This is a genomic window from Campylobacter sp. CNRCH_2016_0050h, assembly GCF_025772605.1.
GTDB classification, from domain to species: domain Bacteria; phylum Campylobacterota; class Campylobacteria; order Campylobacterales; family Campylobacteraceae; genus Campylobacter_D; species Campylobacter_D lari_D.
This window is the reverse complement of record NZ_JAKMSK010000002.1, coordinates 113,195-164,709: the sequence shown is the minus strand read 5'-3', so window position 1 is coordinate 164,709 and position 51,515 is coordinate 113,195. Positions and strand designations below refer to the sequence as shown.

General features: G+C 30.9%; 57 protein-coding genes and 2 tRNA genes (1 of these 59 cut by a window edge). 22 read left to right on the top strand and 37 right to left on the bottom strand.

What is annotated here, in order from left to right; all coding sequences use genetic code 11:
* Positions 1–294: 294 nt before the first annotated feature.
* The 4 genes from L8X28_RS02015 (at position 295) to L8X28_RS02000 (ending at position 5,135) form a co-directional block, all read left to right on the top strand.
* On the top strand, positions 295–1,707 hold the full coding sequence (locus L8X28_RS02015; protein ID WP_263661463.1) for an aspartate ammonia-lyase: 1,413 nt from the start codon (positions 295–297) through the stop codon (positions 1,705–1,707).
* 18 nt (positions 1,708–1,725) lie between these two features.
* Positions 1,726–3,060, top strand: a complete 1,335-nt coding sequence (locus tag L8X28_RS02010) for an anaerobic C4-dicarboxylate transporter (RefSeq protein WP_133319185.1) — start codon at positions 1,726–1,728, stop codon at positions 3,058–3,060.
* 93 nt (positions 3,061–3,153) lie between these two features.
* A complete protein-coding gene (locus L8X28_RS02005) occupies positions 3,154–4,497 on the top strand; it encodes a TrkH family potassium uptake protein (protein WP_263665372.1) in 1,344 nt (447 codons plus the stop codon).
* Positions 4,494–5,135: a potassium channel family protein gene (locus L8X28_RS02000; RefSeq protein ID WP_263665371.1), complete on the top strand. Its 642-nt coding sequence runs from the start codon at positions 4,494–4,496 to the stop codon at positions 5,133–5,135. Before L8X28_RS02005 ends, L8X28_RS02000 begins: the two co-directional genes overlap by 4 nt.
* Positions 5,136–5,372: 237 nt before the next feature.
* Here the strand turns inward: L8X28_RS02000 and L8X28_RS01995 are convergent.
* A tRNA-Met gene (locus tag L8X28_RS01995) sits at positions 5,373–5,449 on the bottom strand.
* Between the two features lie 126 nt (positions 5,450–5,575).
* On the opposite strand from L8X28_RS01995, the gene L8X28_RS01990 reads away from it, so the two are divergent.
* Entirely contained in the window at positions 5,576–6,226 is a 651-nt protein-coding gene (locus L8X28_RS01990) for a putative metalloprotease CJM1_0395 family protein (protein ID WP_220567041.1), read from the top strand.
* Here the strand turns inward: L8X28_RS01990 and L8X28_RS01985 are convergent.
* Positions 6,227–6,314 (bottom strand) — tRNA-Ser (locus tag L8X28_RS01985).
* Between the two features lie 53 nt (positions 6,315–6,367).
* Between L8X28_RS01985 and L8X28_RS01980 the strand changes: the two genes are divergently transcribed.
* Genes L8X28_RS01980 through L8X28_RS01965 form a run of 4 tightly spaced genes read left to right on the top strand, consistent with a single transcriptional unit; the run spans position 6,368 to position 9,844 of the window.
* Complete coding sequence (locus L8X28_RS01980; RefSeq protein WP_263665370.1) at positions 6,368–7,714, top strand: hypothetical protein; 1,347 nt, start codon at positions 6,368–6,370, stop codon at positions 7,712–7,714.
* Between the two features lie 9 nt (positions 7,715–7,723).
* Complete coding sequence (gene lpoB / locus L8X28_RS01975) at positions 7,724–8,344, top strand: penicillin-binding protein activator LpoB (RefSeq protein ID WP_133319180.1); 621 nt, start codon at positions 7,724–7,726, stop codon at positions 8,342–8,344.
* The gene (locus L8X28_RS01970) at positions 8,338–9,213 is read left to right on the top strand and encodes a CsgG/HfaB family protein (protein WP_263665369.1); all 876 of its coding nucleotides are present in this window, start codon (positions 8,338–8,340) and stop codon (positions 9,211–9,213) included. The genes lpoB and L8X28_RS01970 overlap by 7 nt, the downstream gene beginning before the upstream one ends.
* A 1-nt stretch (position 9,214) precedes the next feature.
* Positions 9,215–9,844: a class I SAM-dependent methyltransferase gene (locus tag L8X28_RS01965; protein WP_263665368.1), complete on the top strand. Its 630-nt coding sequence runs from the start codon at positions 9,215–9,217 to the stop codon at positions 9,842–9,844.
* Positions 9,845–9,882: 38 nt separating this feature from the next.
* Here the strand turns inward: L8X28_RS01965 and L8X28_RS01960 are convergent, their stop codons facing one another.
* Together L8X28_RS01960 and mutY are read right to left on the bottom strand one after the other, a co-directional pair.
* Positions 9,883–10,734: a radical SAM/SPASM domain-containing protein gene (locus L8X28_RS01960; RefSeq protein WP_263665367.1), complete on the bottom strand. Its 852-nt coding sequence runs from the start codon at positions 10,732–10,734 to the stop codon at positions 9,883–9,885.
* Complete coding sequence (mutY, locus tag L8X28_RS01955; protein WP_263665366.1) at positions 10,724–11,752, bottom strand: A/G-specific adenine glycosylase; 1,029 nt, start codon at positions 11,750–11,752, stop codon at positions 10,724–10,726. The genes L8X28_RS01960 and mutY overlap by 11 nt, the downstream gene beginning before the upstream one ends.
* A gap of 89 nt (positions 11,753–11,841) precedes the next feature.
* On the opposite strand from mutY, the gene L8X28_RS01950 reads away from it, so the two are divergent.
* From L8X28_RS01950 to L8X28_RS01925, 6 genes are all read left to right on the top strand, one after another.
* Positions 11,842–12,594: an SIMPL domain-containing protein gene (locus L8X28_RS01950; protein WP_263660360.1), complete on the top strand. Its 753-nt coding sequence runs from the start codon at positions 11,842–11,844 to the stop codon at positions 12,592–12,594.
* A gap of 62 nt (positions 12,595–12,656) precedes the next feature.
* Positions 12,657–13,082 carry a DUF1104 domain-containing protein gene (locus L8X28_RS01945; RefSeq protein WP_258108242.1) on the top strand — a complete coding sequence of 142 codons (426 nt, stop codon included), beginning with the start codon at positions 12,657–12,659 and terminating at the stop codon, positions 13,080–13,082.
* 1 nt (position 13,083) lies between these two features.
* Positions 13,084–13,770: a response regulator transcription factor gene (locus tag L8X28_RS01940; protein ID WP_263661454.1), complete on the top strand. Its 687-nt coding sequence runs from the start codon at positions 13,084–13,086 to the stop codon at positions 13,768–13,770.
* Positions 13,760–15,067: a sensor histidine kinase gene (locus tag L8X28_RS01935; RefSeq protein WP_263665365.1), complete on the top strand. Its 1,308-nt coding sequence runs from the start codon at positions 13,760–13,762 to the stop codon at positions 15,065–15,067. The genes L8X28_RS01940 and L8X28_RS01935 overlap by 11 nt, the downstream gene beginning before the upstream one ends.
* Positions 15,068–15,075: 8 nt before the next feature.
* Positions 15,076–15,765: a uracil-DNA glycosylase gene (gene ung / locus L8X28_RS01930; protein WP_263665364.1), complete on the top strand. Its 690-nt coding sequence runs from the start codon at positions 15,076–15,078 to the stop codon at positions 15,763–15,765.
* A 48-nt stretch (positions 15,766–15,813) separates the two neighbouring features.
* Positions 15,814–16,068: a zf-TFIIB domain-containing protein gene (locus tag L8X28_RS01925; protein WP_133319172.1), complete on the top strand. Its 255-nt coding sequence runs from the start codon at positions 15,814–15,816 to the stop codon at positions 16,066–16,068.
* A gap of 20 nt (positions 16,069–16,088) precedes the next feature.
* Here the strand turns inward: L8X28_RS01925 and L8X28_RS01920 are convergent, their stop codons facing one another.
* Positions 16,089–16,925 carry an ATP-binding protein gene (locus L8X28_RS01920; RefSeq protein ID WP_263659153.1) on the bottom strand — a complete coding sequence of 279 codons (837 nt, stop codon included), beginning with the start codon at positions 16,923–16,925 and terminating at the stop codon, positions 16,089–16,091.
* A 66-nt stretch (positions 16,926–16,991) separates the two neighbouring features.
* Entirely contained in the window at positions 16,992–17,873 is an 882-nt protein-coding gene (locus tag L8X28_RS01915; RefSeq protein ID WP_133319170.1) for a helix-turn-helix domain-containing protein, read from the bottom strand.
* A gap of 109 nt (positions 17,874–17,982) precedes the next feature.
* On the opposite strand from L8X28_RS01915, the gene L8X28_RS01910 reads away from it, so the two are divergent.
* Entirely contained in the window at positions 17,983–18,522 is a 540-nt protein-coding gene (locus tag L8X28_RS01910; RefSeq protein WP_263665363.1) for a superoxide dismutase family protein, read from the top strand.
* Positions 18,523–18,550: 28 nt separating this feature from the next.
* Here the strand turns inward: L8X28_RS01910 and L8X28_RS01905 are convergent, their stop codons facing one another.
* Genes L8X28_RS01905 through L8X28_RS01850 form a run of 12 tightly spaced genes read right to left on the bottom strand, consistent with a single transcriptional unit; the run spans position 18,551 to position 28,552 of the window.
* Complete coding sequence (locus L8X28_RS01905; RefSeq protein ID WP_133319168.1) at positions 18,551–19,072, bottom strand: flagellar FLiS export co-chaperone; 522 nt, start codon at positions 19,070–19,072, stop codon at positions 18,551–18,553.
* A gap of 42 nt (positions 19,073–19,114) precedes the next feature.
* Positions 19,115–19,705, bottom strand: coding sequence for a hypothetical protein (locus L8X28_RS01900; RefSeq protein WP_263665362.1), 591 nt, complete (start codon positions 19,703–19,705; stop codon positions 19,115–19,117).
* Between the two features lies 1 nt (position 19,706).
* Entirely contained in the window at positions 19,707–20,534 is an 828-nt protein-coding gene (locus tag L8X28_RS01895) for an MlaD family protein (protein WP_133319166.1), read from the bottom strand.
* On the bottom strand, positions 20,534–21,256 hold the full coding sequence (locus L8X28_RS01890) for an ABC transporter ATP-binding protein (protein WP_263665361.1): 723 nt from the start codon (positions 21,254–21,256) through the stop codon (positions 20,534–20,536). The genes L8X28_RS01895 and L8X28_RS01890 overlap by 1 nt, the downstream gene beginning before the upstream one ends.
* Complete coding sequence (locus L8X28_RS01885) at positions 21,253–22,353, bottom strand: MlaE family lipid ABC transporter permease subunit (RefSeq protein WP_375154869.1); 1,101 nt, start codon at positions 22,351–22,353, stop codon at positions 21,253–21,255. The genes L8X28_RS01890 and L8X28_RS01885 overlap by 4 nt, the downstream gene beginning before the upstream one ends.
* Position 22,354: 1 nt before the next feature.
* Positions 22,355–24,259 carry a transketolase gene (gene tkt / locus L8X28_RS01880; RefSeq protein WP_263665360.1) on the bottom strand — a complete coding sequence of 635 codons (1,905 nt, stop codon included), beginning with the start codon at positions 24,257–24,259 and terminating at the stop codon, positions 22,355–22,357.
* A gap of 3 nt (positions 24,260–24,262) precedes the next feature.
* Positions 24,263–25,108 (bottom strand): polyprenyl synthetase family protein, encoded by an 846-nt coding sequence (locus tag L8X28_RS01875; RefSeq protein ID WP_263661464.1) that lies wholly within the window; start codon positions 25,106–25,108, stop codon positions 24,263–24,265.
* Entirely contained in the window at positions 25,108–26,187 is a 1,080-nt protein-coding gene (locus tag L8X28_RS01870) for a PDZ domain-containing protein (protein WP_220567026.1), read from the bottom strand. The genes L8X28_RS01875 and L8X28_RS01870 overlap by 1 nt, the downstream gene beginning before the upstream one ends.
* Complete coding sequence (locus L8X28_RS01865; protein ID WP_039667857.1) at positions 26,184–26,489, bottom strand: YbaB/EbfC family nucleoid-associated protein; 306 nt, start codon at positions 26,487–26,489, stop codon at positions 26,184–26,186. Before L8X28_RS01865 ends, L8X28_RS01870 begins: the two co-directional genes overlap by 4 nt.
* Positions 26,490–27,773, bottom strand: a complete 1,284-nt coding sequence (locus L8X28_RS01860; RefSeq protein ID WP_263665359.1) for a UDP-N-acetylmuramoyl-L-alanyl-D-glutamate--2,6-diaminopimelate ligase — start codon at positions 27,771–27,773, stop codon at positions 26,490–26,492.
* Positions 27,757–28,296, bottom strand: a complete 540-nt coding sequence (locus L8X28_RS01855; protein ID WP_133319159.1) for a histidine kinase — start codon at positions 28,294–28,296, stop codon at positions 27,757–27,759. The genes L8X28_RS01860 and L8X28_RS01855 overlap by 17 nt, the downstream gene beginning before the upstream one ends.
* Positions 28,283–28,552: a NifU family protein gene (locus L8X28_RS01850; protein WP_263665376.1), complete on the bottom strand. Its 270-nt coding sequence runs from the start codon at positions 28,550–28,552 to the stop codon at positions 28,283–28,285. Before L8X28_RS01850 ends, L8X28_RS01855 begins: the two co-directional genes overlap by 14 nt.
* Positions 28,553–28,674: 122 nt before the next feature.
* Between L8X28_RS01850 and L8X28_RS01845 the strand changes: the two genes are divergently transcribed.
* Positions 28,675–29,916, top strand: coding sequence for a multidrug effflux MFS transporter (locus tag L8X28_RS01845; protein ID WP_263665358.1), 1,242 nt, complete (start codon positions 28,675–28,677; stop codon positions 29,914–29,916).
* A 133-nt stretch (positions 29,917–30,049) separates the two neighbouring features.
* Positions 30,050–30,631 (top strand): zeta toxin family protein, encoded by a 582-nt coding sequence (locus tag L8X28_RS01840; RefSeq protein ID WP_263665357.1) that lies wholly within the window; start codon positions 30,050–30,052, stop codon positions 30,629–30,631.
* A 166-nt stretch (positions 30,632–30,797) separates the two neighbouring features.
* Here L8X28_RS01840 and flgE read toward each other — a convergent pair whose 3' ends face one another.
* The 15 genes from flgE to infA form a co-directional block, all read right to left on the bottom strand.
* Positions 30,798–33,215, bottom strand: a complete 2,418-nt coding sequence (gene flgE, locus L8X28_RS01835) for a flagellar hook protein FlgE (RefSeq protein WP_263665356.1) — start codon at positions 33,213–33,215, stop codon at positions 30,798–30,800.
* Between the two features lie 223 nt (positions 33,216–33,438).
* Positions 33,439–34,065, bottom strand: coding sequence for a bifunctional phosphoribosyl-AMP cyclohydrolase/phosphoribosyl-ATP diphosphatase HisIE (hisIE, locus tag L8X28_RS01830; RefSeq protein ID WP_133319155.1), 627 nt, complete (start codon positions 34,063–34,065; stop codon positions 33,439–33,441).
* A gap of 11 nt (positions 34,066–34,076) precedes the next feature.
* Positions 34,077–34,844: an imidazole glycerol phosphate synthase subunit HisF gene (gene hisF, locus L8X28_RS01825; protein WP_263665355.1), complete on the bottom strand. Its 768-nt coding sequence runs from the start codon at positions 34,842–34,844 to the stop codon at positions 34,077–34,079.
* Entirely contained in the window at positions 34,826–35,560 is a 735-nt protein-coding gene (locus tag L8X28_RS01820; protein ID WP_263665354.1) for a 1-(5-phosphoribosyl)-5-[(5-phosphoribosylamino)methylideneamino] imidazole-4-carboxamide isomerase, read from the bottom strand. The genes hisF and L8X28_RS01820 overlap by 19 nt, the downstream gene beginning before the upstream one ends.
* A 6-nt stretch (positions 35,561–35,566) precedes the next feature.
* Entirely contained in the window at positions 35,567–36,148 is a 582-nt protein-coding gene (hisH, locus tag L8X28_RS01815) for an imidazole glycerol phosphate synthase subunit HisH (protein WP_133319152.1), read from the bottom strand.
* The gene (hisB, locus tag L8X28_RS01810) at positions 36,145–37,212 is read right to left on the bottom strand and encodes a bifunctional histidinol-phosphatase/imidazoleglycerol-phosphate dehydratase HisB (protein ID WP_263665353.1); all 1,068 of its coding nucleotides are present in this window, start codon (positions 37,210–37,212) and stop codon (positions 36,145–36,147) included. Before hisB ends, hisH begins: the two co-directional genes overlap by 4 nt.
* The gene (gene hisD / locus L8X28_RS01805) at positions 37,209–38,489 is read right to left on the bottom strand and encodes a histidinol dehydrogenase (protein WP_258107774.1); all 1,281 of its coding nucleotides are present in this window, start codon (positions 38,487–38,489) and stop codon (positions 37,209–37,211) included. Before hisD ends, hisB begins: the two co-directional genes overlap by 4 nt.
* Before the next feature lie 9 nt (positions 38,490–38,498).
* Positions 38,499–39,398 carry an ATP phosphoribosyltransferase gene (gene hisG, locus L8X28_RS01800; RefSeq protein WP_133319147.1) on the bottom strand — a complete coding sequence of 300 codons (900 nt, stop codon included), beginning with the start codon at positions 39,396–39,398 and terminating at the stop codon, positions 38,499–38,501.
* A 117-nt stretch (positions 39,399–39,515) separates the two neighbouring features.
* On the bottom strand, positions 39,516–39,869 hold the full coding sequence (gene rplQ, locus L8X28_RS01795) for a 50S ribosomal protein L17 (protein WP_263665352.1): 354 nt from the start codon (positions 39,867–39,869) through the stop codon (positions 39,516–39,518).
* Positions 39,870–39,872: 3 nt separating this feature from the next.
* A complete protein-coding gene (locus L8X28_RS01790; RefSeq protein WP_039627711.1) occupies positions 39,873–40,886 on the bottom strand; it encodes a DNA-directed RNA polymerase subunit alpha in 1,014 nt (337 codons plus the stop codon).
* A 14-nt stretch (positions 40,887–40,900) separates the two neighbouring features.
* The gene (gene rpsD, locus L8X28_RS01785; RefSeq protein ID WP_263659172.1) at positions 40,901–41,527 is read right to left on the bottom strand and encodes a 30S ribosomal protein S4; all 627 of its coding nucleotides are present in this window, start codon (positions 41,525–41,527) and stop codon (positions 40,901–40,903) included.
* 30 nt (positions 41,528–41,557) lie between these two features.
* Complete coding sequence (rpsK, locus tag L8X28_RS01780; RefSeq protein WP_133319145.1) at positions 41,558–41,950, bottom strand: 30S ribosomal protein S11; 393 nt, start codon at positions 41,948–41,950, stop codon at positions 41,558–41,560.
* Between the two features lie 9 nt (positions 41,951–41,959).
* Positions 41,960–42,325 (bottom strand): 30S ribosomal protein S13, encoded by a 366-nt coding sequence (gene rpsM, locus L8X28_RS01775; RefSeq protein ID WP_012660843.1) that lies wholly within the window; start codon positions 42,323–42,325, stop codon positions 41,960–41,962.
* 3 nt (positions 42,326–42,328) lie between these two features.
* On the bottom strand, positions 42,329–42,442 hold the full coding sequence (rpmJ, locus tag L8X28_RS01770) for a 50S ribosomal protein L36 (RefSeq protein WP_002781429.1): 114 nt from the start codon (positions 42,440–42,442) through the stop codon (positions 42,329–42,331).
* A 173-nt stretch (positions 42,443–42,615) separates the two neighbouring features.
* Positions 42,616–42,834, bottom strand: a complete 219-nt coding sequence (infA, locus tag L8X28_RS01765; protein WP_012660842.1) for a translation initiation factor IF-1 — start codon at positions 42,832–42,834, stop codon at positions 42,616–42,618.
* Positions 42,835–42,969: 135 nt separating this feature from the next.
* Here infA and L8X28_RS01760 point away from each other — a divergent pair, with 135 nt between their 5' ends.
* From L8X28_RS01760 to L8X28_RS08395, 4 genes are all read left to right on the top strand, one after another.
* Complete coding sequence (locus L8X28_RS01760; RefSeq protein WP_263665351.1) at positions 42,970–44,259, top strand: MFS transporter; 1,290 nt, start codon at positions 42,970–42,972, stop codon at positions 44,257–44,259.
* Between the two features lie 54 nt (positions 44,260–44,313).
* The gene (locus L8X28_RS01755; protein WP_263659248.1) at positions 44,314–45,237 is read left to right on the top strand and encodes a cytochrome-c peroxidase; all 924 of its coding nucleotides are present in this window, start codon (positions 44,314–44,316) and stop codon (positions 45,235–45,237) included.
* Entirely contained in the window at positions 45,221–45,931 is a 711-nt protein-coding gene (locus L8X28_RS01750; RefSeq protein ID WP_263665350.1) for a DAHL domain-containing protein, read from the top strand. Before L8X28_RS01755 ends, L8X28_RS01750 begins: the two co-directional genes overlap by 17 nt.
* A 445-nt stretch (positions 45,932–46,376) precedes the next feature.
* A complete protein-coding gene (locus L8X28_RS08395; RefSeq protein WP_393921357.1) occupies positions 46,377–47,024 on the top strand; it encodes a methyl-accepting chemotaxis protein in 648 nt (215 codons plus the stop codon).
* A gap of 16 nt (positions 47,025–47,040) precedes the next feature.
* Here L8X28_RS08395 and map read toward each other — a convergent pair whose 3' ends face one another.
* The 4 genes from map to L8X28_RS01725 all read right to left on the bottom strand — a co-directional run.
* Positions 47,041–47,796 (bottom strand): type I methionyl aminopeptidase, encoded by a 756-nt coding sequence (gene map, locus L8X28_RS01740; RefSeq protein WP_263665349.1) that lies wholly within the window; start codon positions 47,794–47,796, stop codon positions 47,041–47,043.
* 89 nt (positions 47,797–47,885) lie between these two features.
* Positions 47,886–49,253, bottom strand: coding sequence for an L-serine ammonia-lyase (locus L8X28_RS01735; RefSeq protein ID WP_133319140.1), 1,368 nt, complete (start codon positions 49,251–49,253; stop codon positions 47,886–47,888).
* 11 nt (positions 49,254–49,264) lie between these two features.
* Positions 49,265–50,548, bottom strand: coding sequence for an aromatic amino acid transport family protein (locus tag L8X28_RS01730; RefSeq protein ID WP_133319191.1), 1,284 nt, complete (start codon positions 50,546–50,548; stop codon positions 49,265–49,267).
* A gap of 98 nt (positions 50,549–50,646) precedes the next feature.
* Positions 50,647–51,515, bottom strand: the 3' portion of a protein-coding gene (locus L8X28_RS01725) for a tRNA-dihydrouridine synthase (protein ID WP_220567006.1). 160 nt of this gene lie beyond the right edge of the window; only the last 869 of its 1,029 coding nucleotides appear in the window; the start codon falls outside the window, past its right edge; its stop codon occupies positions 50,647–50,649.

The window sequence follows — 51,515 nt, the reverse complement described above, 5'->3', positions numbered from 1 at the left end:
GATGATAGCTTATAATCAAATTATCTGAAAAATCATACCCATTACAATCATAACTTCAACAAATACTTCAAAAAAATATACAAAAAATAAATATAATTAATATCATTATAAATAAAATTATCCATAAAATATCCACTATTTAGAAAATGAATATCAATACTTTATATTATTTTATATATTTTTATTAAAATTAGAAAAAATTGGAAAATTTTATGAAACTTTTATAAAAAATTGTTATATAATACCTATTAAGTTCATAAACGAAACTTAAATAAAACCCACAAGGAGTACATCATGGGAACAAGAAAAGAACACGACTTTATTGGTGAGTTAGAAATTTCTGATGAAGTTTATTATGGAGTGCAAACTTTTAGAGCACTAGAAAACTTCAATATGAGTGGTAGAAGACTGCAAGATTATCCTTATTTTGTAAAAGCTTTTGCTCAAGTTAAAAAAGCAGCTGCTCTAGCTAACAAAGAAGTTGGAGTTCTTGATGCAGATAAAGCTGATGCTATTGCTAAAGCTTGCGATAGATTGATTGCTGGTGAATTTTTAGATCAATTTGTTGTGGATATGATCCAAGGTGGTGCTGGTACTAGCACAAATATGAACACTAACGAAGTTATCACAAATATTGCTCTTGAAAGTATGGGTCATAAAAAAGGAGAATATCAATACCTTCACCCAAATGATCATACAAATTTAGGTCAATCTACAAACGATACCTATCCAAGCTCAATCAAAGTAGCAACCTATGCAAAACTTAGTGATCTTTTAAAAGCTATGGAAGGCTTAAAAGCTGAATTAGAAGCTAAAGCTAAAGAATACAAAGATATCATCAAAATGGGTAGAACAGAACTTGAAGATGCGGTTCCTACAACCTTAGGAAACACTTTCAATGCTTTTGCTAGCTATATTAAAAGTGATATTGAAAAGATCACAGCAGCTCGTGAGTCAATGAGCTATTTAAATTTAGGTGCTACAGCTATTGGAACAGGAATTAATTGCCACCCTGATTATAAATTTGTGGTTGAGAAAAAATTAAAAGAAATCACTGGTGTTGATTTTAAACCTGCTGAAGATTTCATTGCAGCTACTCAAGATACAGCTGATTTTGTACATGTAAGTGGTGCATTAAAAACTGCAGCTGTAAGATTATCTAAAATCGCAAATGATTTAAGGTTGATGAATTCAGGTCCAAGATGCGGTCTAGCTGAAATTAGTTTGCCTGCTATGCAACCGGGTAGTTCTATTATGCCAGGTAAAGTAAACCCTGTAATTTGTGAAGCAGTTGGCGAAGCTTGCTATGAAGTTATAGGTAATGATGTTACTATTATGCTTTGCTCTGAAAGAGGTGAATTTGAACTTAATGCTTTTGAGCCAGGCATTGCTTATGGGTTATTTAACTCGATCGTATTACTTGAAAATGCAATGAAAACTTTAGCTGAAAAAGCTATTAAAGGATTAAAAGCAAACCCTGAAAACTGCAAAAAACTTGTATTAAATTCAATCGGAATCGTGACTGCATTTAATCCTGTTTTAGGTTATGAAAAATCTGCAAGTATTGCAAAAGAAGCTCTAGAAACTGGAAAAGCAGTAGGTGATATTTGCCTTGAAAGAGGCTATTTACCAAAAGAAAAAATTGATGAGATTTTAACACCAGAAAATATGTTAAATCCTCATATGACAGAAAAAAGAAAAGCTTAATAACTTAGGAGTTTAATCATGGATATTATGATTATTTTACAACTTGTTGTCTTCCTTGGGGCAATATTCATAGGTATCCGCCTTGGCGGCATAGCAATAGGCTATGCCGGAGGTTTGGGTGTTGTTATTTTAGGTCTTGTTTTAGGCATGAAGCCAGGTAATATTCCTTGGGATGTTATTTTAATCATCGCTGCTGCTATTGCTGCGATTTCTGCAATGCAACAAGCAGGTGGCTTAGACTACATGGTAAAAGTTACTGAAAGAATTTTGCGTAAACACCCAAAATTCATTAATTATCTTGCACCAGCTTGCGGTTGGTTACTTACTATTTTAGCAGGTACTGGTAATGCAGTATTTTCATTAATGCCTGTTGTTATTGATGTTGCAAAATCTCAAAATATTAAGCCATCAGCTCCACTTTCATTAATGGTTGTTGCTTCACAAATTGGTATTACAGCTTCTCCAGTTAGTGCTGCTGTTGTTTATATGACTGGTGTATTAGAGCCACTTGGCTGGAACTATCCTGCATTAATTGGAATTTGGATTGTAACTACTTTTGCTGCTTGTATGATTACAGCTTTTATTGTAAGTTTAATTACTCCAATGGATCTTAGCAAAGACCCTGTATATCAAGAACGCTTAAAAGCTGGTCTTGTAAAAAGTGCTTCAGATGTTTTACATAGTGAAGATAAACCGGGTGCAAAACTTTCAGTTGCTATATTTTTATTTACGGTATTAGCAGTTGTTCTTTATGCTACTGCAATTTCTAATAATATTAAATGGATTGATCCTGTAGTTATCCCAAGAGATGCTGCAATTATGAGCTTTTTATTAACTGCTGCAACTTTAATTACATTCTTATGTAAAGTTGAACCTGCGAAAATTTTAGATACAAGTGTATTTAAATCAGGTATGACAGCTTGTGTATGTGTATTTGGTGTTGCTTGGCTTGGAAATACTTTCGTTGCAGGCCATGAAGCAGGTATTAAAGAAGTAGCGGGTGAATGGGTTAAACAAACTCCTGCTATGCTTGCAGTTGCTTTCTTCTTTGCTAGTATGCTTTTATACTCTCAAGCAGCTACTGCAAAAGCTATTGTCCCAGTTATCGTTGCTGCATTAGGAATTTCAGCTACAAATCCTGCAGATTCTTATATGCTAGTTGCTTGTTTTGCTGCTGTTTCAGCACTTTTTGTACTTCCAACCTATCCTACTTTATTAGGTGCAGTTCAAATGGATGATACAGGTACAACAAGAATTGGAAAATTCATATTTAATCACGCATTCTTTATTCCGGGTGTATTAGCTATTGCTATTGCTGTTTCATTAGGATTTTTAGCAGTAGGAATGCTTTAATGCTCTTACTTTCCGCTTTTAGCGGAAAGTTTTCTTCTTTTACTTATTAACTAATTTTAAGTAGAATATTTTTTTAATTTTTAAAGAAATAAAATGGCAAAATTATCTTTAGATAGAAATAATATAAGAATCTTATTTATAGGTTATATACTTATAGCTCTTTTTGGCACTTTCATCCTTATGCTACCCATTATGCACACTAAACCAATATCTTTTTTAGATGCATTTTTTACTAGTGCTTCAGCTGTAAGTATGACAGGACTCATTGTGCTAAATACTTCATTAGATTTTAGTTTTTATGGACAGCTTGTTATTTTACTACTTATCCAAATAGGTGGTTTAGGCTATATGAGTATAGCCATGGCTTTATATATTTTAGTACGAAAAAAGATGAGTTTTGAAGAAAAAAATCTTTTAAGAGAATCCTTAATTTATCCTGGTGCTGATGGACTTGTAGGTTTTTTGAAAAAGGTTTTATTTTTTGTATTTGCTATTGAAATTGTTGGTGCTGTTTTATTATTTTTAAGATTTAAATTAGATATGAATTTAACTGATGCTCTATGGGCTAGTATTTTTCACTCCATTTCTGCTTTTAATAATGCAGGTTTTAGCATATTTGAAAGTGGTTTAATGCCTTATAGAGATGATTTTTGGATTAACTTTATCATTACCTCTTTGATTATTATTGGCGGTTTGGGCTATTTTGTATTGCTAGAATTATACTTTTTTTCAAAAAAACGCTTTGCTAGTCTAAGTCTGCATACAAAGCTTGTTTTAATTTCCACTATTATACTAATCATTTTTGCAAGTTTGATTGTGTTTTTATTTGAATATCATAACCCAAAAAGTATAGGAGAATTTTCTCTTTTTGATAAAATTATGAGTGCATATTTTACAGCGGTAAATTACCGAACTGCAGGATTTAACACTCTTGATCTTAGCACCTTTAAGGATGCAAGCTTATTTTTTGGATCTTTGTTTATGATTGTAGGTGGTGCACCAGGTGGAACTGCGGGGGGCATTAAAGTAACTACTATTGCGGTACTATTAATTTATGCATATTGGAGTATCAAAGATAGTAATGCAAGAATTTTTAACTTTGAAATTCCAAGCGAAACTATTAATAAAGCTTTCATTATAGCAGTAAGTTCAATTGTTTATATTATTACCTGCGTGTTGCTTTTATCTTTGATTGAAGATGATAAAAGTTTTTTACCTTTGCTTTTTGAAACAAGTTCAGCATTTGCCACAGTAGGTGTTTCAGTTGGCGATGGTGGGACCTTATCACTTAGTGCGCTTTTTAGCTCCGAAAGTAAACTTATTGTTATTTTACTAATGCTTAGCGGTAGAGTGGGTGTGCTTGCGTTTTTATTTAGTATATTTTTTAAAGAAAAAGAAAAATATTTAAATTATCCAAAAGGAAAAATCATACTATGAAAAAAGAAACTTATGGTATTATAGGACTTGGAAGATTTGGCTCTGTTTTAGCAAAAGAACTTATTGACCAAGGCAAAAGAGTTATTGTTTCAGATATTGATGAAGAAGCTGTTAAAGAATTGCAAGATCATGCGGATTTTGCTTATATCTTAGATTCTACTCACACTATAGCTTTGAAAGAAGCGGGCTATTCAAATACTGATGTTGTCATACTTAGTATAGGTGAAAATCTAGAATCAAGCATACTTACCTTCATGGCCTTAAAAGAAATAGGGGTAAAAAATATCATAGCTAAAGCAAATTCTTCTACACATGGACAAATTCTTTCAAAACTTGGGGTTAATAAAGTCATCTATCCTGAAAAAGAATCTGCAAAGCGTTTGGCTAAAATTCTTATCACTAATCCAAATTTTGAAATCATAGATCTTTCAGCCAACACCATAAAGGTAGCAAAACTTTTAATCGATGAGAATTTAGCGGGGAAAACTTTGCAATCCATTGGACAAAATTTAAAAGTCATTGCACACAAACAACATGATACTTGGAGCATTATGCCAAATCTAGAAAATACCGCTTATTTAAACGATATATTAATGCTACTTGGCACTCAAGAAGAACTTAATCAATATGATTATTGAAGATTTTAAATGCTACTTTTACTTTGCACTATCAATATGATAAATCTAGAAAAGAAATTCTAGCGCACGGCTACACAGACCCGATCCATATTCTAGGTCACTAAATTTTTAATGTCCTTGTAAAATAAGGGCATTACAATAAATTAAATATAATCAAAAAACTATACTTATAAGCATTCTTGAAAGCTAATTTAGAAAATATAAAAAATAAATATAACATTAAAAAGATATTTTAAGTGGTGTCAAGGGGGAGACTTGAACTCCCGACCTCCGGCTTATGAGACCAGCGCTCTAGCCAGCTGAGCTACCCTGACATAAAAAGAAGTTAAAATTATACTTTATTTTGCTTAACATTTTATAAAATACTTATTTTATAAATTTTATATATTTTTTAACTTTTTTGTGCTAAAAATATGAAATTATATTTAAAAAGGATTTTAATGCAAATTAGCTCAAGTTATGGCGGTGCCTTTTATACGCAAAATCCTTATCAAAACAAAGACAAAGAACAAACAAAAGAAAATATTTCTGAAAAAGAAAACCCACAGCAAACAAAAGAAAATAAAAACGATCAAGAAAAAGATGAAAAAACTCAAAAAGTTAATGGTAAAGACTTAAGTAGTGAAGAAGTAAAACAGGTACGAGAGCTTGAAAAAATAGACAGAGAAGTAAGGGCTCATGAAGCAGCCCACCAAGCAGCAGGTGGAGCCTTAGCAGGAGCTGCAAGTTTTGGCTATACAAGAGGTCCTGATAATAAAATGTATGCAGTTGAAGGAGAAGTGCCTATAAGAATGCAAAAAGGCAATACTCCTGAAGAAACTATAGCCAATGCTATGCAAGTAATTGCTGCAGCTATGGCACCAGCTGATCCTAGCCCCCAAGATTATAAAGTAGCAGCTAATGCTATGCAAATGCAAAATGATGCGCGCACCGAGCAAGCTAAAATAAAAGCAGAAGAATCAAAAGCTCAAAATGATAAAAATAAAGACGAAGACGATAAAAAAGCAAATCCAAATTCTAAAGCCATAAAATCATACACACAAAATTCATCACAAGATTACATAGGAAGTCAGTATAATAAAAGTGCATAGTGGCAGAGAGGAAGGGATTCGAACCCTCGGTGAGTTACCCCACACACGCGTTCCAGGCGTGCTCCTTCGACCACTCGGACACCTCTCTAAAAATGAAAATTATAACTTATTTTTTTAAATTTATACTAAAAAAGGGATTTTATGAAGCTTTTTTACTCTTGTTTTTATCTTTTTATTTTACTTTTTTTAAGTGCTTGTTCAAATCATGCTAATGTTAATTTATCTTATGAAAAAGCCTTTGTAAACAAACAATGCGATGAAAATACTTTAACCTTAAAAAATGCAGACAAAGACACTATATACACAGGGTTAAATTTAGCCTCTTTAGCAAGAGTTTGTAAAGATTATGAAAAAAGTAATGCTTTTTTTGATAAAGCAGAAGAGGCTTACAAATATGATGTAGATTTACAAAACGGGCTTCAAAAAGCCACAAGAAATTTTAGCGAAATTTTACTTAATGACACCATCAATGATTATCAAGGTTATTTTTATGAAAGGATTATGCTAAATACCTACAAAGGTTTAAATTATATGAGCTTGGGAGATTTTAAAAATGCAAGAGTAGAGTTTAATAGAGCTTTATACAGACAAGATAGAATGAAAGAATATTTTTATGATTATATACAAAAAGCTCAAGAAGAATACCAAAAAGAACTTCAAAAAGATAAAAAAACATATGCGAGTTTTCAGCAAAATTTAAACCCTATCTATAAACAATATGATAATCTTCTTAGCACATTTAACGCAAATAAAAATTATACTAATATCTATGCTAGTTATCTTAGTGCTTTATTTTTCTTTTTTGATAAAGATTATATTAAAGCTTATGATCTTTTAAAAGAAGTAGCATTAAGCGATGTAAAAAACAAACAACTTCAAAAACAATTTCAAGTATTTGAAAAATTCACTCATTTAAAAACATCCTTCCCTCAACAAAAATATATTTTTATCATTTATGAAGATGGTTTTAGTGCTACAAAAGAAGAATTTGATCTTACCCTGCCATTTGTTTTTAATGATAATCTTGCAAATATTAGTGTAGCTTTCGCTTATTTAAAATCAAGAAATGCTTCTTATAAATTCTTGCAAAGTCAAGATGAAAAAACACAAAATCTAATTTATTTTGATGATATTATAGCAAGTGAATTTAAAACTCTTTTACCCTCTATGGTGATGAAAACCCTAGCCTCAAGCGCTCTTAAAACTTCAATTAATTTAGCCATAGCTAATAATGATTCTAGTGGCTTTTTATCATTTATTAGCGCTGTTAGCACTGCTTTAATCAATAAAGCAGATCTTAGAATGTGGCAAGCTTTACCAAAAAGTGCTAGTATTTTAATGCTAAAAAATGAAGGTTTAGTTAAAATTTATAATGATAAAGAAAAAATAATCTTTGAAGATGAGCTGGAAAAAGATAAAAATTATATTGTGCTTATAAGATCTTTTGTGCCAAATTCAAATATTATTTACAAAATTAAAGAAAAATAAGGAGATAAAATGAAAAAAAGTTTATTTTTTATGGTTTTTGCGCTTTTGATTTTCAGCGCTTGTTCTTCACAACCAAAATATACTGATGGTAAAGCTTCGCAAAAAGTTCAAGGAAACGCACTTACTTTAGGACTTGATAGAGAAGATTTTGAAAAAACTGCTGAAGATATGATACAAAGCTTGCTTAGTGATCCTGCTTTTGCAAATTTAAATAGCTCTAATAGAAAAGTTATTGCCATAGGAAAAATCATCAATGACACCCCGCAAAGAATAGACACAGATAAACTCACTTCGAAAATTACCATAGCATTAAGAAAATCTGGTAAATTTATATTAACAACCGCTGTAGCAGCAGGTGGAGCAAAAGATAGTTTATCTCATGATGTAAGAGATTTAAGAGACAATGAAGAATTTAATCAAAATTCCATAGCTAAAAAAGGCACACTTTTGGCCCCAAATTTCTCACTTTCTGGTAAAATCAGACAAGATACCGTTAAACTTTATAATGGCAAAATCCAAACTGAATATTTTTTCCATTTAATTCTTACAGATTTAACTAGCGGTTTAGCTTTTTGGGAAGATGAAAAAACTATTGATAAAACAGGTAAAAGCAAGAGTGTAACATGGTAAAAAAACTACTAATTCTTTTTTTCACTCTTGTTTGTTTTTGTCAAGCACAAAGCGCTTTAAACAAAGAAAGTTATGGTGAGGGTTTTGGAAATACAAGAAGTGAAGCAATAAAAAATGCCATCAATGAAGCTCTTGGGAAAATGGAGGGCTTAAAACAAGTTAAGCTTAAAAAATTCGAATTTAGCTTTAATGGAAATTTCAATATAGGATATGATGAAGAAATAGACTTAGTTAGCAATGGAGTTTTTAATAGCTATGATATTAAATCTTTAACTCAAACAAATCAAAATGAATTCCATGCAAAAGTTGTAATTTACAAAAAACTTTATAGTGAAAAAAATCTTGAAGATAAAAGTTCGCTAATTATCATCAATAAAGTTAAAGATGAACTTTCGGCTAAATTTGAACAGGAGCTTTTAAGCGTTTTGCTCCAAAGTAAAAAATTTAGAATTTTAGATAGAGCAAATCTTGATCTTTATAATCAAGAAAAATCTTTACTTATAAAAAATGCAAGCGATGATGAACTTGTTAAGCTTTATAATGTTTTAGGGGCTGATTTTTTACTTATTTTAAATCCTAAAATAACACAAACACAAAATGAAATTAACACTCAAACTTATAATATTAACATTGATTATCGTTTGATAGAATTTGCTACAACTCAAATCAAAGCTTCCAATACCCTAGAATTTAAAATGAGTTCTACAAGCAAATCAAGCAAACAAAAAGCCCTTAGAGGTATAGCTACAAAAATTACCGAAGATATTTTTAAACATTCTAAAGACGATGACAAAGAAGAAGAAATAGAACATGGTTTGGATGCAAACTATCAAATCAACAATGAGGGTGGAGTTAATTTAGGTTTTTAAAATGCAAAAAGCATGGGATATTAATGCAAAATTTTGGGATATACAAATGGGAGATGATTCTAATGAATTTCATAAAAAAGTTGTGCGTCCTAAAGTTGAAGAATTGCTAAACATACAAGATGATGATTATATTCTAGATATTGCTTGTGGAAATGGAAATTTTTCCGCTTATATGTGCAAAAAATACAACATAAATGTTTATGCTTTTGATTATAGTAATCAAATGATAAAATTAGCAAAACAAAGATGGAAAAATTTTTTACACAAAATTCATTTTCAAACTATAGATGCTACTAATAAATTAACTTTGCAAAATTTAGCTAAAAAACACACCTTTAGCAAAGCTGTTTCAAATATGGCTATCATGGATATGGAAAATATCCAGCCCTTATTTAAAAGTCTTTATTCTCTACTAAAAGAAAATGGAATTTTTGTTTTTGCTACTCAACATCCTTGTTTTGTAACATTAACTAAAAAATATCTTAGTCCGCATAATTATCTTGGGCATGCATTTGAAAAACAACCTGTAAAACATCACTACTACCACCGTTCTTTAGAAGAAATTTTCAACACTTGTTTTAAAAATGGTTTTATCATAGATGGATTTTTTGAAGAACCTTTTTTTAGATGAAGAATTTCCTGAAATCATAATTGTCCGAGCAAGGAAAATCAGTTTTTAAATTGCAAAAACTCACATCTTTTGCAAAGATCAGCTTTTAAAATTCCTTGCTTGAAGCCTTCTTTTAATTCTATATATAAAGACGAATTTAAAAGCTCGCTAAAATCTTTTTCAAAACAATTTCCAAGTTTTATATCCCCTTTAGTATCCAAACAACAAGGCACTAAAGTTCCATCGCTTAAAATAGCAATTTGTCCATTTAAAGCATGACAACACCCATTCTCCCTAATAACCTCATCTTTCAAAGAAGGCCATTTAAAAAGCCTAGCTTGGTGTAATATAACATGCCTTTCTAGGCGATTTTTAGCTTTTTGCTTTTGAATTTTTACTTTAAAATTTTGCTCTAAAAAATCATAAATTTTCTCATTTTCTAAAGGTGGGGTGAAATTTTTATCTAAATTCCAAAGTCTTAAATTGATAAAAGAATTGTTTTTATTTTCTAAGTGTAAAAAAATAAGTTTTAAAATAGGCTCAAAGTATTCTTTTAAGCTCATTCTACTTTGAGATAAAAAAGCACCCAAAGAAATATTGATTTGTCGTATGCTTTTAGAATCTAAAACAAGTTTTATTTTCTCATCATCAAAATAAAACCCGCTTGTAGTAAGTTCTATTTGCATATTAAATTTAAAAGCTATTTTTAAATACTCTTTTAAATTTAAAATCCTTAAAGGATCTCCAAGCACATGAAAAGTAAAAAGCTTGGCATGACTATGCACACTTTTGCAAATTTTTTCAAAATTTTCAAGGCTCATTTGTTTTCTTTGCGCTTTTTGGCTAGGACAAAAATCACATTTTAATCCACAAATATCACTTAATTCTATATAAATTTTCTCAAAATGCATAATCACTCTTTTTAAAAAGCTCAAACGCTTTTAGAGCAAGTTTTGAAAGTGCAAGATGTTCTAATTCTTTATAAGAAAATGCTTTTACTTTGAAATCTTCAAAATCATCATCTTTTAAAAAATACACCTTGGCATTAATTTTATATTTGGTGTAAGAGTGTTTAAATTCACCTATGAATTTTGCATTTTTTTCTTTATTGTATTCTAAAAAATTATACATATTAAAATATAGCTTTTCTTTGCTTTTGATAAGCAAAAACTGCTCATTTTTTTGCACTATGAGTATATTTAAAATAATATTTTCATATTGAGTTTTTTTAGATACATGAAATTTTTCATATTCATTTTTTCCACTACAAAAACTCTCTATGGGGCAAAGCTTGCATTTTGCATTTTTAGGTAAACAAATCAAAGCCCCTATATCCAACAAAGCTTGATTATGATCAAATGCATTATCATAGTTTAAAAACTCTTTTGCTTTTTGCATTAAAAGTTTAGAGTTTGGATTTTGCAAACTATAAAATCTACTCAAAACTCTTTTAATATTTGCATCCACAAAAGCTTTAGCTTGTAAAAAACCAAAACAAGCTATAGCACCAGCTGTATATTCTCCAATACCAGGAAGTTTTTGAAGCTCTTTAATGTCAAATGGTAATTTTGCATTAAATTCTTGCACACAAATTTTTGCACATTTATGTATATTCCTAGCTCTAGTATAATACCCAAGTCCTTGCCAAGCTTTTAAAACCTCATCTTCACTTGCCATAGAAAGCACTTTTAAAGAAGGAAATTTAGCTAAAAACTGAAAATAATAATTTTGCAAAACACTCTTTACTTGAGTTTGTTGTAACATAATCTCGCTAATATAAACAGCATAAGCATTGTCAATATTTTTTAGCTTTTTTAAATCATCCTCGCTACCATATTTTCTATATTCTTTATGCAAAATACGCCAAGGAAGGTTTTTTCTACCATTCTCGTTATACCATTTTAAAATACTTTCATGAATTTTTCGCATTAAAACTTTCTTTGTTTTTAAAAATTATACAATCTATTCTTAAAAGCTTTATGTTAAAATTAAAAAAATATTTTTAAAAAGGAGTAAAAATGAAAAGTTTTTTAAAAGGTTTAGGATTAGGATTACTTTGTTTGGTATTGTTTGTACTAGGAGTAGTTTTTAATACTGAATTTTTAGGTTTAAAAAATCATAATAAACAAAATGTAGAATTTTCAAGAAATATAGAAGTATCAAATGAAATCATGCCAAATGTTTTTAATGCTGTTTTAAATTTTAGTGCGAGCGAAGAACTTAGTAAAAAAACTATCATCTCTAGTGATGAAAAAAATCATATTGCTAAAACTTTCAAAGAAATTTCAGATCGTATTGCCAAAGAAGACTATTGTAAAGGTGGAAGTTATACTTTAGAGCCAAGTTATAATTATTATCAAGGAGTAAAAACACTTAATGGGTATAGATTGTATTCTAATTTCACTTGTCAAATCCCACAAAATAAAAATAAAGACTATGAAAATCTTATAAAAGATATAGAAAATATCAGCAATACTAATACTTTAATTTCTTTTAATACTAAAGCCTTGCAAGCAGGATTTGACGAAGCAACCTTAGAAGCAAACAAAGAAGATTTATACGATCTTGCGCTTAAAAAAGCTTTTGAAAAAGCTCAATATTATTCTAAAACTTTAACAAAAACTTGCATAGTAAAAAATGTTCATTTTGATAGTTGTAATATCAAATACAATTCTCCAAGTTTAGCAGCTAGTGCAGATAGTGTAGTGCTTCCTGTTATTAAAAATGAGAAGCAAAGCTTAAAAGCTAATGTGCTTTTTGTTTGTCAATAAATTTTATTTTGGCTTTATCTTGGGTTTTTATAATTTCTCATCATTAATTTAAAGGAGAAAAAATGAAAAAAATTATAGGTTTATTTATTATGGGTTCTTTAGCAGCCTCTTTAGCATTTAGTGCTGATTTTTCCAAAAAAAGCAATGATGAAATTTTAAATCTTGCAAAAAGCGTAAAAGCACAAGATCAAGCTGACTTAATTATAGAAATGAAAAAGAGAATGAATGAGATGAAATACAAAGACGCAAAAGTTTTTCATCAACAATTTAAAAGTAACTTACGCGAAAACATCTCTAAACTTTCTCCTCAAGAAAGAAGTCAAAGAAAGGCTATCGTTCAAGAAGATATGCAAAAACTAACCGATGAAATGAGTGGCAAAGAAATACGAGATTTAAATTTACATCATTATAATAAAAATGAACACAAAGCCCATAAAATGAATCATCAAGGGCATGGTGCAAATCATGGAAATTGCTCAATGAGATAAAATGGCAGCAAAAATTCTACTCTTAGAAGATGATTTAAGCTTAAATGAAATCATCAATGAAGCCTTAAGCGATGAAGGTTTTAAAGTCTCTTGTGTATATGATGCACAAGAGGCACTAGAAAAAGCTTATGAAGAAAATTTTGATCTTTGGATTTTTGATGTTAAAGTTCCAAAAGGCAATGGTTTTGAAGTATTAAAGGAATTAAGAGAAAGTGCTAAAAACACTCCTGCTATATTTTTAACTTCTTTATCCATGCTTGATGATGTAAAACAAGGATTTTTATCAGGTTGTGATGATTATATTAAAAAGCCTTTTGATGTTGATGAGTTAATTATCCGTGTAAAAAATATCATTAAAAGAAATTTTAGTCATCAAAAAGAAGACTTAATCTTACTTAGCTCTTCAAAAAATATTTCTTTTGATCCTATCAATAAAACCCTTTATCAAAATGAAGAAATTATCAACCTAACTAATAAAGAAAAAGAACTCCTAGCTTTACTTTTAAAAAAACGCCCTCATTTTGTAAATATAGAAACTATTTTTGACGAAATTTGGAGTTTAGATGAAGAGCCTGTGATTATGAGCCTTAGGGTGTATATCAAAAATTTAAGAAAAATTCTTGGTAAAGACCTTATCATCAATCAAAGAAATATAGGCTATGCCATTAGGCTAGAAAATGAAAAGTGAAAACTTTAATAATACCATTTTTAAAATCCTAGCCCTTTATATCATCACAAGTGGCGTATTTTTAACGATTTTTTTTATTACTTTTTATCAAAAAGAAGCAAATTATATACGACTAAATCAAATCACACACTCATACACTCACTATAATTATATTTTACAAAATATCATCGAAGCAAGACACGATAAAAATTTATTAAACGAAGATGATTTTTCTTATATTTCTAAAAAAATAAATACTCAATTTGCTATTGTTGCAAACAATCAAATCATTTTTAGTAATTTAACTTTTGATGCTTTAAAAATATTAACACAGCTTAAAGAAAACAACTTTATTTACAACGAAAACAAAAGATTATTCATAGATTTTTCAAGGATTAGAAATCTTAATACTTATATAGATACGAGTAATTTAAGAAAGCCAAAACACCATTCTCATTTTTTGAGACATAAAAATATCCATATCATTATAGAAACAGAAGATCTTGGCTTTAAAAAAGAACAATACCGCAAAGATAACTACAATAATTTAGATATTAACGATTATGCTAATGAACTTTGGAAACTAAAATTAAAAACTATTTTTTATACACTTATATGTATTTTACTACTTGCTATAATTGCTTATATACTCATCTTGCTTGTTTTTAAAAATATCAAAGAACAATTTAAAACACTCAATGATTTTATTAAAGATACCACGCATGAAATTAACACACCTTTGAGCGTGATTTTAGCTAGTATTAAAAAATTTGATGATACAAATTTAAATCCAAATAACACTAAAAAACTAAATCATATCAAACTAGCAAGTAAAAATTTAAATCATATCTATCAAAACCTCATAGCCTTAAATTTTTTCTTACAAAAAGAAAATACAAAAGAAGATATAAATTTAAAAGAGCTTTTAGAGCAAAGATTAGAATATTTTGACACTTTAATCTCTCAAAAAAATCTCATCATTGAAAAAGAGCTTTTAGAGCAAAATTTCTATGCAAATAAAGAAGAAATGCAAATTTTACTTGACAATCTTTTAAGCAATGCCATAAAATACACCAATACTAATAAAAAAATCTTTATTTGTTTAAAAGAAAAAACACTTAGTATTAAAGATGAAGGTCAAGGTATGAGCGCTAAAGAAATTACTCAAATTTTTACACGCTACAAACGCTTTAATCAAGACCAAGGTGGTTTTGGCATAGGCTTAAATTTAGTCAAACAAATAGCCGATAAAAACAATATCAACATAAAAGTTTTGAGTAAAAAAGATAAAGGAAGTGAATTTATACTTTCTTGGTAGGGATAAAAATGGAAATTTGCTTAGAAAAAATTAAAATAGATAACGCTTGGAAAGAATTTTTAAAAGAAGAGTTTTTAAAGCCTTATTTTTTAGAAATAAAAACTCATTATATCAATGCTTTAAATGAAAGAAAAACTATATATCCACCCGCGAATTTAATCTTTAATGCTTTTAATCTAACCCCTTTACAAAATTTAAAAATCATACTTTTAGGACAAGATCCTTACCACAACCCTCATCAAGCCATGGGTTTGAGCTTTAGCGTGCCAATAGGTGTTAAAATTCCCCCATCTTTACTTAATATCTATAAAGAATTGCAAGATGATTTGAACATCCCTATAGCAAAACATGGTGATTTAAGTAAATGGGCTAAACAAGGAATTTTACTTTTAAATTCTATTTTAAGTGTAGAAGCAAATAAACCTGCTTCACATGCACATTTTGGTTGGCAAAAATTTACCGATGCGGTTATATCAAAACTTAGCAATGAAAAAGAAGGATTGATATTTTTACTTTGGGGAAATTATGCTAAAAATAAAAAAAATTTAATCAACCCTCAAAAACACTTTATCCTAGAAACAGCACATCCTTCGCCTTTAGCAAGAAATGCTTTTTTAGGTTGCAAGCATTTTTCAAAAAGTAATGAAATTTTATCAAAACTTGGTAAAAGTCTTATTGATTGGAATTTAAACCCTTAATTTACTTAAAACTTATATACTTTCAAAAATTTTCAAAAAAGGAATACAATGACTTGTCCAGTTTGTGTAAATACTGACTTATTGATGAGCGAAAGAAATGGAGTTGAAATTGATTATTGTCCAAAATGCCGTGGTGTTTGGCTTGATCGTGGTGAGCTTGATAAAATCATAGAAAGAAATTCTTCTCAAAGTACGCAACAACCTCAACAACAAAATTATAACCAACAAGCAAACTACCATCATAATAACGGCTATAAATACAAGAAAAAAGAAAGTTGGCTTGGGGAATTATTTGACTTTTAAGCCCAAAGGCTTAAAAGTTTTTATATTTTTACTTTAATTAAAGCATTTTCTGCCATTTTTGGCACCCATAAATACTCACCATCAAAAAACATATCTGCAGGACCTTTTATAGAAGCCAAATCAAGTTTTATTTCTTTATTATCTTTTAGAGTATAAATATATCCTTGAAGATTTTTACCCCAACTTGACACTAAAAGATTTTTATTTTTATCATACACAATGCCATCAAATTGTTCTATTTTTTTGCTTAATTCTTGAATTTTCTTTGAATTTAAATCAATACTAATGATTTTCCCACCTGCTTTATCACTTGGATCATAGCCTGCTACAAATAAAGTATTTTTATCTATTAACAATCCATTTGGGCCACCATATTTTGAATCTAAATGGATAAAGTTTTCATATTTTTTATCCTTTAAAAATACTTTGTGGATGTATCCTGTACCTGTGTCACTAACTAATAATGTGTCATTATTTAACACAGCAATATCATTTAAAAATACCGCATTTTTTATAGGAAGTTTGAAAATTTCTTTTTTATTTTTTATATCAAAGCCATATAAAATATCAATATCAACCACATATAAAACATCACCTATTTTAGACATACCTTTTGGAGCATTAAGACCTTTTATAAATTCTAATTCCAAAATTTTTCCATCTTTATCTAATTTTGAAATAAAACCATCATTGTCTTTATTTAATGGAGTTAGCTCTTTTCCTACATTAGATACATAAACTGCATTTTTATCTACATATACACTTTCAGGATGTGCAAAACCTTTAAATTCTTGAACCTCTAAAGCATTTGCGCTGCAAAATGCAAATAAGGCCAAAGTTAAAATACTTTTTTTCATAATTGTTACCTTTCTTAAATTTTATTAACAAATTCTAATAAAAAACCAAAATAAAATCTATCATTTTTAAGATAAAAAATATAAGTTTTTTGACTTTTGTTCTTGTTTTGGGGTAATGCCATATCTTTTTTTATATCTTGCTATAAACCAAGCAGGAGAATTAAATCCAAGTTCATAACAAATTTGAGTGATATTTTTCGTAGAAAATTCAAGTAAAAATTTAGCTCTTTCAAAACGCTTATTATCAAGCCATTCTTTAGGAGTAATACCAAAACTTTGTTTAAAATTACGACTAAAACTTGCTATATCCATTTTACTAAATTTGGCCATAGAAGCTACACTTTCAAAGTCATTTTGACAATATGCAAACATCTTATAAAGCTCTAATTTAAAACCACTTAAAATGGCTTTTAAAAAAGCTAAAAACTCTGCATTATCTTCACTATATAATAAAGACAAAAATAATTCTTCAAATTTTAATCTAAGCAGATATTCATTTTTCTCATTAAATTCATTTATACAAGGTAAGAAAGACTCGAAAATACCTTTAGTTATCAGATTAGTTTTTAAGCTAAATAAACTTTTAGCATATTTTGGAGAATCTAATTTACAAATTAATTCTTGATATTTAAAAATAAGTTCTATTAAAATACTTTCCTTAAAACACAAAATAATAGATTCATATATATTTTCATCATTTAAATAATCTCTAATGGAAAAAGAATTTTTTGTAAAAAACACAAGCTCATCTTTTTTTACATTAAACTGATTATCCATAGTATAAATACTTTTAGAACCTTTTAAAATAAATACTAAAGCATAATCTTTAAATACAACTTCTTGATTTTTATCATTTGAAAAATCTTTTTGATACCAACATAAAGAAAAAAAAGTATTTTTCAAAACATTTTGACTGATTTTTTCAAGATCTTTTGGAAAAATTAACATATATACCTTTTTATAAGTTTTTTGATTATTTATATAATACAATAAAAAATATTTTTTATTAAGAATTTATGTTACAATATAATTAATTTCAATTAAAAAAGGAGAAAAAATGAAAAAAATCATTCTAAGTTCTTTACTAGCATCAAGCTTTTTATTTGGAGCAAATTTAGAAAATTTTAATCCAAAAGCACAAAAAGATCATTTAGTTATCAAAATGGAAATTCTTGATAAAAAAGCTAATAAAGATGCAGGCGAAGTTGTAGCAGTACAAACTCCTTATGGGGTAGCATTTTATCCAAATCTTAAAGATTTAGAAAGTGGAATTCATGGCTTTCATGTTCATGCAAATGCTGATTGTGGAGCAACTGATAAAGGTTTAGGTATGAAAGCAGGTGGACACTGGGATCCTGAAAAAACAGATGCTCACTCAAGCCCATGGGATGATAAAGGTCACAAAGGGGATTTACCACCACTTTATGTAGAAAAAGATGGTAAAGCAACTAACCCTGTATTAGCACCAAAAATCAAAACTCTTGATGAGCTTAAAAATCATGCTCTAATGATACATTTTGGAGGAGACAATCACAGCGATCATCCTGCAGCACTTGGCGGCGGCGGTGCTAGAATGGCATGTGGTGTTATAAAATAAAAATCTAAAGGCTTTTTAGCCTTTAGTGTTATTTAAAAAGCTTAGTAAAATCAAAATCACCCATAAAATCATGGCTTGATCCGCCAAAACTTTGACTAGGACTATAAGTAGCAATAGCCACTGCAAGCTCACTAAGCATAGAAGCTATTTCTTCTCTTTTATCGACTATATAAGCTTTCATACCTTCATAATCACTAGTTTCTAAAATTTTTAAAGGATTATAAATTTCAAAAGCAAATGCCTTTGAACCAACATTTACATTATAATTATTATCAAATAAAGCATTACCTAAAAATGAGCAATTATCTACTATTTTCAAACTTTCACTAGCAATTAAAACTTTATCTTGCACATCTTCATAGTTTTTATCTTCTAGAAGTTTTGAAATTTTTTTCAATGAAGAATCTAAAATTTGCAAAGCACCTATAAAGTCATTAGCATCAGTAATATCTTCACTAAATTTTTGCGTTTGATGTTTTAAATTCGCACCATCTATACTTGAACCTACTTGTCCTAAATGTTTTTGTAAGATTTCTAATTCATCTCTCATAATACACCTTCCTTGTTATTGCTATAACAAGAAAAGCATTTTTTATTCCAAATTTTGATCTATCCAAACTCTAAAATCTTTAGCAAAAAGCAAAAAAACCTCATCATAGTTTTGGATTAAAATTTGAGGATTATTATCATTTAATTCTTTTTCATAGTAAAAGTACTTACTCGCTATAAGTTTTTTAGTGTTTATTTGCACTAAATTTAAATTAATACCAAACTTTATTTTAGAATGCAACTCATCACTAAAATCTTGCTCTAAAATATCCACTTTACTTTCTAAAACATAATCAGCACTAGCTAGACTATCTTGATTTAAAACTGCTTTAAATACCCCCAAATCTTGCAAATGAAATTCCAAAAAAGATTTTATCATTAAAGCAGGATTTTCTTTCCAAAAATGATAAGCATAGGTATTAATAGTATAATCTTTTTTATAAAAAATTTCATTAGTATAAGCTAAGCCTTTAGGTAAGGAAACTATAATAGTTGCATTTTTTTTATTTTGACTTTGCTCTAGCTTTTCTAAATTAATACTAAAATATTTATTTGCAGGTAAAGTTTGACTTGGATTAATCAAAGAGCAAGCACTAAAAAAAATAGCTATTAAACTAATATATAAATATCTCATTTTATTCTCCTGGAGCATATTGAGTAGCCTTATCTTTATAAATTATATCTGAAGGATTTTGCTTTAAAATATTTAATAATTGCGTAAAATCTAAAAACAAAACTCTTAAAATATCCAAATTTTCATTTAAGAGCATTCTACTTTTATTAAGCTCATTAAGTTGGCCATTAGCATTGTTTAAAAAATTTGAAAATTCATCTGCACTTTTGCCAAGTTTAGAGCTTGTTTTATTTAAATTTGCTAAAAATGCTGGTACATTAGCATTTAAATGTGCAGAAAATTCTGATGAATTTTGCAAAATTTGCTCTATGTTTTTTAAATTTTTATCACTTAAGAGTTTTTCTAATTTTATTTTTGAACTTGTGATTAGTTCTAATAAATTTGAAGTTTGCTTATCTATGCTTGCAAAAAAACTTTCTTTTGATTTTATAATAGGATAAACATCATCACCTGCTCTCAAAACACTAGCTTCCTCACTACCTCCTGCAAGCTGAATAAATTTAAATCCTGTTATGCCTTGAATTTGCAAACTTGCATAAGTATCTGTTTTAACAACCAAACTAGAATCAAGCTTAACTAAAATTTTTACTCTTAGTTGCTTACTTGAGCTATCTATACTGATATTTTCAACACTTCCAACATCTACTCCTAAAAATTTAACTGGAGCTTTTACACTAAGTCCTGCAACTGATTCTTCCATATAAATTTCATAATATTTGAATGATTTTTCATCTTTTAAATTTCCATACCACACTATAAAAAACAAACTGATAAAAAATAACACACAAACAAAAATTCCAATCAAAATATAATTTGCTTTGTTTTCCATTATTGCATAAACCTCTCATAAAGTCTTGGATTTTGCTCTTGCAAAGCCTCGACATTTCCCAAAAAACCAACTTTTTTTTCTTCTATAATCAAAAAGCGGTTTAAAACATTTTTCATACTCTCTTTATCATGAGTAATTAAGACTACACATAATTTAAAGCTTTGTTTTAAACTCAAAAGCAACTCATCAAATTCTCTTGAGCTATAAGGATCAAGCCCTGAAGTTGGCTCATCTAAAAAAAGTAATTTAGAATCAAGTGCCAAAGCTCTAGCTATGGCCACTCTTTTTTTCATACCCCCACTTAACTCACTAGGATAAAGCTTTGCCACGCTCTCATCAAGCCCTACCATCTTAAGCTTCATCATAGCTATTTCTTTAATGTCGTTTTTGCTAAGTTTTGTGTATTCAACCAAAGGTATGCTAATGTTTTCAAGTATATTAAAAAAGCTAAATAATGCTCCATATTGAAAAACAACACCCCATTGTTTTTGCAAAAACAAAGCATCTTCATCGCTTATATTTTTTAATTTCTTGCCTAGAATTTCATACTCACCCTTATCAAAATGCTCAAGCATTAACATTTGTCTTAAAAGCACAGATTTACCACTACCACTACCACCTAAAATGCCAAAAATTTCATTATCTTGCACTTCAAAGCTAATATCTTCATGCACACATTTACTTCCAAAATAAGTGCTGATATTTTTAGCCTTTATAATCAAAATCCAGCCTTTGTCAAAAATACAGAGAAAATCGCATCAAAAGCTATTACCCAAAAAATAGCATTTACCACACTTTTTGTCGTATAAACACCTATGCTTTCGGTAGTTTTTTGTACAAAAAATCCTCTAAAACAAGCAATAGAAGCAATCAAAAATCCAAAAATAGGTGCTTTTATAAGCCCTATGATAATATGTTTTAGCTCCACTGCTTCTTTAAAACGACTCATAAACTCACTCGCACTAATTTCTAAACTAAACCAAGCAACTACAATTCCACCTATAATACTTAAAATATCAGCTACTATTACTACCAAAGGCATAGCAAGTGCTAAAGCTAAAACTCTAGGCAAAATGATAAATTCACTTTCTTTAAAACCCATAGTTTTCATCGCATCAATTTCATCAGTAAGTTTCATTACTCCAATTTGAGCTGTATAAGAACTTGCACTCCTGCCTGCAATAACAATAGCACTAATTAATGGTGCAAGCTCTCTAGTGGCAGAAATTCCCATTAAATCGACAATATAAATATTAGCTCCAAATTGTGCAAGTTGATACGCAGCTTGATAAGCAAGCACCACACCCACAAGCAATGAAGTTAGCATAATAATAGGTAAAGCATTAATAGCGCTATTTTCTACATGATATAAAAATGCCTTAAAGCGAAGTTTTTTAGGGTTTAAAAGTGTTTTAAAACAAGTATAAATAATAAGTCCTATGAAATTTAAAAACTGCACTAAAATTGTAAAAGAATTTGCAACTTTCTTTCCTAAATTTTCAAAAAAATCTTTGATTGTTTTTTTATCTTCATAAGAATCACAAAAGCTTTTGTAGTGTTTTTGACAAAGTTCAAAAAGCTTAGCATGCTCGCTTTTAAGATTTATCCTACTAAACTCAAAACCTTTTTGCTTAAATTCATTTTCTAAAGCTAGAAAATACCTAATCCCAGCAGTATCTATAAAATCTAAATTTGCAAAATCAAAAATAATATTTTTTTGAGTAGGAAAATCTAATTTTTCCAATTTTCCTACGCTTGTTTTATCCCATATACCAAAGACGCTAAAAATGCATTCTTGATTTTTAACATCTTTAATTATTTTATTTTTCATTACATAGGCTTAAAATATATGAGCTTAATTTCTCCTCACTAAATCCAAAATGCTCAAATACATCTTTATCTTTACCACTCTCACCAAAACTTTCTATACCATAAAGCTCATCACAAATTCTATAAAGCTCGTTTGAATTTGCAGCTTCCACGCCTATAACCTTACCTTGTAAAATTCTTTCTTTATAAGATTTTTCTTGAGCAATAAATAACTCATAACAAGGCATAGAAACCACATTAGCAATCACACCTTTTTCTTTTAAAATCTTAGCTGTTTTTACACATAATGACACTTCACTACCACTTGCTAAAAGTGTAAATTGCGCATTTGCGTTTTCTTCTAATAAATAAGCCCCATTTTCAACATCTCCAAAAACAGGCTCGCTTAAAGCACTTAATTTTTGACGCGATAAAACAAAAACACTTGGCATATTAGTTTTAAGTGCAATCTGCCATGCTTTTACATTTTCAACCCCATCAGCTACTCTAAATGTCAATGAATTTGGCATAGCTCTAAAAGTGCTAAGCTGCTCTATAGGTTGGTGTGTTGGGCCATCTTCACCTACACCTATACTATCGTGAGTAAAGATGAAAAAGTGTTTAGCCCTCATCAAAGCCGCTATTCTTGCAGCAGGTTTTAAATACTCACTAAATATAAAAAAAGTAGCACAATAAGGCAAAAACAAACCATATCTTGCAAAAGCATTTGATATAGCAGCCATTGCATGCTCTCTTATACCATAGTGGATATTTTTTCCATTTGGAAAATCGCCCATATCTTTGAGTTCGGTTTTATTTGATGGACCTAAATCTGCACTACCACCTAAAAACCCTGGTAAAGCTTTAGCAATAGCATTTAAAATCATACCATTGCTATCTCTAGTAGCTAGATCTTTTCCTTTAAAATCAGGAAATTGTATTTTTGAAAAATCAGGCTCTAAAAGCTCTTTTAGCAATGCTTGCTTCTCTGCATTTAAATTTTGCACTTTTTGATTCCATTTAGCTTGTGCTAAATCCCCAAGTTCTATTGCTCCACTAAAGCGAATTTTAACTTCTTCTGGGATTTCAAAAGTTTTTTGTGGATCAAAACCTAAAGCCTCTTTTGCCTTTTTTATAAGCTCTTCGCCCAAAGGTGCTCCGTGAGAATGATGACTTCCCTCAAGATCTAAAGCTCCTTTAGCTATGGTAGTATGAGCGATAATTAAACAAGGCTTTTTGCTTTCTTTAGCAGTTTTTAATGCTAAATCAATTTGCTCAAAATCATGCCCATCTATCTCAAGTACTTCAAAATTTTGCGCTCTAAAACGCTCTTTTACATTTTCATTAAAAGCAATAGCCACATCACCTTCAATTGAAATATTATTGCTATCATAAATGATGATTAAATTATCAAGGTTATGCACACCTGCCAAAGAACAAGCCTCATAAGAAATTCCTTCTTGTAAATCTCCATCACCGCATAAACAATATACTTTATGATTGATAATATCCTCACCCAAAAGCAAACTTGCTTTTTTAGCTGCCATAGCAAAACCAACCGCATTTGCAATGCCTTGTCCTAAAGGTCCTGTGGCGATTTCAACACCTGGAGTGAAAATTTCAGGATGACCTGGGGTTTTAGAGTGTAATTGACGGAAATTTTTTAAATCTTCTAAACTTACATCATAACCGCTCAAATGTAAAAAGCTATAAAGCAAAGCACTAGCATGACCACCTGAAAAGACTAATCTATCGCGGTTTAACCATGTAGGATCTTTTGGATTATGCACTAAATGAGCACTTAAAACACTTATAATATCTGCTAAACCCATTGGAGCACCTGGGTGGCCTGAATTTGCTTTTTGCACCATATCCGCACATAAAAATCTTATAGTGTTGGCTTGTTTTTGTAACATTGTTTAACCTTTTAAATATTTATCAATCAAAATTTGAAGCTCATTAGCAAGCTTAGAGTCTAAATTTTTCATTTTTTCTTCACATAAAGCAATTTTATCATCTTTTGCCTTTTTAGCACCTTCTAAACCTAAAAGTTTAACAAAAGAATTTTTATGCAAATCATTATGAGTTGGCTTTCCTGCTTCTTGAGTATCTAAAGTCGCATCGATAATGTCATCTTTAATTTGAAAAACTAATCCTATCAAAAGTCCTATTTCATAAATTTGCTCGCATTCTTTTTCATCTAACTCACAAATTTCACAACCCATTTTTAAAGCCGCTGCAATCAATCTTGCAGTTTTATGAATGTGCAAAAACTCAACTTGCTCTAAATTTAAAGGCATATCTTCAAAATAACAATCAATAGCTTGCCCGATAATCATACCGCCAAGCCCTGCATTAAAGGCTAGAGTTTCTATGAGTTTTAATCTAACATTTTCTTTTAAATTAAGCTTAGAAAGAAGTAAAAAAGCTTGAGTATTTAAAGCATCGCCCACTAAAATAGCCGTAGTTTCATCATATTTTTTGTGTAAAGTTTGCTTTCCTCTACGCAAAGAAGCATCATCCATAGCGGGTAAATCATCATGTATTAAAGAGTAAGTGTGGATAAATTCCAAAGCCAAAGCTGCATTTAAAGCCTTTTCAAACAAAGCAGGATTTTTAGCATTAACTATACCCAAAAGCAGTTGGGCTCTAAAATGCTTCCCACCAGCTTCTAACATCCATTTTAATGCTTCATTAAAAAATGGATGAAAACTTTGAGTTTTAGGAAAATTTTGCTCTAAATGCTGTTTGAATTTTTCTAAAATCACTTATTTAGCCTTATAAAAAAGTCAAAGTATCCTTTATTAAAATGCTCAAAGTCATTATTTTTCGCTGAAGGGATATTGCTTGCTTGTCTTGAGACTAGAATATCAAAAGTATTAGCTTGAGCTAAAACAGCTTGAAGTTCATTAAAATTGTTGATTTTTTGATTATTAATTCTTAAAATTTTATCCCCTTTTAAAAATCCAGCCATTTGTGCTTTAGAATTTGGAGTAACTTCTGTAATATTCATTTTCATATCTACGCGCAATCCTAGATTGCTATAAAAAGAACTTGGCTTAGCTTGAACCACTTTTTTAGGCTTAGCAAATGCACCCAAGTCTTTATCAAAAACCATAGTGGAGATATTAACATCTTTATTATCTCTTAATACATTAAAGTATAAAGTTGCACCGCGATCAGCAAATAAAATTTTTTCATTTAGTTTTCTTAAATCATCATAAGCTTGTCCATCAACACTCACAAGCTCATCATTAAGTAAAAATTGTCCATTTTTACGCACATTTTTAACATAAATTTTGCCATCACGCATATCAAAATCCACACCTATATCACCCCAATAAGCATCAGGATATTTTGCAAAGTGTTTTAAATAACGATTACCTATAAGTTTGCCATCTTCTAAACTTATACCAAGCATTTTACAACACGGCGAGTTAAGCTCTCCGATTTTAGAAGCAAAGTCAAGTTGATCACGCTCTGTCAAACTTTGCCCAAAATACTTCAAATGTCCTATATAGCTTTTATTGCTATCTAAAATTCCCACCCAACTATTGCGTGTTAAATCTTCTTCATTTCCCATAGGTGCAGGAATTAAACTAAAATCTGTTTTTACTAAATACAAATTTAAAAAGGGATCATATTTAGTATAGCTGTTTAATTTCGCGTTTTTAGTTTTAACTACTGCTAAAGTATTTTCATTTAAAGCAAAAGCAGGTAAGCCCTCATAAATCAACATACTAGCTTTATTTTTTTCATAACAACCCAAAAAATCATTAAAAGTCGGTCTTGGCACAGCAAAAAGTGTGCAAACTACACCCAAAATACAAAGTAAAATTCTCATAGCATTCCCATTCCGCTAAATAAATTACTAGCCATTGATTTTTTATTTTGTTCTACCATTTTCATCACATCATTAATCGCTGCTATTAGTAAAATTTGCATAGACTCTTTATCTTCTAACAAAGAATCATCAATGTTTATATCGATGATTTCACCTTTTCCATTAGCACTAACTTTTACTAAACCACCACCACTTTTTGCACTAAATTCTTTTTTTAAAGCTTCTTGCTCTAATTCATTTGCTTTTTCTTGAGCCTTAGTTAAAAGCTCGCCCATTTTAGAAAAATCCATATTTTCAAACATTTATTTTCCTTCTTTTAATATCTCTAATACTACTTCTTTATCATTAAAAGGATATTTTACACCCTTGATTTCTTGATAAGTCTCATCGCCCTTACCCAAAATCACTACAAAATCATCTTTTGTTTTAAGCTCTAATGCTTTTTTGATCGCTTCTTTTCTATCACATTCTACAAAAACACTCTCATCTTTTTCTATACCATTTAAAATATCATTAATTATATCCATTGGCTCTTCTGAACGCGGATTATCACTTGTGATGATGAGTTTTTTAGCATAGTGTTTGACAACTTTAGCCATTAACGGACGCTTAGTTTTATCTCTATCTCCCCCTGCTCCAAAAACTACAATCAAATCACGATATTTTAAAGCATCTAAAACTTTTTCTATGCCATCGGGCGTATGAGCAAAATCTACAATCACATCTTTTGCAACCACTTGCATTCTACCCTCAATGCCGCCAAAATTACTAATGGCCTTTTCAAGCTCTTTTAAATTTGGCTTAACAAGTTCATTTACACAAGCGCTTGCAGCCAAAAGATTATAAAGATTAAAAAGCCCCACCAAAGAAGAATCAATCATAAAAGTTTCTTTACCAAAATTTACCACAGCTTCAATGCCATTTTTTAAAGCATAAGCTTTAATGTGGTAATAACTTGGATTTTCCACTCCATAAGTAAAAGCACCTTTGACATTAAAATTTATAGCTTTTGCATCTTTGTTGATAAATTTCATACACTCATCGGTAAAAAAACTTTCTTTTGCCGCTTGGTAGTTTTGAAAATCCCCATGAAAATCTAAATGATCTTGAGTGATGTTAGTAAAAATTTTAGCCTTAAACTCAAGCCCTTCAATGCGATTTTGCACCAAAGCATGCGAGCTTACTTCCATAATCAAAAATTCACATTTTTCCTTGCTTGCTAAAGATAAAAGCTCTAAGGTTTGTAAAATAGGAGCAGTAGTTAAGCCTTTTGGAGTGATATTTTTATCATTTATAAAACTACCCCTAGTTCCCATTAAGGCACATTTATAACCTAAATCAAGCAAGATAGAGTAAATAGCGCCCGCAGTAGTTGTCTTGCCATTTGTGCCTGTAATGCCTATGATTTTAATATTTTCATCTATATTTAAAAGCTTCTTGCATTCGCCAATGCCAATAACTTTTGCTTGTTTTTCTAAAGCTTGATGAAGAAATTTTTCATTTTGAGTAGTTTTTAAGAAAAAACAATCTTTTTCGCATTCATTAGAATTATCACAAATGAAAGTATTTTCAATCTTTACTATCATAATTTAATTCCTTGATTTTCTCACTAAGCTTAATAAATCTATAATTAGAATAAAAATGCGCTGAAACATCTTCCATATAAGCTACGAGCATATCTTTATAACCATGTTCTAAAAGCTTTTCTAAAAAATCCACAAAATCTTCTTTATCGTTAATAATAAGTTTATTAGATATTATAACATTTTCTAAAGCTTGTTTAAACCCAACTTTTGCTTCGCTAAGTAAAAAATCTTGATAACTCAAGCCCTCAAAATCTTCGCTATCTTCTTCAAACTGCACACTTTGGCTAAGATTAATGAGTTTTTCTAAGTCTTTATCTACTTTAGTATTTTTATAATTTTGCATAAAAAATTCAAAAAAAACAAAAGCTTCTTCAGGGCTTTTTAAAGCCAAATCACAAATATTAATAAAAGTTAAAAGTCTCTTATTTTTACGCTTTTCATAAGCAAGAGAAAAATACATCTTAGCATTTTTAAAATCTTTTTTGTAAAAACATTCTATGGCTATTTTTTTATAATTTTGCAAATTCGCTTTCCCCGCCTGCTAAATTTACTATAGTAATATCTGGATGTATATCGATTTTAAGTTGTTTTTCCAAGCCATATTTCAAAGTCATCCCACTAGCTGGGCAGCCATGACAAGCTCCGGTTAGCTTCACATAAACTACACCATTTTTCACACCCAAAAAATCAAGCCCTCCGCCATCATTTTCTAAAATATGCATAGTTTTAGCTAGACTGGCTTTTACAGGTTCGATTAATTCCTCATCACTAAAAGGCATATTCATAATTTTTCCTTGATTATTTTTAGTTTAATTTTATCTTATTTGCCTTTAAAAAATGTAAATTATTGTTTATTTTAGACTTTTTGCTATACAATGGTAAAAAGACTTTAGGAAATTTTATGCAAAAACACACCCAAATAAAAGGTTTTGAAAAACTCAAACTCATTATCATACTAGGCTTTTTATCTGCCATAGCACCACTTTCAACTGATATGTATTTACCTGCTTTAAATGAAGTAGAAAAAAGCTTTCAAACAAATTCTTTTTACACTCAACTTTCTCTTGCAAGTTTTTTCATCGCCTTTTCTTTAGGTCAGCTTTTATATGGACCATTAAGTGATGTATATGGCAGAAAAAAACCTTTATATATAGGACTTTTTATTTTTATTTCTTCAAGTATTGCTTGTGTTTTAGTTGATTCCATTCATGCTTTTATAGCTTTGCGTTTTTTTGAAGCTTTAGGGGGTTGCGTGGGTGTAGTCGTAGCAAGAGCTATAGTAAATGATGTTTTTGAGCTTAAAGAAGCAGCAGGAGTTTATGCTTTAATGATGGTTTTTACTTCTTTAGCACCTATGCTTTCTCCTACTTTTGGTGGAATTTTACTTGAATTTTTTTCTTGGCGTAGTATATTTTTAACATTGTTTATCTTAGGCTTTATTTTATTTTTACTTGTTATTTTTGTTCTAAAAGAAAGCAATCACAACACCAAAGGAAAAAAATTCAATCACAAAGAGGTTACAAAAAGTTACAAAAAAGTTTTAAAAGATCGCCGTTTTATAGTGTATTTGCTTTGTGGAAATTTAATATTTGCAGGTTTTTTTGCTTATTTAACCGGCTCATCTTTTGTTTTTACACGCGTTTTTGGATTAAGCGAGCAACAATACGCAGCCCTTTTTGGAGCTCATGCTCTAAGCTTTGTTATATGTGCAAATATCAATGCAAGATTAGTCCTTAGATTTTCTCCTTATTATATACTCCCTAGAGCGCTTATGGTAATTACTTTTTTAACTTTTTTACTCATTTTGGGTGCAACTTTTGAGCTAGGTTTTTGGGCTTTTGAAATTCCTTTGTGTTTTATCATAGCAAGTTTGGGTTTTATCCTGCCAAATACCACAACCTTAGCTATGGCAAGATCAAAACAAAATGCAGGCAGTGCTTCAGCACTCTTAGGTGCAGCACAATTTGCTATGGCGGGAGTAATGGCATTTTTAGTAAGTCTTTTAAATGCTAATACACCTATATTTTTATCACTTATTTTAGGAACTTGCACATTTTTATCTTTGATTTCTTATCTAAGTTTGATTAATAAAAGAAAGTTAAATAAAATCAAAAAGAAGTTAAGCGTGATTTCTCACGCTTAATTAAGCAATATTTTTGAAAAGATTCACTAACTATATCGAACCTTTTTCAAAAAACTTTATATTTATTTTCAAAACACTTATAAACAATTTATGTTAAAATTTCTCATCAATCAATAAAATAAAGGCTTTATTAATGAAAAAAATAGCTACTATTTTTGCAGGAGCCGAAGGATGTGGAAAAACTACCTTATATTATAATGAACTTGAAAAAAACAAAGACTTTGGACTTAGAATCAACATCGATGAAATCGTAAGTAGCTTTGGTGATTGGAAAAATCAAGAAGATCAATTTAGAGCTTCAAGGATAGCCATTAAAATGCGTGAAAACTATATTAAAAAAGCTTATGATTTTAACCAAGAAACCACACTTTGTGGCACTAGCATTTTATCTTTATTCAAAAAGCTACAAAAAAATTCTTACACTATAAATCTTTACTACATCGGACTAGACTCTCCAAACACAGCAAAACAAAGAGTTAAAATTCGCGTAGCTAAAGGCGGGCATGATATAAAAGAAGAACTTATAGAAAAAAGATACTACGAGTCTTTACAAAATTTTAACACCGTTGCCAAATTCTGTAATCGCATTACTATTTTTGACAATACTCAAAATTATAAAAAACTCTTAGAATTTAAAAACAACAGGCTAGAAGTATTTGAAACTACCAAATGGCTAGAACCATTAATGATAAATTTTAAAAACCAAAGTTTATAAATTTTTATTTTAACTTGTCGATATGCAAATCATGCTACTCACTCCTTAAGGCAAGAAAGAAGTGAGTTAGCAATAGATTGAAGGCTTCAAGGCTATCAAGTATTACAAGGCTACCTCGATAACCTTGTAAAGCTTGATCCCAAGGTTTTAAAACCTTGGGTTAAAATTATTGTTTTAATTGAAGCAAAGTATTTAAAAGCTGATCACTTGTGGTAATCGTTTTTGAGTTTGCTTGATAACCCCTTTGGATTACGATAAGCTCTGTTAATGCACGACTTAAATCCACATTTGACATTTCTATAGCTGAGCCTTTTAAGCCCCCTCTACCGCCTTCGCCCGCATGACCTATGGTAGCTGTTCCTGAGTTTGCTGTCGCTTTATAAAGGTTATTACCCATTTCTTCAAGACCCATATTATTTGGGAAAGTAGCTAGAGCAACCTTAGCTAGCGCTAGAGTTTTACCATTTGTAAATTCTCCATAGATATAACCATTCTCATCAGTTCTTAATGCGTCTGGCTTTAGATTACCCCCTGTGTAACCATCTGTTTCTTGTTTAGTAGTAGATGAGTCTTTATCATAGCTTGTTAAACCATCAAAACCACCTGTTGTTCCAAAGTCAAGTTTTATAACTTGATCAGGTTTTGAGCCGTTATTTCCGGTGAAATTTAATACATTTGGTGTATAGCTTTGAAGTGAGCCATCATTACCAAATCTTAAATTTCCTACCACTATATTTCCAGGAGCACCATCACCGCTAAAATTAATCTCTGCAGGTTCAGGCACTGAAATGATGATAGACCATTCAGCCCCACCATCTGCTGTTTTAGTTTGTTTGGTAAATTGCACGGTTAGCTCATGTCTAGTTCCTAATGAGTCAAAAATCTCTATACTAGCAGTATGAGCTGAAAGATACATGTCTTGAGAATATTTTTCATTATTACCTGCGTTGAAATTTCCATCTAAGGCACTAAACATCGCTGTGAATTTATCATTTGTAGCGATTTTGTTTGCCTCATTAGAATAACCTGTAACTTTAAAAGTCATATCTTTAGCATTATCGCCAGCTGGATTTGTGATTTTAAATCTACCATCACTTTCTACCACTACTTCTACGCCAGGATTAGCATCAGCTCCAACTGCCCCATTAGCCCAATTCACTATACTTCCGCTTCCATCATAATCAACAGCATATCTTGCATCTCTTTGTAAAAGCTCTCTTAAATCTTCAGTAGTATGGAAAGTTCTTTGTCCATTTGCACTAGGCATATTCGCTTGTTCAGCTGTTTGTGCATTTGGATTAGGATTTGCTCCTATATCCACATTATTAGAACTATAAATATACTCATGAGCTGTAATTACCTCTACATTTGCCCTACCTAGAATAGCATTGCCAACATTTGGAACTTTATTTAAATCTGCATTTTGTAACTCATCTGCTGTAAAATTAATAGTTTCTCCAGCTGTATTTGTTGGACCCATAGATATATTAATATTTTTAGTTTTTGATGTAGTTCCAGTGCTATTATCATTTGTAAAAGTCATTCTACCATCTACTATAGAAGCTACTACACCTGTTTCTGATGTCTTAGCATTGATAGCATTGATAAAAGTATCTTGTCCTACGCCTGTAGCTTGGATTCTAGTTCCATTAATAGTTATATCTAAAGTAGCAGGCACTTGAGTTCCATTTGTATTAGTATAACCCCAAAAAGAATAATCTGTATTGGCAATCATTTTAGCTTGTTCAGAAGGAACATTAGTTGGAAATGGATTCTGGGTAGTCCATTTAGCATCAGCAAAACTTACCCACATACCTTGTCCATTTCTTAGATTTAAACCCTCACCTTGAGCGTTAAACACTACGCCCATATCTACACCTTTTTCAGTTACTTGGGCTCCACTTTTAGAAGTAGTATAAAACTCAGTATGTCCAGTATCATTTTCATCTATCGCTGTTCCAGTATCTTCTCTTCTACCATGAGTAGAATCAAGAGCATAAATAGGTCTTTTAGCAGAAGCATTCATACCTAAAGTATTACCACTATCTAAATTTGCTGTAAGGCTTACTGAAGTACTTGCTCTAGCAGGCATGCTCATACCAGGTGGGATAACTATATCTTGCACTGAAGTTGAAGAGTCAATTTGCCCTGTTTCTTGATTATAATTCCAGCCTTGAACGGTGTAGCCGTTATTATCTACGAAATTTCCTACTGCGTCTGTTTTAAAGTCCCCTGCACGGGTGAAAAACTGCGTAGTGCCACCATCATTTGAAACGATGAAAAATCCATCACCATTGATAGCCATATCGGTGTTTTTGTCTGTAGTTTGGATATTACCTTGAGAGTGAATTCTAGTAGTAGAATTTACACCTGCACCAAGTCCAACTTGCATAGGGTTTTTACCACCTAGGTTGCCATCTGGAGCTGTAGCTATCTTAGAAGTTTGACTCATAAGCGTTGAGAAATCCGCACGAGAATATTTAAAACCAAATGTATTAACATTGGCTATGTTATTACCTTCTACATCCATTGCGTATTGGTGTGCTTGGAGTCCTGAAACCCCAGCCCAAAGAGATCTCATCATAATTAAATCCTTTAAAAAATATTGCTTTGTGATTACTTCACAATCTACTATTGCTTAGCCAAGATAAAGCAATAAGTGTTCCAAAAATACAAATAAAATGAAATTAAAAAGTAGAAAATAAATCAAAAATTAGATTTTAATGTGTAAAGTTTTTTTAAAATTACTCGATATAGTCAGTGAATCTTTTCAAAAATATTGCTTAATTAAGCGTGAGAAATCACGCTTAACTTTTATTTCTTTCTTTTAATTTAGCAATCACATCATTTAAACTCAAATCCGCATCAGCTAATAACACTTCTAAATGATAAAGTAAATCAGCAGCTTCATTTATCAACTCATCTTTATCTTTAATAGTAGCAGCCAAAGCGGTTTCAACGCCTTCTTCACCTACTTTTTGTGCTATGCGTTTAGTGCCTTTTGAAAAAAGTTCGGCCGTGTAAGAAGAGCTTGCACAAGTGTTTTTGCGTGAGTTTATAAGTCTTTCAAGACGCGATAAAAACACAAAATCAGCTTTTTTAGAAAGCGTTTCAAAACAAGAAGTATCGCCTGTATGACAAGTAGCGCCTTGAGCTTTTACAAGGATTAAAATACAATCTCTATCGCAATCAAGTCCCATATCTATGATATGCAAGAAATTCCCGCTTTGCTCACCTTTCATCCACAAACGCTCTTTAGTGCGTGAGTAAAATACAACCTTTTGGTGCTTAAAACTCTCTCTTAGAGCTTGTTCATTCATAAAACCTTGCATTAAAACTTCACAAGAATGATAATCTTGGATTATCACAGGGATAAGGTTATTTACCTTTTGCCAATTTATACTTTTTATAAATTCTTCTTCATTTATACCCATAGTTTTTCCTTTTAAATACGAATTTGTATACCTTGATCTTTTAAAAATAGTTTTAATTCTTTAATATCTATAAGTTTTTTATGAAACACTGAAGCTGCTAAAGCTCCATCAACACCAAGTTTAAAAGCGTCCAAAAAATGCTCTTTAGCTCCTGCACCACCGCTTGCCACTAAAGGCACAGGACAAATTTTTCTAACTTTAGCAAGTTGATCAAGATCATATCCCTTTCTCATGCCATCTTGATTCATCATATTTAGCACGATTTCGCCAGCTCCTAGCTCGCATACTTGCTTTACCCACTCTAGTGTTTTTTTACCACTATGATGAGATTTGCTCTCATCTCCGGTGTATTTATAGACTAAAAGCTCGTTGTTTTCATCTTTAAAAGTATCTATACCTACGACTACACATTGAACTCCAAAGCTTTTTGCAAGGCGTGAGATTAAATCAGGATCATTTAAAGCAGGGGAATTAATAGAAATTTTATCAGCACCATTTGCTAAAAGTTCTTTTGCGTCATCTTCGCTTTTTATACCTCCTGCAACGCAAAATGGTATAGAGATATTTTGTGCTACTTTGCTTACCCAAGCTCTATTGATACGCTCATTCTTGGCTGAAGCTGTAATATCATAAAATACAAGCTCATCAATGCCATTTTGTGAGTAAAATTTAGCAAGTTCTATAACATCTCCCATATCTTCATGATTTTTAAACTGCACCCCTTTAACTACTCTACTATCTTTTACATCTAAACATGCAATTATGCGTTTTGTAAGCATTCTTGAGCCTCCTTTATGTTAAATTCTTTATCAAGCAAGGCTTTACCTACGATGATACCACTTACTATGCCATTTAGCTTTTTAAAATCTTCTAAGCTCGCCACGCCTCCACTTGCTTGGGTTTGCAAATGTGGGAATTTCTCATGCAAAGCTTTGTATAAAGTGATGTTTGCTCCACTCATCGTGCCATCTTTAGAAATATCTGTGCATAAAATATGCTTTACATCTTTATAAAAATTTAAAAGCCCAAACAAACTCTCATCGCTTGTTTTACTCCATGCATCAACAGCCACAAAAAACTCATCTTTAACGCAAATACTATCAAGTGCTAAGACTATATTTTCTACGCCAAATTCATTTAAAAGCTCTTGTGTAAGGGGCTTATTTTTAACCGCTAAAGAGCCTATAACTACGCGTTTAACACCGCTATCAAACAAAGCTTTAACTTCATCTTTAGTGCGAATTCCTCCACCTACTTGAAGATTTACTCTAATCTTAGAAGCTAGGTTTTCTATAAGTTTTAGTTGTCTTTTGCTAGGATCTTTTGCACCACTTAAATCCACCAAATGAAGCCAAGCAACACCTTGAGCCTCATACTCTTGAAATTTAACTAAAGGATCAAAGCTGTATTCTTGCTTTTTAGCATAATTTCCTTTATAAAGCCTTACTACTTTGCCATCTATTAAGTCTAATGCCGGAATGATTTGAGTTTGCATTTTTACCTACATATTTATGAAATTTTTTAATAATACTTCGCCCGCTTCGCCGCTTCTTTCAGGGTGAAACTGCACACCATAAAAATTGTCTTTATTTAAACTTGCACTAAATTTGGTAGAATACTCACACTCTGCGATGGTGTATTCATTTAGCCCCACACAATAACTATGCACAAAATAAAAATAAGCTCCATCTAAATCTTTAAAAAGCTCATGAGAGCTAAAGACTTGATTCCACCCCATATGCGGGAAAGTAAAATTTGCTTTTTCTTGGAATTTTTGTGTTTCAAAAGGCATAATACCAAGTGTTTTTTGGTGTAATTCTTCTGAAAATTTACCCAAAATTTGCATACCAAGACAAATGCCCAAAAGTGGTTTTGTGGTAGTTTGGATAAAATTTTCTAAATTAAGTGCTTGTAGATTAGCCATTGCTTTAGCTGCTGTGCCAACCCCAGGAAGTAAAAGCTTATCTGCTTGTGAGAGTTCTTTTAAATCATGCGTGATAATACTTTTTTGTCCTAAACGCTCGAGTGCAAAAGCAAGAGAAGCTAAATTCGCACAACCTGTATCTATAATAGCTAGTTTCATATCACTCCTTTAGAGCTTGCTAGGTTTTCATTTTCTATTTTTATAGCCATTTTTAAAGCTCTTGCAAAGGCTTTAAAAAGTCCTTCGGCTTTGTGATGATCGTTTTTGCCTTTAACTTTTAAATGCAAACTCGCACCCATAGCATAGCTTAGTGAGTAGAAAAAATGCTCTATCATTTCTGTGCTTAATTCTCCAAGCTTTTCTTTTTTAAACTTAGCCTTATAAACTAAATGCGGTCTATTACAAAAGTCAATCGCGCAACTTGCCAAACACTCATCCATAGGTAAAACAAAGCCATATCTTGCAATACCTATTTTTTGATCTAGTGCATTTTTAATAGCCTCGCCCAAAGCAAGTGCGACATCTTCTACGCTGTGATGTTCATCAACTTCTAAATCCCCTTTGCATCTTACTTCTAAAGATATATTTGCATGCGTAGCAATTTGCTCTAACATATGATCAAAAAATGCGATATTTGTTTTTATATTAGCTTTTGCTTTTTCATTAAAAGCCATTTTAACTTGAATTTGGGTTTCTTTGGTATTACGCTCTATACAGGCGCTGCGGTAATTTTGCAAAATAAAATCAGCGATTTGCTCCCAATTAAAGTCATTTTTGTCATATTTTAAACCTTGAATTTCAAGATTTTGCGCCAAAAGCATATCGCTGTCTCTATCGCCGATAACAAAACTTTTATTTTTATCATAAAGCTTATTTTTGATATAGTTTCCAAGCATGGCAGTTTTTGGCTTCCTGCAGGCGCAATTTTCATGCTCAAAATGCGGGCATATAAAAATATCTTCAAATTCTATGCCACAACTTTGAAAAACACTTAGCATTTTTTCATGAGCCTTGTCAAAATTTTCCCTAGGAAAAGAATTTGTGCCTAGACCATCTTGATTACTTACCATAACAAATTTAAAACCAAAATTTTTTAACTTTAAAAGCGCATTGATAGCACCTTTTTCAAACTCAAGTTTTTCCAAAGAATCAATTTGAAAATCATCTTTTGGTTCATCAATGAGCGTACCATCTCTATCGATAAATAAAATTTTTGCACTCATTTTAGACTTTCTAATCTTAAACTCACGGCATTTTTATGCCCATCAAGTCCTTCAGCTGCTGCTAAAATTTCCACCACAGGACCAAGCTTTTTAAAGCCTTCTTTGCTAAGTTCTTGCACGCTCATTCTTTTCATAAAATCAACAAGCCCTAATGAAGAATAAGACTTAGTAAAACCATAAGTTGGCAATACATGATTTGTCCCACTTGCATAATCTCCCATGGATTCTGGAGAATACTCACCTAAAAATATTGAACCTGCATGCATAATATCATCAAGTAAGCTAGATGGATTTTGTGTATGGATGATCAAATGCTCGGGTGCATAGTCATTTGAAATACTTATGGCATGTTTTATATCTTTTGCAAGAATGATTTTAGAGTGTGCTAAAGATTTTGAAGCAATTTCTTTACGCGAGAGTTTTTTAAGCTGTAAAGCAACTTCATTATCTACTTCTTTGGCTAATTTTTCACTTGTGCAAACTAAAATCGCTTGAGAATCTGCTCCATGTTCAGCTTGCGAGAGTAAATCTGAAGCTATAAATTTAGCATTAGCAAACTCATCTGCTAAAACTAACACTTCAGAAGGCCCTGCTTGCATATCAATAGCTACTCCATGATTATTAACTTGCTTTTTAGCTTCAGTTACAAAGGCATTTCCTGGACCAAAAATTTTATCTACTTTTTGCACACTTTGCGTTCCATAAGCAAGCGCTGCTATAGCTCCTGCTCCACCTATTTGATACACTGCATCAACTTCACAAAGTTTTGCCACAAAAGCAATGGCAGGATGTAATGGCGCTGGGGAAGCTAAAGCTATGAATTTACATTTTGCAATTTTAGCAGGGATAGCTAGCATAAGTGCGGTTGAAAAAAGTGGCGCTAAACCTCCTGGTATATAAAGCCCTACTTTTTCAATGGCTCTTGTTAGCACCTTGCAAGTTACCCCTTCAAAGGTTTGAACCTCTATGGTTTGACTTTCTTGAGCTTTGTGGAATTTATAGATATTTTCATAAGCTATTTTGATAGCTTGTTTTAACTCATCATCAATTTGCTCTGCTAAATTACTAAGCTCTTCATCGCTTAGTTTGATGGAATTTAACTCTACTTTATCAAATTTTACAGCCATTTGTTTTAAAGCTTCATCGCCATTTGTTTTAACATCTTCAATGATTTGTTCTACTATGGTTTTAACCTGTGCATTAGCACTCATAGCAGGACGCTTGAGTGCTAATTCTTGTTCGTTTTGGTTTAATTTTTCAAAATCAAGTATTTGCATTTTTATCCTTTAAGAGAGCATTTTTTCAATAGGTAAAACTAAAATCGCACTTGCACCTTCTTTTTTCAAAGCTTCCATAGTTTCCCAAAATAAATTTTCTTGACTTACCATATGCAGTGCCACTCTAGCTTTATCATTTTCTAAAGGTAAAATCGTAGGTTTTTCAACACCTGGTAACAAGGCTGTGATTTTTTCTAGCTTTTCAATAGGAGCATGCAACATGATGTATTTTGACTCTCTTGCTTGCATAACTCCATGAATTCTAATGAGTAATTTATCGATTAATTCTTGTTTGTGTGAAGCTAAACTTTCTTTTCTTTGGATAATGCAAGCTTTTGACTTATAAATTACCATAACTTCTTTAAGTCCATTTGCTTTTAAAGTAGCACCACTTGAAACCAAATCACAAATTCCATCAGCTAAATTTGCACTTGGTGCTACTTCAACTGAGCCTGTTAGCATACAAGTTTTATAGGGGATATTATTTTCTTCCATAAAACGCTTTAAAAGCTGTGGATAAGAAGTTGCTATGCGTAAATTTTTAAAACTTTCTATACCTTTATACTCACTATTTTCTGGTAATGCTAAAGACAAGCGGCACCCACCAAAATCAAGCTTTTTAAGCATTATAAAATCTGCATTTTCGTTTTTTGATTTTCTTTCTAACTCATTTTCTTCTAAAACATTTTCCCCAACTATACCAAGATCTACTACTCCATCAAAAATTAACCCTGGTATATCATCATCTCTTACTCTAAGTAAATCAATAGGTAAATTTGTAGAAAAAGCAATTAAACTTTGATCGTGTATGCGAAGTTTTACGCCTATGGACTCAAGCAAGGCAATAGAATCTTTACTCAAACGACCTGATTTTTGTATAGCTATGCGTAATCTTGAATTTTCTTGCATTTTTTTCCTTTTTTGTAGTTAAAAAGATTAATAGTAGCAAAAAATGGATAAAAATACAAAAAATAGTAAGTAAATAAATAAAAATAAGAAGTTTTTAGCCTTTAAAAAGGCTAAAAATTAAGCTACAAATTCGATGAAAGCCATTTCTGCAGCATCGCCACGACGAATTCTTGTTTTGATAATTCTTGTATAACCACCATTTCTATCTGCGAATTTAGGTGCAATTTCTGTTACAAGTTTATTTGTGGCTTCTTTATCTTGTAAGCTAGCAAAAATTGCTCTGTGAGCATTGAAATCACCTTTTCTTGCACGAGTGATCAATCTTTCAACATAACCTCTTAATTCTTTTGCTTTAGGTAATGTTGTTTCTATTTTACCTGCTTTAATAATAGCAATGGTAAGGTTTTTTAATAAGGCTGCACGATGAGTAGAAGTGCGACCTAACTTTCTATATCCATGTCTATGTCTCATTGATTATCCTTCATTTTGTGCTTTTAATTCTGTAATTTTTTTCTTTAGCGTTTCTTTTGCACTATCACTGAGTTTTGAATTTCCTATAGGGAAACCTATAGATTCCATTACACTTTTAATCTCATCTAAAGATTTTTTACCAAGATTTTTTAAATCTGCAAGTTCGCTAACACTCATTAAGGCAAGTTCACCAATATAAACTACATTTGCTTTTTCTAAGCAGTTAAAACTTCTTGCACTTAAATTTAACTCAGTTATATTTTGAAGTAATTTTACATGTTCTACTTCATTATTTGGTGTTTGACTTCTTACAACGCTTTGTGCATTAGTGATTTTATCAAACACTGATAATTGTTTATACATTGCTTCTAAAGCATTTTTAAAAGCATCACTTGGTGAAATTTGACCATCAGTTGTGATTGTAAAAACAACTTTTTCATAATCTGGATTATCTTCAAAAAGCACTTTTTCTATATCATAAACCGCATGTTTTACCGGAGTAAAGAACGCATCAAGTGCTATAAATTCAGGATCTAAGAAATTTTGAATTTCTTCAGAAGGCACATAACCTATACCTTTTTCAATGATTAAAGTAAATTCTAAATCTGCATCTTCATTAATCGTTGCAAGATAGCTATCTGCATTCACAACTTCAACAACTTCATTGTCTAAGTCTTTTCCGCAAATTTCTTTTGGTCCTTTAAAACTAAAAGTTACGATTTCTTTTTCAGAATCTGTTTTTAGTTTAAATCTTAATTTTTTTAGATTAATAATAAACAATGCTACATCTTCAAGCATACCACGCATACTATCAAATTCATGTGCTACGCCTTTGATTTTAACTCCTGTTGGAGCAAAACCTACTGTGCTTGAATAAAGCAAACGACGCAAAGGATGCGCCAAAGTAATAGCATAACCGATTTCAAAAGGCCATGCACTTACTTTTGCTACTGTATCACTGATATTTTCAATACTAAACTCTGTTGGTGTATAAGCAGAAGTTGTAATATGTCTCATATCAAAAACCTTTATTATTTAGAGTACAACTCAACGATATATCTTTCCTCAACTGGAATGATAACTTCTTCTCTTTCAGGTTTTCTTGTAAAAATTCCAAATCTTTTATCTTTTTCTACATCAACCCAAGCAACTATACCAGTTTGAGCAGTAAGTTCGATCGCTCTTGAAATTTGAGGATTGTTTTTGCTTTTTTCAATCACTTCAACTTTTTGACCTGCTTCTACTCTATAACTAGGAATATCTACTCTTTTACCATTTACTAAAATGTGTCCATGAGTTACAAGTTGTCTAGCAAAACGGCGTGTTGTAGCAAAACCCATTCTATAAACAACATTATCAAGTCTTTGTTCTAAAAGCTGGATTAAAAGCGCACCGGTATTGCCATCTTTTCTAGCAGCTTCACTAAATAATCTTCTAAATTGTTTTTCACTAACACCATACATAAATTTAGCTTTTTGTTTTTCTCTTAATTGAAGTCCATATTCACTAATTTTAGCTTTTCTTTGTCCATGCTGACCTGGTGCGTAAGGGCGTTTATCTAAAGCACTTTTACCTGCTAATCTTCTTTCGCCTTTCATTGCCAAGCTTACGCCAAGTCGTCTTTCTAATTTTTCTACTGGTCCTCTATATCTTGCCATTATAATTCTCCTAAATCTTATATCTTATTCTTAGACACGACGACGTTTTGGTGGTCTACAACCATTATGAGCTAATGGGGTAATATCTTTTAAGAAAGTTACTTTGATACCTTCCATAGCACCTACACTTTTAACTGCTGTTTCACGACCACTTCCTGGCCCTTGTACTTTAATGCCTACTTCTTTAATACCATGTTCTTTTGCTTTATTTAAAGCATCTTCTACTGCTTGTTGCGCCGCATAAGGAGTTGATTTTTTAGAACCTTTAAATCCTAAACCACCTGCACTACTCCATGCAATAGCATTTCCCATTTCATCAGTTACAGTAACCATAGTATTATTAAATGTTGCACTGATATAAACTATACCTTTAGCTATATTTTTTTTAACTATTTTTTTCTTAACAACTTTTCTTTTTGCCATTTTCTATCCTTATGATTTTGCACCAACGGTTTTTCTCTTACCTTTTCTAGTTCTGGCATTTGTTTTTGTTTTTTGACCACGAACCGGTAAGCCTTTTCTATGTCTTAAGCCTCTAAAGCTTCCTAGATCCATTAATGCTTTGATATCCATAGCAACTTGTTTTCTAAGATCACCCTCAACCATATAGTTTTCTTGAATTTCTTTACGGATAGCCGCTGCTTCGTCCTCACTTAACTCATGAACTCTTTTATCATAAGAAATTCCGGTTTTATCTAAGATTTTTCTTGAAGTATGCAAACCTATACCATAAATATAAGTCAAACCATATTCAATTCTTTTTTTCTTTGGTAAATCTACACCTGCAATACGAGCCATAAATTATCCTTGTCTTTGTTTGTGTTTTGGATTTTCGCAAATAATGCGAACTACGCCTTTACGACGAACTACTTTGCATTTGTCACACATCTTTTTAACAGATGGTCTAACTTTCATGCTTTACTCCTGTTATTGTAAATTCCACTTTTTTACAACTGCACCAGGTTTTTAGAGCAACCAACTATTTTCAAAATAAGTGGTGATTTTGAAAATACTTCTTCATACAGTTTTATTGCAATTTCTGCAAAAGTGCTAATTATACTTTACTTTTGCTTTTAAACAACTTAGACTTATTTGTATCTAAATGTAATACGACCCTTATCAAGACTATAAGGCGTTAGCTCTACTTTAACTCTATCGCCAGGCATAATTCTAATATAATGCATACGCATTTTACCTGCAATATGACAAAGTATCACATGTTTATTATCTAATTCGACTTTAAAAGTCGCATTAGGTAAAGCTTCGATTACATTACCATCGATTTCGATAATATCATCTTTTGCCAATATTTCTCTCCTTTCTATAAAATACAAAGCTATTATTTTATCACAATTTTTCTTTTTAAATTTTTAATATTTTTTTACAAACTATAATATTTTTACTATAATTACAAAATTACTACAAAAAGAAAGTATTTATAGATGTCAAAAACTTTAAAAAGAGGTGATTTTAAAACTCTTTCCTTATCTTCTTTGGGTGGAGCTTTAGAATTTTATGATTTTGTTATTTTTGTATTTTTTGCTAATTATATTTCAAGAAATTTTTTTCCTAGTGATTTAAGCGATTTTTGGAAACTTTTAAACACTTATGGGGCTTTCGCGGCAGGATATTTAGCTAGACCAATCGGTGGTATAATTATGGCACATTTTGGAGATAAAATGGGTCGCAAAAAGATGTTTATGCTTAGTATATTACTCATGGTGCTTCCAACTTTCTCTCTAGCTTTTATACCTACTTTTGAAACTATAGGATATTTTGCTCCTATTTTTTTACTACTTGTTAGAATAGCTCAAGGTATAGCTATAGGCGGAGAACTCCCTGGTGCTTGGGTATTTGTAAAAGAACATGCACCCGATGGAAGAGATAGTTTTTATGTTAGCGCTATTAATGCTTCTATGGCTTTTGGAATTCTTTTAGGTTGTATTGTTGCCTTAGCGATTAATCATTACTTTGATCAAGAAGCAATTTATGAATATGCTTGGCGTATTCCATTTGCTATAGGTGGATTTTTTGGTATCATTTCTATATATCTTAGAAAATTTTTAGAAGAAACACCTGTTTTTCAAAAAATGCGACAAGAAAATGATTTAGAAAAATTTCCTTTAAAAACACTTTTTAAAGAAAAAAATATTTATTTAGACATCATTGCTTCTATGCTTTTAACTTGGATGCTCACAGCTTGCGTGATAATACTTATTTTACTTATGCCTAATTTTATATCAGAAGTTTTGATTCTTGATAAAACAGATGCGATTTTAATCCAAATGTTTGCAATAGTAATTTTATCTTGTGGAACTTTACTTGCTGGAATTTGGGTTGATAAATTTGGTTTTTTAGTTACCGCTTTAATTTTTACCATAGGATTTAGTTTATCGTGCTTTTTTTATTTTTATTTTTTCTATGCTCAAATTTTGCATTTGAGCATATATTTTTATTTTATAGCGTGTTTTTTTGGTGGTATTAATGCTTTAGCACCTATTTTAATGTGTAAAATTTTTAAGCCAAGTATTCGTTTTAGTGGAATTTCTTTTTCTTATAATATAGCTTATGCAATAGCGGGTGGCTTCACTCCTCAACTTGTATTTGCATTACATTCTTTGGCTATAAAACCTGAAAATCCTTTCGTGTATGGAATTTTTATTTATATTTTGTTTTTATCCCTGATAACACTGATAACTACCATATTTACTTATAAGAGGTTAAGATTTTAATGTTATAATTAAAAAAAATTATTAATTAAAAATTTATAAAATTAAAGGAAAATGATTATGAAAATTTTTATTGTTTTAATACTTTCTTTGTTACCACTTTTAGCATTTGAAATGATTACACCTATACCAGAAGGCATTCCTTATAATAAAGAAAAAGCTATTTTAGGAAAAAAACTCTATATGGATACAAGTTTATCAAAAGATAAAAAAGTATCTTGCAATAGTTGTCATGATATTGCAAATTTTGGAGTAGATAATAAAACTTTTTCAACAGGTATTAATGGCATAATAGATGAGCCATTCCATACTCCTACAAATTTTAATGCCGTTTTTAGCCTAGCACAATTTTGGAGAGGCAATGCAAAAGATTTACAAGAACAAGCCAAACATCCTTTGTTAAACCCTAAAGAAATGGGATTAAAAGATGCAGATGAAGTGGTACAAATAGTAAAAACTAACGCAATTTATGAAAAAGAATTTAAAAGACTTTACGGAGAAGTTACCTTTGATAATATAGCAGATGCTTTAGCTGAATTTCAAAAAACCTTACTTACGCCAAATTCCCCATTTGACCGCTACTTAAAGGGAGATAAAAATGCTATAAGCGAACAAGCAAAAAGAGGCTATAATGCCTTTTTATCAAATGGTTGTATAGCGTGCCATCAAGGACAAAATATAGGTGGAAATATGTATCAAAAAATGGGGGTATTTGTTCCTTATGATAATGGAACAAATTGGAAAGGACGCTATGAGATCACTCAAGATCCTCACGATCAATTTGTAGTAAAAGTGCCAAGTCTTAGAAACATAGCCAAAACTGCTCCTTATTTTCATGATGGTTCTATGCCAACACTTGATGCTTGCGTACAATTTATGGCGTATTATCAGCTTGGTAAATTTTTAGAGCAAGATGTAGTTGATGATATAGTTGCATTTTTAAATTCTTTAACAGGAGAATACCATGATCCACTCAAATAAAAAAACTTTCTCTTTTTTAAAACAATTCATCACTTTATCCATAGTGGTTTTGGTATTGCTTTTAACTTTGACTTTATTTATTTTTAATACTTACAATACCACCAAAAGAAATTCACTTATTATGGATTCTTTTCAAAAATTAGAAATTCTAGATACTAAAATAGATGAAATTTTTAAAAATAAACTAAATCTACAAAACTATGACATCAGCGTCAAACTAGTAAAAGATTTTGAAAATACTTTAGCTATTTTAAAAGCTAATGAAATAGATACTAAAAAGCTAGAAGCAATTTTTCAGAAAAAAAATACACAACTACAACATTTTAAATCAGCCAATTCTATTGCTATAAATTCAAAGCTTTATCTTTACGAAATTCAACAAAAAATCATCAAACAAACAAATCAATTAGCACTCACTACTCAAGAGGCTAAACAAATAGAATATATAGGAAATATTTTAAGCATTATAGGAACTATGGATATATTAGAACCTTTAGTACAAAATAGATTACAAAATCTTGTCACAAATTTAAACGCAAAAGATTCTCAATTACCACAAGAGTTATTTGAGCTTTTTAATACACATTGTAAGATGATATTAAGTCAAATTAAAATATTAAAAGACAATTCTCAAAGTTTTCTTGATCAAGAACTGCAAAAACAAATTCTAGCACACCAAAAATTTAATTGCTAAAAATATCAATCTACAAAATAAATATAATCTTTATACAGCTATAGGAATTTTCCTATTTACCTTAGTTGTATTGATTTTTTTCATACTTTTAACATTAAAAAAAGTAATCATACCTATATCTTTACTTGAAAAACTAAGTGCAAATCTAGCAGGAGAACATGCGAATTTAAGTGCAAGATTAGACATTGATAAAAAAAGTGAATTAGCTACAAGTGCTAACTATATTAATTCTTTCATACAGATAGTGCAAAATTCAGTTTTAGAAGCCATACAAACTGCAAATTCAAGCCACAAAAGCTCACAAAAACTTTCCCAAAATGCTGAAATTTTACAGCAAAGTTCACTTTTACAGCATGAGCAAATTTCTAATGTCCATGAAATAAGTTCTGTTTTAGAAAGTCATATAGACTTAACTCAAAATCTAGCTAAAAATACTATAAAAGATATGCATGATATGCAAGAAGTTATGGGAGAAGTTGAAAAAACACTTAAAGAGTTAGTAGAGCTTATATTACTAAGTGGAGAAAAAGAACAAAGTGTTTTAAGTGCTATGGATATACTAGTACAAAGTGCTGATAGTATTGTAGAAGTTACAGCAGCTATCAAAGATATAGCCGATCAAACTAACTTACTAGCTTTAAATGCAGCTATTGAAGCAGCTCGTGCAGGAGAACATGGTAGAGGCTTTGCTGTTGTTGCCGATGAAGTTAGAAACTTAGCTGATAAAACTACAAAATCTTTAGTCGCTATAGAAACTACTGTAAGAACTATAGTACAACAAATTAATGACAACAAAAGCTTGATGGATGGAATTCATCAATCCATGAGTGATACTTCTAACAAAGCTAATATCTTACAAGGTGAAGTCGGTGCTTCTATAGAAAAATTAAAAACAAGTATCCATTCTACTAAAATTATGGAAGAAAAAAGCGATGAGTCAAAAGCTAAAATGAATGAGTTAGAACAAAATGTAGAAAAAGTGACTGAACTTGCAAATTGTGTTAAAAACTATTCACTCGAGCTAACACAAATTTCACAAGATGTTTTAGAAAATGCTTCTAAACTTTCAGAAAAACTAAAAACATTTGAGTAAGAAAGTTTAAACTTTCTTACTTAGATAAAATATCTGCTTTGCCATTTATAATTGCAACACAATGCTCATAATGAGCAGCATTTAATCCATCTTTGCTTCCTGCTTCCCAATTACCTTTTAAATGTACCGGTGTGCCATCTTTTTGACATACCATAGGTTCTATGCAAAATACCATGCCATTTTTGATTTTAGGTCCACTTTTTGCACTAGCACCTGGTTCTAAATAATTTGGAATTTCAGGCTCACCGTGTGGCTTTTTACCTATACCATGACCACAATAACCTTTCAAAGGTACAAATCCTCTTTTAGTGATAAACTCGCCAAGCTCATATGAAAGCTCTTTAAAACGCATACCTTCTTTGATAATATCTATAGCATAATACAAAGCATCTTTAGCACAAGCAATCAAAGCCTCATCAGTGGCTGAAATTTGACCTATAGGTATAGTCCTTGCTGCATCTCCATAATATCCATCTATGCAAGTACCCACATCAAGCCCTAAAATATCGCCTTCTTTTAAAATACGCTCATCCCCTACGCCATGAATGCAAGCTTGATTAAGCGAGATACAAATACTGCCTGGAAAACCATATAAGCCTTTAAAAGATGGTTTTGCACCATGATCAAGTATAAATTCTTCTGCTTTAATGTCAATTTCTTTTAAACTCATACCCGGAACTATAATGTCCTCTAGATAGTCAAGCGTTCTAGCTACAAGTTCATTTGCCTTGCGTAGTTTTTCTATTTCTGCTGGTTTTTTGATTTCTATCATTTATATTTTCCTTAAAATTTTTAAAAATTTAGCATTTATGCGCTTTTAAAAGCTTTAAGGAAAAACCTTAAGTTTTAAAACTTAAGGTTTTAACATACACTTGTAAGATTAGTAGCTAGGCCACCTAAAGAAGTTTCTTTGTATTTTGAGTTCATGTCTTTGCCGGTTTCATACATAGTTTTTATAACCTCATCAAGACTTACTTTTGGAGTTGATTTTCTACTCATTGCCATTCTAGCAGCTGAAATTGCTTTAATCGCTCCAAAGGCATTTCTTTCTATACAAGGAATTTGCACTAAACCACTTACTGGATCACAAGTTAAACCTAAATGATGCTCCATTGCAATTTCAGCAGCATTACAAGCTATCTTTGCATCAAAACCCATTACAGTAGCCATAGCTCCTGCTGCCATAGAACTTGCACTACCAATTTCAGCTTGACAGCCAGCTTCAGCACCACTTATACTTGCATTTTTCTTATAAAAAGAGCCTATTAACATAGCAGTAAGTAAAAAATTAATGGCTTTTTCATCGTTAAAACCAATAGTATGATTTTTAAGATAAAGCATTACAGCAGGTACAACAGCACATGCACCATTAGTTGGTGCAGTTACCACTCTAGCTCCACTTGCATTTTCCTCTGCAATAGCAATAGCATATAAAGAAATAAAATCAATAATTCCTAAAGGATCACTTGTCATAGCCAAACGCTCATTAAGTCCTTTGGCGCGGCGTTTTAAATGTAAATTCCCTGGAAGAAAATCTGAGCTTGGATGAATACCATTATAATAAACTTCTTGCATTACTTCCCAAATTTCTAAACAATAAGCTCTAATTTCTTCTTTAGTGTGAAATTGAAGCTCATATTCATAAGAGAGTTTTGCTAGATCCCATGAATTTTCTTCGCAAATTCTTAAAGCATCACTTGCATTATTAATATCAAGTTCTAATTTAGTATGTTTTTGCTCACAAGCTCCATCTTTGTGTTTTTGAAGTTCAGCTTCACTCATAACAAAACCACCGCCTACCGAATAATAAATTTCTTCAGCAATGATTTCTCCATTTTCATTATAAGCACTTATTTTCAATCCATTTTCATGCAAAGGTAAAAAGTCTTTTTCAAAAATCAAATCTTTATCGTAATCAAAATTTAATTCTTTTTGAGCATCTAAAACCAAAATTTTATCTTGCAAAATTTTATTAAACACACGATCTTGCAAAGCAATATTTAATTCTTTTGCTCTTAAGCCACTCAACCCCCATATAATAGCTTTATCACTTAAATGGCCTTTACCAGTAAGCGATAAAGAGCCATAAAGTTTGATTTGAATTTTTGTAATTTGTGTGATTTTATCTTTGATTTTTTCACAAAACATATTCCCTGCTAGCATTGGTCCTAAAGTATGAGAAGATGAAGGACCGACACCAACTTTAAATATACTTAAATTACTACTCATTCATCAGCACCTTAAAAAGTATAAATTACAGTGATGATTGTCAAAATACCTGTGATAAACACAAATGCATCTAAAGCTTTGTTTTGGAATTTTTTCATTTTAGATACAGTGTAAATTGCAATCATAGGCATTAAAAATAAGATTGCGGCAATGATTGGACCACCTAAGCTTTCAATAAAACCTAAAATACTTGGATTTACATAAGCAGTAATTAACATAACAATATACATTACCAAAGTTGAATAAACTGCGATTTTTTTCAAATCCGGATTATCATTACCTGCTAATTTACAACATTTTCTAACTATACCATAAGCACCTTCCCTAGCACCAAAATAATGCCCAAAGAATGAACTAGAAATTGCTAAAAATGCGATTAGTGGACCACCATAAGAAATAAATGGATTATCAAGTTTATTAGCAAAATAAGAAAGTACAGGTATGTTTTGTGCTCTAGCTTCAGCAAGTTCTGCAGGAGTTAAAGAAAGCACGCAAGATACCACAAAAAACATTACAAAAGCAAGTAACATTACAGAAGTTCTAAATAACACTTGATTTGCTTTTTGTACTGAATTTTCAGGATATTGTCTTTTTACACTTAAAGAAAAAGTAGAAATCGCTGGTGAGTGATTAAATGAAAACACTAAAACCGGTAAAGTTAGCCATACTATAGTAATAAATTCTTTTGTTCCAGGAATAGCACTAAAACTTTCAAACGACCATTGCGGGATAAGATATAAAGAAAATAAAAATAAAATAGCACATAAAGGATATACAAGCCACTCACATACTTTAGTAATTAATTCTTCACTAAAAAGCATAATAAGCATAAAAATACTTACTAAAACAAAAGCAAAAAGCGCTCTATAAAAAGGAAGTAAATTAGCTATAGTTTTTCCTTGCTCATTTACACTTGTTTGATACATAGCACTAATTGCGTTTGCGAAAGAACCATTTGGATCTAAAAGTGGTAAGAATTGATTATAAATAAAACTCTCAAAAGTATTAGTTATACCTACACAATATGCTAAACAAATTGGGAAAATTGCAAAGAAATAAAGCACAGAAATAAAAATACTTACTTTTCTACCAAAATACTCTTCAGCCGCATGAGTAATATCTTTATCATTACCATTTGCTTGACATACAAAACGACTTAAGGCTCTATGGCTTAAATACACCATTGGAAAAATAATCAAAGCCATTACAACAACTGGCCAAAAACCACCAACACCTGCTTTAATAGGTAAAAATAAAATCCCCGCACCAACTGCAGTCCCAAAAAGAGAAAGCATCCAACGCGTATCAAAAGAATTCCACTTAAGATTATCCACATTTTCTCCTTGTAAAAAATAATAAAAAAAGCTTTTACCTAAAAACTTTTTGTATTATTTTACAAATATGCTCTTGAGTAGTTTGGCGTGATTTTTTCTCTTTCATTTAAAGCAACTGCGGCTTCATTTGCAAAATTTGGATTTCTTAATAATTTTCTACCATAACAAACTAAATCACACACCTCACCCAAAAGCAAAGCCTCACCTTCGCTAGCACTATTTATAAGACCCACACAAGATATAGGAATTTTAACAACTTCTTTTAAAGCCTTAGCATAAGGAGCTTGATAAAGTGGTGCTATATTTGGCACTAAAGAAGGTTTGTTAATATTTCCTCCTGCTGAAATATCTAACATATCAACGCCTAAATTTTCTAAAATCAAGGCAAGTTTTTTACTATCTTCCAAATTCCAACCACCCTCTTGCCACTCTGTAGCTGAAATTCTTACAAATAAAGTAATATCAACTTCTTTTTTTATACGCTTAATGATATCACACAAAAGACGCGCTCTATTTTCAAAACTACCACCATATTCATCATCTCTTTGATTTGATAAAGGAGATAAAAATGAACTAAGCAAATACCCATGAGCACTATGAAGTTCTATCGCATCATAGCCTGCTTCTTTAGCTCTTTTAGCACTTTGGATAAATTCTTGTTCAATTTGCAAAATTTCATCTTTACTTAAAACATGAAGTTTAGAAAATTTTTCACTAAAAGCAATATTACTTGGGGCTTTTGATATAGCTTGTTTGCATGAATTTTTACGACCACTATGATTTAGTTGGATAGCAACTTTAGCACCAAAATGATGACAAAGATCGACAAGCTCCTTATGTCCTCGAATTTGAAAATCTCCCCAAAGGCCTATATCATTATCAGCAATTTTTGCATTTTCATTAATCGCACAAGCTTGAACTATGATAA

Coding starts and splice junctions, on each gene's coding strand:
- L8X28_RS02015 (WP_263661463.1), top strand. CDS start 295: ATGGGAACAAGAAAAGAACACGACTTTATTGGTGAGTTAGAAATTTCT.
- L8X28_RS02010 (WP_133319185.1), top strand. CDS start 1,726: ATGGATATTATGATTATTTTACAACTTGTTGTCTTCCTTGGGGCAATA.
- L8X28_RS02005 (WP_263665372.1), top strand. CDS start 3,154: ATGGCAAAATTATCTTTAGATAGAAATAATATAAGAATCTTATTTATA.
- L8X28_RS02000 (WP_263665371.1), top strand. CDS start 4,494: ATGAAAAAAGAAACTTATGGTATTATAGGACTTGGAAGATTTGGCTCT.
- L8X28_RS01990 (WP_220567041.1), top strand. CDS start 5,576: ATGCAAATTAGCTCAAGTTATGGCGGTGCCTTTTATACGCAAAATCCT.
- L8X28_RS01980 (WP_263665370.1), top strand. CDS start 6,368: ATGAAGCTTTTTTACTCTTGTTTTTATCTTTTTATTTTACTTTTTTTA.
- lpoB (WP_133319180.1), top strand. CDS start 7,724: ATGAAAAAAAGTTTATTTTTTATGGTTTTTGCGCTTTTGATTTTCAGC.
- L8X28_RS01970 (WP_263665369.1), top strand. CDS start 8,338: ATGGTAAAAAAACTACTAATTCTTTTTTTCACTCTTGTTTGTTTTTGT.
- L8X28_RS01965 (WP_263665368.1), top strand. CDS start 9,215: ATGCAAAAAGCATGGGATATTAATGCAAAATTTTGGGATATACAAATG.
- L8X28_RS01960 (WP_263665367.1), bottom strand. CDS start 10,734: ATGCATTTTGAGAAAATTTATATAGAATTAAGTGATATTTGTGGATTA.
- mutY (WP_263665366.1), bottom strand. CDS start 11,752: ATGCGAAAAATTCATGAAAGTATTTTAAAATGGTATAACGAGAATGGT.
- L8X28_RS01950 (WP_263660360.1), top strand. CDS start 11,842: ATGAAAAGTTTTTTAAAAGGTTTAGGATTAGGATTACTTTGTTTGGTA.
- L8X28_RS01945 (WP_258108242.1), top strand. CDS start 12,657: ATGAAAAAAATTATAGGTTTATTTATTATGGGTTCTTTAGCAGCCTCT.
- L8X28_RS01940 (WP_263661454.1), top strand. CDS start 13,084: ATGGCAGCAAAAATTCTACTCTTAGAAGATGATTTAAGCTTAAATGAA.
- L8X28_RS01935 (WP_263665365.1), top strand. CDS start 13,760: ATGAAAAGTGAAAACTTTAATAATACCATTTTTAAAATCCTAGCCCTT.
- ung (WP_263665364.1), top strand. CDS start 15,076: ATGGAAATTTGCTTAGAAAAAATTAAAATAGATAACGCTTGGAAAGAA.
- L8X28_RS01925 (WP_133319172.1), top strand. CDS start 15,814: ATGACTTGTCCAGTTTGTGTAAATACTGACTTATTGATGAGCGAAAGA.
- L8X28_RS01920 (WP_263659153.1), bottom strand. CDS start 16,925: ATGAAAAAAAGTATTTTAACTTTGGCCTTATTTGCATTTTGCAGCGCA.
- L8X28_RS01915 (WP_133319170.1), bottom strand. CDS start 17,873: ATGTTAATTTTTCCAAAAGATCTTGAAAAAATCAGTCAAAATGTTTTG.
- L8X28_RS01910 (WP_263665363.1), top strand. CDS start 17,983: ATGAAAAAAATCATTCTAAGTTCTTTACTAGCATCAAGCTTTTTATTT.
- L8X28_RS01905 (WP_133319168.1), bottom strand. CDS start 19,072: ATGAGAGATGAATTAGAAATCTTACAAAAACATTTAGGACAAGTAGGT.
- L8X28_RS01900 (WP_263665362.1), bottom strand. CDS start 19,705: ATGAGATATTTATATATTAGTTTAATAGCTATTTTTTTTAGTGCTTGC.
- L8X28_RS01895 (WP_133319166.1), bottom strand. CDS start 20,534: ATGGAAAACAAAGCAAATTATATTTTGATTGGAATTTTTGTTTGTGTG.
- tkt (WP_263665360.1), bottom strand. CDS start 24,259: ATGTTACAAAAACAAGCCAACACTATAAGATTTTTATGTGCGGATATG.
- L8X28_RS01870 (WP_220567026.1), bottom strand. CDS start 26,187: ATGAGAATTTTACTTTGTATTTTGGGTGTAGTTTGCACACTTTTTGCT.
- L8X28_RS01865 (WP_039667857.1), bottom strand. CDS start 26,489: ATGTTTGAAAATATGGATTTTTCTAAAATGGGCGAGCTTTTAACTAAG.
- L8X28_RS01860 (WP_263665359.1), bottom strand. CDS start 27,773: ATGATAGTAAAGATTGAAAATACTTTCATTTGTGATAATTCTAATGAA.
- L8X28_RS01850 (WP_263665376.1), bottom strand. CDS start 28,552: ATGCCTTTTAGTGATGAGGAATTAATCGAACCTGTAAAAGCCAGTCTA.
- L8X28_RS01845 (WP_263665358.1), top strand. CDS start 28,675: ATGCAAAAACACACCCAAATAAAAGGTTTTGAAAAACTCAAACTCATT.
- L8X28_RS01840 (WP_263665357.1), top strand. CDS start 30,050: ATGAAAAAAATAGCTACTATTTTTGCAGGAGCCGAAGGATGTGGAAAA.
- flgE (WP_263665356.1), bottom strand. CDS start 33,215: ATGATGAGATCTCTTTGGGCTGGGGTTTCAGGACTCCAAGCACACCAA.
- hisIE (WP_133319155.1), bottom strand. CDS start 34,065: ATGGGTATAAATGAAGAAGAATTTATAAAAAGTATAAATTGGCAAAAG.
- hisF (WP_263665355.1), bottom strand. CDS start 34,844: ATGCTTACAAAACGCATAATTGCATGTTTAGATGTAAAAGATAGTAGA.
- L8X28_RS01820 (WP_263665354.1), bottom strand. CDS start 35,560: ATGCAAACTCAAATCATTCCGGCATTAGACTTAATAGATGGCAAAGTA.
- hisH (WP_133319152.1), bottom strand. CDS start 36,148: ATGAAACTAGCTATTATAGATACAGGTTGTGCGAATTTAGCTTCTCTT.
- hisB (WP_263665353.1), bottom strand. CDS start 37,212: ATGAGTGCAAAAATTTTATTTATCGATAGAGATGGTACGCTCATTGAT.
- hisD (WP_258107774.1), bottom strand. CDS start 38,489: ATGCAAATACTTGATTTTGAAAAATTAAACCAAAACGAACAAGAATTA.
- hisG (WP_133319147.1), bottom strand. CDS start 39,398: ATGCAAGAAAATTCAAGATTACGCATAGCTATACAAAAATCAGGTCGT.
- rplQ (WP_263665352.1), bottom strand. CDS start 39,869: ATGAGACATAGACATGGATATAGAAAGTTAGGTCGCACTTCTACTCAT.
- L8X28_RS01790 (WP_039627711.1), bottom strand. CDS start 40,886: ATGAGACATATTACAACTTCTGCTTATACACCAACAGAGTTTAGTATT.
- rpsD (WP_263659172.1), bottom strand. CDS start 41,527: ATGGCAAGATATAGAGGACCAGTAGAAAAATTAGAAAGACGACTTGGC.
- rpsK (WP_133319145.1), bottom strand. CDS start 41,950: ATGGCAAAAAGAAAAGTTGTTAAGAAAAAAATAGTTAAAAAAAATATA.
- rpsM (WP_012660843.1), bottom strand. CDS start 42,325: ATGGCTCGTATTGCAGGTGTAGATTTACCAAAGAAAAAAAGAATTGAA.
- rpmJ (WP_002781429.1), bottom strand. CDS start 42,442: ATGAAAGTTAGACCATCTGTTAAAAAGATGTGTGACAAATGCAAAGTA.
- L8X28_RS01760 (WP_263665351.1), top strand. CDS start 42,970: ATGTCAAAAACTTTAAAAAGAGGTGATTTTAAAACTCTTTCCTTATCT.
- L8X28_RS01750 (WP_263665350.1), top strand. CDS start 45,221: ATGATCCACTCAAATAAAAAAACTTTCTCTTTTTTAAAACAATTCATC.
- L8X28_RS08395 (WP_393921357.1), top strand. CDS start 46,377: ATGCATGATATGCAAGAAGTTATGGGAGAAGTTGAAAAAACACTTAAA.
- map (WP_263665349.1), bottom strand. CDS start 47,796: ATGATAGAAATCAAAAAACCAGCAGAAATAGAAAAACTACGCAAGGCA.
- L8X28_RS01735 (WP_133319140.1), bottom strand. CDS start 49,253: ATGAGTAGTAATTTAAGTATATTTAAAGTTGGTGTCGGTCCTTCATCT.
- L8X28_RS01730 (WP_133319191.1), bottom strand. CDS start 50,548: ATGCTTTCTCTTTTTGGGACTGCAGTTGGTGCGGGGATTTTATTTTTA.